Consider the following 52,951-nt stretch of genomic DNA (forward strand, 5'->3'; position numbering starts at 1 on the left):
CCCATCGGCGCCGCCGGCGCCGAGCAGCTTCAAGGTCGCTGTCCGCGGAACGGGCAGCGAAACCAGAACGGAGAACCACCCATGACGATGACCGATCCGGTCGCCGACATGCTGACGCGTCTGCGCAACGCCAACACGGCGATGCACGACGAGGTCACGCTGCCGTCGTCGACCCTCAAGGCGAGCATCGCCGAGATCCTCGAGCGCGAGGGCTTCATCTCGGCCTGGAAGGTCGAGGATGCCCGCGTCGGCAAGACGCTGACCCTCAGCCTCAAGTACGGCGGCAACCGCGAGCGCGCGATCGCCGGCCTCAAGCGGGTCTCGAAGCCCGGACTCCGCGTGTACGCACGCTCGACCGAGATCCCTCAGGTCCACGGCGGCCTCGGCGTCGCCATCCTGTCGACGAGCTCGGGCCTCCTCACGGACCGTGAGGCCGAGCAGAAGGGCGTCGGCGGGGAAGTCCTCGCCTACGTGTGGTGAGCTGACATGTCACGAATCGGACGACTCCCCATCGACATCCCCGCTGGTGTCGAGATCACGGTGCACGACGACGTCGTCACCGTCAAGGGCCCGAAGGGCGAGCTGCAGACCCCGATCGCGAAGCCGATCCAGGTCGAGGTCGCCGACGGCCAGATCCAGGTCACGCGCCCGGACGACGAGCGCCAGTCGCGCTCGCTCCACGGCCTGACCCGCACCCTCATCGCCAACGACATCGTCGGCGTCACCGAGGGCTACTCGAAGTCCCTCGAGGTCGTCGGCACGGGCTACCGCGTCGCCGCCAAGGGCACGGGCATCGAGTTCGCGCTCGGCTTCTCGCACCCCGTCAACGTCGAGCCGCCCGCCGGCATCACGTTCGCGGTCGAGGGCAACAACAAGCTCACCGTCAGCGGCATCTCGAAGCAGGCCGTCGGCGAGGTGGCTGCGAACATCCGCAAGCTGCGCAAGCCCGAGCCCTACAAGGGCAAGGGCGTCCGCTACGCGGGCGAGCAGATCCGCCGCAAGGCTGGAAAGGCTGGTAAGTGATGGGCATCGGTACCCGAGGCAAGAGCAAGTCGGCTGCCCGCGGTCGTCGCCACGCACGTCTCCGCAAGAAGATCGTCGGCACCGGCTCGATGCCGCGCCTCGTCGTCACCCGCTCGGCACGCCACGTGTTCGTGCAGGTCGTCGACGACTCGCAGGGCATCACCGTCGCGTCCGCGTCGACCATGGAGGCTGACCTCCGCGCGTTCGACGGCGACAAGACGGCGAAGGCCAAGCGCGTCGGCGAGCTCGTCGGCGAGCGCGCCAAGGCGGCAGGCGTCGAGTCTGTCGTGTTCGACCGAGGTGGCAACCGCTACGCCGGTCGCGTCGCGGCCATCGCCGATGGCGCACGAGAGGCAGGGCTGGGACTGTGAGCGAAGAGAACAAGGACACGCAGGTGACGGACACCACGCAGGCTGCGACGGCCCCGGCCGCCGATGCCGCGACGTCGTCGGACCACCGCGACGAGCCCCGCGAGCAGCGGCGCGGCAGCCGCGATCGCGGCACGCGCAACGAGCGCGGCCGTCGCGACGACCGCACGGAGAACCAGTTCCTCGAGCGCGTCGTGACGATCAACCGCGTCTCGAAGGTCGTCAAGGGCGGCCGCCGCTTCAGCTTCACGGCGCTCGTCGTCGTGGGTGACGGCGACGGCATGGTCGGCGTCGGCTACGGCAAGGCGCGCGAGGTCCCCACGGCCATCTCGAAGGGCGTCGAGGAGGCGAAGAAGAACTTCTTCCGCGTCCCCCGCATCGCCAACACGATCCCGCACCCGGTGCAGGGCGAGGCCGCTGCCGGCGTCGTGCTGCTGCGTCCCGCTGCCGCCGGTACCGGCGTCATCGCGGGCGGCCCCGTGCGCGCCGTGCTCGAGTGCGCCGGCATCCACGACGTGCTGAGCAAGTCGCTGGGCTCGTCGAACTCCATCAACATCGTCCACGCGACGGTGGCTGCGCTGCGCGCCCTCGAGGAGCCCCGTGCGGTCGCTGCTCGTCGTGGCCTCGACGTGGACCGCGTCGTCCCGGCTCGCCTGCTGCGCGCCGAGGCGGAGCACACCAAGCACGAGGCCGAGATCGCGAAGGCGGCATCCAAGTGAGCAAGCTGAAGATCACGCAGATCAAGTCTGTGATCAGCGAGAAGCAGTACCAGCGCGAGACGCTGCGCTCGCTGGGCCTCAAGCGCATCGGCCAGTCGGTCGAGCGCGAGGACACCCAGCAGAACCGCGGCTACGTGAACACGGTGCGGCACCTCGTCAAGGTCGAGGAGATCGAGAATGACTGACAAGAACGAGTCGGCCGAGCTGCCGGCGCTCAAGGTCCACCACCTCCGGCCCGCGCCGGGCGCGAAGAAGGCGCGCACGCGCGTCGGTCGCGGTGAGGCGTCGAAGGGCAAGACGGCCGGTCGAGGCACCAAGGGCACCAAGGCCCGCTACTCCGTGCGCCCCGGCTTCGAGGGCGGCCAGCTGACGAGCGTCATGCGCGCTCCGAAGCTGCGCGGCTTCAAGAACCCGTTCCGCACCGAGTACCAGGTCGTGAACGTCGGCCAGCTCAACGAGCTGTTCCCCGGCGGCGGCGACGTGACGGTGGCCGACCTGGTCGCCAAGGGCGCCGTCCGCAAGAACGAGCTCGTCAAGGTGCTCGCCGGCGGCGAGCTGTCGGTCGCGCTGACGATCAGCGTCGACAAGGTCTCGGCTGCTGCAGAGCAGAAGATCGTGGCCGCTGGCGGCTCCGTCAAGTAAGTAGGCTGAGGGGCGGTCCGTGCGCGGGCCGCCCCGATTGCCATTCTCGGAAGGCTGCACGTGTTCAGTGCCATCGCACGCATCTTCAAGACGCGCGACCTGCGTCGGAAGATCCTCTTCACGCTCGCCATCGTGGCGGTGTTCCGGCTGGGGTCGTTCATCCCCGCGCCGTTCGTCGACTACAGCAACGTGCAGGCGTGCATCGCCGCGAACCAGACCGCGACCGGCCTGTACCAGCTCGTCAACCTGTTCTCCGGCGGCGCGCTGCTGCAGCTGAGCATCTTCGCGCTGGGCATCATGCCGTACATCACGGCGTCGATCATCGTGCAGCTGCTCCGCGTCGTCATCCCCCACTTCGAGACCCTCTACAAGGAGGGCCAGTCGGGCCAGGCGAAGCTCACGCAGTACACGCGCTACCTCACCATCGCGCTCGGCGTGCTGCAGTCGACCACGCTCATCACGGTCGCCCGCTCCGGTGCGCTCTTCTCGTCCACCGGCGGCCCGTCGCTGCCGCAGTGCCAGAACCTGCTGACGAACGACTCCTGGTGGTCGATCGCGCTCATGATCATCACGATGACCGCCGGCACCGGCCTCATCATGTGGCTCGGCGAGCTCGTCACCGAGCGCGGCATCGGCAACGGCATGTCGCTGCTCATCTTCACGTCGATCGCCGCGACCTTCCCCGGCGCCCTCGGCATCATCTTCGAGACGCAGGGCCCCAACACCTTCATCATGGTGCTGCTCGTCGGCGTCCTCATCATGGGCCTCGTCGTCTTCGTCGAGCAGTCGCAGCGGCGCATCCCGGTGCAGTACGCGAAGCGCATGGTCGGCCGACGGATGTACGGCGGCCAGTCCACCTACATCCCCATCAAGGTCAACATGGCCGGCGTCGTGCCCGTCATCTTCGCCTCGTCGCTGCTCTACCTGCCTGCGCTCGTCGCGCAGTTCAACATGCCCGCCGACGGCACCACGCCGGCCGACTGGGTGCTGTGGGTGCAGGCGAACTTCACGACCGGCGACCACCCGCTCTACATGCTGGTGTTCTTCCTGCTCATCGTCGGCTTCACCTACTTCTACGTCGCGATCACCTTCAACCCGGAGGACGTCGCCGACAACATGAAGAAGTACGGCGGCTTCATCCCGGGCATCCGCGCCGGCCGCCCGACGGCCGAGTACCTCGACTACGTGCTGACGCGCATCACGTTCCCGGGCTCGCTGTACCTGGGCCTCGTCGCGCTCATCCCGCTGATCGCGCTCGCGACGGTGGGGGCCAACCAGAACTTCCCGTTCGGCGGCGCGTCCATCCTCATCATCGTCGGCGTCGGCCTCGAGACGGTCCGCCAGATCGACGCGCAGCTGCAGCAGCGCCACTACGAAGGGCTGATCCGCTAGATGCCGAACCTCCTCATCGTCGGCCCGCCCGGTGCGGGCAAGGGCACGCAGGCAGCACGCATCGCCGAGGCGCTCCGGGTGCCGGCGGTGTCGACCGGTGACATCTTCCGGCAGAACATCAAGGAGCAGACCGAGCTCGGCCAGCGGGTCACGGCCATCCTCGACGCGGGGGAGTACGTGCCCGACGAGCTCACGAACGAGCTCATCGACGACCGCCTCGCGCAGCCGGACGCCGAGCAGGGCTACCTGCTCGACGGCTACCCGCGCACCGCCGGGCAGGTCGAGTTCCTCGACGGGGTCAACCTCCACCGCGGCGAGCAGCTCGACGCCGTCGTGCGCCTGGTCGCCGACACCGACGAGGTCGTGCGCCGGCTGCTGGCCCGTGCCGAGCTCCAGGGCCGCAGCGACGACTCCGAGGAGGTCATCCGCCACCGCCTCGACGTGTACGAGCGCGAGACGGCACCGCTCGTGGCGATCTTCGAGGAGCGCGGGCTCGTCGTCGAGGTCGACGGGATCGGGCCCGTCGACGAGGTGACCGAGCGCGTGCTCGCCGGGCTCGCCGAGCGCGGCATCACGGCGTGATGCGCGGCCGCGGCCCCTACAAGTCGCGCCGCGAGCTCGCCGCCATGCGCGAGCCGGGCCGGATCACGGCGCTCGCCCTCCAGGCGGTCGAGTCGGCCGTCCAGGCGGGCGTCACGACGCTCGAGCTCGACCGGATCGCCGAGCGCGTCATCCGCGAGCACGGCGCGGTGCCGAACTTCCAGCTCGAGCCGGGCTACGAGCACACCCTGTGCGTCAACGTCAACGACGTCGTGGTGCACGGCATCCCCGGGGATCGCGTGCTGGAGCCGGGCGACCTCGTCACCGTCGACTGCGGCGCGACGATCGGCGGCTTCCACGGCGACGCCGCGATCAGCGTCGTGGTGCCCGGCGGCGATCCCGAGCGCACCGCGGCGCGCGAGCGCCTGAGCGACGTCACGCGCGGCGCCCTCTGGGCGGGGATCGCCGCGCTCGCGGGCGCGCGGCAGCTCGGCGAGGTCGGCGCCGCGGTCGAGGACCACATCGACGCGAACAGCGACTTCCGCATCGACGAGGACTACATCGGGCACGGCATCGGCACCCGCATGCACGAGGACCCGCCGGTGTTCAACTACCGCACCCGCGTCGTCGGGCCGGCCGTGAAGCCCGGCCTGTGCGTCGCGATCGAGCCGATCATCCACGCCGGCGGCGCCGAGACGACCGTCGACGGCGACGGCTGGACCGTCCGTAGCGCCGACGGCTCCGACGCGTGCCAGTGGGAGCACTCGGTGGCCGTCCACAGCGGCGGCATCTGGGTGCTCACCGCCCTGGACGGCGGCGCCGCGGCGCTCGCGCCGCTCGGGGTCGTGCCGGTGCCGATCCCCGAGCGCTGACGCACGCGGCGCTGCCGGGCAGCGCCCGGTAGTCGCGCACGACGTCGACCGTGACGCCGAGCTCGTCGGCGAGCTCGTGGTCGTCGCGCGCCCACGCGGATGCGGCGCGCAGCGCGACCGGGTCGATGAGCATGCGGGCGGCGAATCGCTCGGCGGCGCGCTCGTCGGCCGGCGAGCCGCCGGCGTGGCCGTGCAGCGCGTGGCCCAGCTCGTGCGCGAGCACGCAGCGCTGCTCGACCGGGGTGAGGCCGCGGGCGAGCAGGATGCGGCGGCCGGCGTCGTCATAGGCACCCAGCCAGTCCGGCGGCAGGCGCGCGACCCGCATCTCGACCCCGGCCTCGCGGCACAGGGCGACGAGCTCAGTCAGCGTGGGGCTCGTCCCTGCGAGCGCTGCCGCGCCTCGCCGCAAGTCCATGCAGGTGCTCCTCGGTGCCGTCGGCGTCTGCGATCGCGGTCACCGTAGCCTCGCCCGCTGACACGCCCGCTGACACGCCGCCAGCGCGGACGTGCGCCGCGAGGGTCGCGATCGCGGCGTCGGCGGCCAGGTGCCGGCGGTCCGGCGGCACGTTCGACAGCAGCTCGGCCATCACGGCCGTCCACAGCTCGACGTCGGGGTCCTGCGGCCGCGCATCCGTCGCGAGGCCCAGGGCGGCGAAGAGGCGACGCAGCACGTCCTCCTGCGGCGCGCCGGATCCGCGCTCGATGTTGCTCACGGTCGTGCGGTCGACGTCGGCGAGCGCGGCGAGCGCCTTCTGGCTGAGGCCCTGGCGCATCCGGGCGGGGCGGACGAGCTCGCCGTAGCGCTGGCGCTCGCTCGCGCTCGCTCCTCGGAGGTGGATGGACATGCGACCTCATCTCGTCGAGGGTCAGCGTATCCGCCCCGGCCGCGGCACAAGCGGGATGCTTCTCGACCGATGTCGACTCGAGAGGCGCTTTTCCCCACACCGGCTCCGAAAAGCACTTGCGCAACGGTCGAAAACCTGGCATGGTTTGCCGCATGGCGGTCGAATCACGCATCGGAGCGACGCTCATGGCGCTCCGGGTGCGCGCGGGCCTCAGCCAGGCCGAGCTCGCGCTGCTCGCCGGCGCACCGCTCGCGACGGTCATGGGCGTCGAGAGCGGCGCGATGGAGCCGCCGGCGGGACTGGTCGCCCGGCTGACCGCCGCGATCGCGATCGGGCTCCGCGGGAGCGCGGGCTGATGCGCGCCGCGACTCGCCGCGACCGCCACCGACTCGTGCCGACAGGCACGGGCACCCGGCAAGCGGGTGCGACGAAGGAGGAAGCACATGCACATGAAGACGCGCAGGGCCAGGGCCGCGGTGTGGGCCGCGTCGGCGGGCGTCGCGGTGGTCGGGCTGGCGATGGCGGGCCTGTCGCTCGCCTGGCTCGTCGGCAGCTTCGGGCTGTCCGCGGCGGCGGCGACGCAGATCGTGACCGCGGTCGAGATCGGAGGGGCCGCGCTCGCGGTCGTCTCGATCATCCTCGGCGGCGGCATCGCCGGCGCCGTCATCTCGACCATCGTCTGGTACCTCAAGCGCAAGCTGCGCAGGCTGGCGATGGCCTGAGATGCCCGCCGGCACCCTCGCGACGCCCCGGTCTGCGGGGGTGTCGGTCGCCCTCGCAGCGCTCGCGCTCGGCGCGATCGTCGCCGCGACCGCTGCCCCCGCCGGTGCCCTCGCGGCGCGCAACGCCGCGGCGCTGGCCGCCGGCGACCTCGACACCGCGGTGCTCGCGGGCGACCGGGACGTCGGCGCGATCGCGGTGCGGAACCTGGGCGCGATCGCGCTCCTGGCGGCCGGAGCGCCGACGCTCGGCACGCTCACCGTCGTCGCCGGCGTCGTGCTCGGCACCGGGCTGGGCCTGTCGGGCGCCGCGGTGCTCGCGGCGCTCGGCCCGGTGGAGGCGCTCGCGCGCGTCGGCCCGTACATCGCGTTCGAGCTCACCGCGGTCGTGCTGGCCGCCGGCGCGGGCGTGCTGCCCACCGTCCACGCGGTCATCGCGACGGCCGCTCGAGGGGGCGGGGCGCGGTTCTCCGCCGCCTACGGGAGCGCGCTGCCGACGAGCCTCGCGCTGACCCTCCTCGCCGCGGTGCTCGTCGTGATCGGCGCGTGCATCGAAGCCGTCGTCATCGCCGGGCACGCCCGCTGATCGAGAGGAGCACCGTGATCCACCCATCCGGCATGACCGGCGTGCGAACCGGCAGCGAGGCGGGCACCTCGCCCGGGATGTGGGCCGTCGTCATCGCCGCAGCCGCGGCCCTGCTGTGCCTGCGGATGCCGGCGTTCCTCGCCGTCGCCGAGGCCGCGGTCGCCGAGCAGGCCGAGGCGCTCGGCGACCCGCAGCTCGCGGGGGCGGCGACCGCCGTCGGGGCGGGCGCGGCGGTCGCGATCCACCTGCTCCTGCTCGGGCTCGGCGCGCTGCTCGCCGCGCTGCTGGAGCGTGCGCTCGGCCCGCGTGCGCTCCGCACGCGCCGTGGCCGTGCGAGGCTCGGCGTGGGCGGCGCCGCCTTCACCGCGATCGTCCTCGGGCTGCAGGTCGCCGCGCTGGCCGAGGGTGTCGCCGCCGTCGAGCGCTCCTGGCCCGTGTGGCTCTGCGCCGCGGCGGTCGCGGCGCTCGTGCCCGTGGCGTTCCGGGATGCGCGCTCGTCGCTCGCCTCCTATGCCAGGTCGCTCACGGCGACCGGTGCGACGGCGGTGCTGCTGTGCCTCGGATGACGCGCTCGTTCCGACTGCCGCTGCTCGCGGTCCGGGTGCCGCTCGGCGCCGCCGGCGTCCGGACGCTCGCGGCGGTGTCGCTGCTCGGCTCGGCCGCGCTCGTGGCGCTGCTCGCCGCCGCCGAGCTCCCCGCCGGACGCGCGCACCTCGCCTCGCCGCTCGCGCTCGCGCTCTCGGTGGTCGCGATCGTCGCGACCGTGCCGGCGCTGCTCGACGGCCGGCTGCGCTTCCCGCTCGCGGGCATCGCCTCGCTGTGCCTCGGCCTCGTCGCCGCCGTCACGATCGGGCTGGGCGCATCCCCGCTCGCGACTGCGCTGGGGTGGGCCGTGGTCGTCGCGGGGGCGGCGACCGGCGCCTACCACCTGCTGGGCTCCGAGCCGCGGGACCGCGGATGACGAGCGGGGCGCGCGTCCGGCGCGCGCCTCGAGGGCTGCGCGCGGACCTCGCCCCGACGGCCGGCGTGCTGGCGACGGCGATGCTGCCCCTCCGGCTGCCGCCCGAGGCGGTGCGCTCCCTGCGGTGGCCGCTCGCCGGCGCCGGCGTCGGCATCGCGACGGCGATCGCGATGGCGCTCGCGGTCGCGACGGAGCTCGCGCGGGCGGCGTGGGGGAGCGGTCCCGTCGCCGCCGCGATCGTCCTCGCCGCGCTCGTCGCGCCGGTCGGGCGCGTCGTGCTCGGCGCACCGCCGTCGCTCGCGGTGGCGCTCGCGCGCTGCGCGCCGCTGCTGCGCGCGCTCGACCTCGGCGGCGCACCGCTCGCTCGGATGGGCGCGCTCGCGGCGGGCGTCCCTGCGGTCGTGCCGACCTCCGTGCTCGGGGCGGCCGCGGCCACCGTGCTGGCGGTTCGCGGCGCACCGGCCGCAGCGCTCGCCGTCGGCGCCGCGGTCGTCGTCGGCGCGCTCGCCGCGGTGCTGCCGGCGCTGCGCGCCGGTGCGCGGCTCGCGGTCGGCGCTGCCGGCACGACGCTGCGCGCGCTCGCGGCGCGTCGGCTCGCGGCCGTGGGGACGCTCGCGGTCGCGCTGCCGGCCGTGCGGGTCGCGCCGTGGCCGGCCCTGCCATCCGTGCTCCAGGCCGCGCCGCCAGACGTCGCCGTCGGGGCCGCGGCCGTCGCCGCCGCCAGCTGGATCGCGGGCGACGGCCTCGTCGTCGACGCCCGACCATGGCTGCGGCTCCAGGCGACGCTCGTCGACTGCGGCGCAGCGGCAGTCGCGCTCGTCGCCCGAGCCGCCGCGGCGGGGGCATCGGCGGCGGCGGCCGTCGGGCTCGTCGTGGGGAGCGCGGCCGGGGCGCTCGCCGGGACGGACGCGGGACTGCGCGCGGGCCTCGGCGCGGCGGCGATCGCGGGTGCCGTCCTCGTCGTGCTCGTGCTCGAGCCCGACCCGACGGCCGTGCTCGCGCGGAGCGTCGTCTTCGCGCTCGCGGCGGCACCAACGACGTGCGCGCTGCTCTCCGGCGCCGCGACGGCATGGCTCGTCGCGACCCCGATCGCCATCGCGGCGCTCGGCGCCGCCGTGCTCGCGCGCAGGCTCGCATGATCGCGATCGAGGTCCGCGGCGTCGGCGCCGCGCGTCGCGGCCGGCACGCCGTGCCCGTGCCGGACCTCTCGCTCTGGGGGCCGGGCCTCGTGCGGGTGCGCGGCGCCAACGGCGCGGGCAAGAGCACGCTCGTCGAGCTGCTCGCGGGCGGCATCGCCCCGGCCGTCGGCGACGTCCGGATCTGCGGGGTGCGCGCCGACGCGCGCGCGGCGCGCGGCCTGCGGCGCGCGTGCCGCACCGAGATCGCGCTCCTCGGCCACGTGGCGCTCCGGCGGCACGCGGCGCTCTTCGCCCGAGCCGGAGCCGTGCCCGCCCTCGAGGCGCTCGGCGCGCTCGCCGACGAGGGCCTCGCCGACCGGCTCGACGATCGGGTCGATGCGCTCTCGACCGGCGAGGCGCGCCGCGCCTGGGTGCGGCTCACCACGCTGGGCGCCGCGCCGGTGCTGCTGCTCGACGAGCCGCTGCTCGGCGTCGACGAGGCCGCCGAGGAGGCGCTCCGCCGGCGCATCGATGCGTGGGCGCTGGAGCGGCTCGTGCTCGTGGTCGACCACGGGCGGCGCGAGTGGGGCGGGCGCGCGCTCGACCTCTCGCGGCGGGCACGGACCTCGCCGTGAGGGCGGCCATCGAGGTCGCGGGGCTCACGGCGGCGTTCGGCGGGCGGACGGTGCTCGACGGCGTCGCGTTCACCGTGCCGTGGGGCGCGGTGACGGGCTTCATCGGGGTCAACGGCGCGGGCAAGACCACGACGCTGCGCCGCATCGTCGGGCTCGAGGCCGGCGGCGGGGTCGCGAGGGTGGCAGGGATGGCCTACGCCGACCTCGACGCACCGTCGGCGATGCTCGGCTGCTGCCCTGACGTGCTCGGCGCCGCACCGGGCCAGACCGCCGCGCAGCACCTCGACGCGCTCGCCCTCCGCGCCGGCGTCGACCGCGGCGCAGCACGGCGGGCGCTCGCCGAGGTCGGGCTCTCGGGCGTCGACGGACGCATCCGCACGCTGTCGCTCGGTCAGCGCCGCCGGCTCGCGATCGCCGGCGCGCTGCTGGGCGAGCCGCGCGTGCTCGTGCTCGACGAGCCGTTCGACGGGCTCGACCCCGGCGGCCGCCGATGGCTCTCGGCACGGCTGCGGGCGCACGCCGACGCCGGGGGCGCGGTGCTGCTGTCGGCGCACGCGCTCGACGAGGCGGAGCCGCTGCTCGACCGGCTCGTCTGCCTGCACGCCGGAGCCGTGCGCTTCGAGGGCCCGACCGAGGCGTTCCTGCGCGCGCACGGCGCGCCGGTCGTGCTCGTGCGCTCGCTCGACCAGCCTCGGCTCGCGAGGGCGCTGCAGGCGGCGGGCGCCGTCGTGCACCGCCGCAGCGGCGACGCGCTCGCGGTGCGCGAGCTCGATGCGCCCGCGATCGCCCGCGTCGCGGCGCACCTCGGCGTGCTGCTGACCGAGCTCGCACCCCGACGCACGTCGCTGAGCGACGCCTTCGCCGCGGCCGTCGGGGCTGCGCCGTGACGCGGCCGCGCTTCCGGACCCTCGCGGCCGCCGAGCTCGCGGCGATGCGCGGACGGCGACTGGGGTGGGCGGTCGTGCTGGCTGCCGCCGGATCGTGCGTCGGCGGGCTCGCCATGGCCGCGCTCGTGCTGCCCTTCGACGCCGCCGCCGCCATCGAGGCGAGCACGGTCGTCGTCTCGCGCGGCTCGGCGGCGGCTGTCGCGGTCGCCGTGCTCGCCGCCCTCGCCGTCGCTGGCCCCTACCGCGACGGCTCGTGGATGCACGCGGCGCTCGCGGTGCCCCACGTCGGGCGCAGGCTCGCGGCGGGCGCGGTGCCGGCGGTGGGCCTCGGCGTCGGGCTCGGCGCGGTCGCGATCGCGTCCGCCGCGGTCGGTGCCGCGCTCGTCGATGCGTCGGCGCTCCGGGCGCTGCCCGCGGCCGCCGCGGCGCACCTCGGCGCCATCGCCGTCTGGTCGGTGTGGCTGGTGTGCCTCGCGCACGCGACGCGGTCGCCGCTCGCGACCCTCGGCATCGGGGCGGGCCTGCCGCTCGTGGCCGAGCCGGCGCTCGCCGGGCTGCTCGCGATGACCCCGATGGCCGACGCCAGGTGGTGGCTGCTGCCCGGGATCGCGCTGCGATCGCTCGCCGAGGTGCCGGTCGGCGAGGGGGTCGTGCTCGACGGGCCGTCACCGGCGCAGCTCCCGCTGCTGCTCGCGAGCGTGCTCGGATGGACGGCCGCCGCGGCGCTCGCGGCATGGCTGCGAGCCCGTGGCGCGCAGCCGCGCTGACCCGCCCGGGGACGTCGCGCCGGAGCGCCGCACACGCGTCCCCCGGCGCCCGAGCACCGGTGGTAGCGTGACAGCGATCTCGGGCCGCCCAGGCCCGACCGCGAAGGAGCACCATGGCCGAGCGCACCGTCACCGTCGAGTCCGCGCACGGGCTCCACGCCCGCCCCGCATCCCTGTTCGCGCAGGCTGCGGCGAAGGCGTCCAGCCCCGTCACCGTCACGAAGGGCGACAAGCAGGTCAACGCCGCCAGCATCCTGTCGGTCATCTCGCTCGGCGTCTCGAAGGGCGACGAGGTGACGATCGCCTCCGACGACGAGGCGACGCTCGACGAGCTCGAGCAGCTCCTCTCCACCGATCACGACGCCTGACCCAGGCACTGGCACCAGCACGGAGTCGACCATGACCACCACCGCAGCACCGGCTCAGACGGGCGGCGCTCGCGTCGCCGTCCAGAAGTTCGGCACCTTCCTCTCCGGCATGATCATGCCGAACATCCCGGCGCTCATCGCGTGGGGCATCCTCACCGCGCTCTTCATCCCCGTCGGCCCGTTCCCGAACGAGGGGCTCGCCACGATCGTCGGCCCGACGATCCACTACCTGCTGCCCATCCTCATCGCCGGCACCGGCGGCCGGATGGTCTACGAGACGCGCGGCGCCGTCGTCGGCGCGTTCGCCGTCATGGGCGCGATCGCCGGTTCCGACCTGCTCATCGACCGGATCAACGCCGAGGGCGAGGGCGGCCTCGGCTACGTCCACATGTTCATCGGCGCGATGATCCTCGGCCCGCTGTCGGCATGGGTCATGAAGCAGCTCGACAAGCTGTGGGACGGCAGGGTCAAGGCCGGCTTCGAGATGCTCGTCAACATGTTCTCGGCGGGCATCGTCGCCTTCCTCATGGGGCTCGTCGGCTTCTACGTCGTCGCCCCGATCGTCAACTGGATCATGTCGGTCGTCGGCGGCGCCGTCGGCTGGCTCGTCGAGACCGGCCTGCTGCCGCTCGCCTCGATCCTCATCGAGCCGGCGAAGGTCTTCTTCCTCAACAACGCCATCAACCACGGCGTGCTCACCCCGCTCGGCACCACCGAGGTGGCGAACGACGGCAGCTCGATCCTGTTCCTGCTCGAGGCGAACCCCGGCCCGGGCCTCGGCCTGCTGCTCGCGTTCTCCGTCTTCGGCGTCGGCGCCGCGCGCGCCACCGCTCCGGGCGCGGCGATCATCCAGTTCCTCGGCGGCATCCACGAGGTCTACTTCCCGTACGCCCTCATGAAGCCGACGCTCATCCTCGCGCTCGTGCTCGGCGGCGCCTCCGGCGTCGCGACGAACATGCTGCTGAACACCGGCCTCGCCGGTCCCGCGGCCCCTGGCAGCATCTTCGCCGTGGCCGTGCAGGCCGGCCTCGTCGGCGGCGGCAACCTCGTGGGCGTGCTGCTCTCGGTCGTCATCGCGACCGCGGTGACGTTCGCCGTCGCGGCCGTCATCCTGCGCGCGGGTCGCAAGCGCGACCTCGAGCGCGAGGCGGCGGGCGACGACGCGCTCGGTGCCGCGGTTGCGCAGACGACGGCGAACAAGGGCAAGGAGTCGGCGCACCTGTCGAACCTGACCGCCGCATCGGGAGCGCCGGGCGCCACGGCGCCGGCCGGTGCAGCAGGCGGCACCTCCGTCGCCGCAGAGCCGATCCGGAAGATCGTCTTCGCGTGCGACGCCGGCATGGGCTCGAGCGCGATGGGCGCGAGCGTGCTGCGCAACAAGATCAAGAAGGCCGGCATCGAGGGGGTCGAGGTCACGAACATCGCGATCGCCAACCTCGACGCGTCGACGGCCGACCTGATCGTGACGCACCGCGACCTCACCGACCGCGCGCGGCAGCGCACGCCCGACGCCATGCACGTCTCGGTCGAGAACTTCATGAACAGCCCGAAGTACGACGAGGTCGTCCGCCTCGTCGACGAGTCCAACGCGCAGTAGCAGAAGGAGCCCCATGCCCGTCCTCTCGATCGAGCAGATCACGACCACCCCGAAGGCCGCCACGAAGGACGAGGCGATCCAGGAGGCCGCCGACATGCTCGTCGCGGCGGGCGCCGTCACGACCGACTACGCCGACGCCATGCGGGAGCGGGAGGCGAGCGTGTCGACCTACATGGGCAACCTGCTCGCCATCCCGCACGGCACGAACGAGTCGAAGGGCGCGATCCTCGACTCGGCGCTCTCGGTCGCGCGCTACGACGAACCGCTCGACTGGGACGGCAACCCGGTGAAGTTCGTGGTCGGCATCGCCGGCAAGGACGGCGGGCACCTCGAGATCCTGTCGAAGATCGCCATCGTCTTCGCCGACGAGGACGAGGTCGCCAAGCTCGAGGCCGCCCCCGACGCGGCGGCGATCCTCGAGCTGCTCGGCGACGTCAACGAGTGATGCGGGCCGTCCACTTCGGCGCCGGCAACATCGGCCGCGGCTTCGTCGGGCTGATCCTGCACCGCGCCGGGTACGACGTGACCTTCGTCGACGTCAACCCGGAGCTCATCGGCATGCTGCAGCAGGCCGATGCGTACCAGGTGCGCGAGGTGGGGCCGGACGCCCGGATCCACACGGTCACGGGGTTCACGGGCATCGACTCGTCGGCCGACCCGGATGCGGCGGCCCGCGCGGTCGCGGAGGCGGACGTCGTCACGTGCGCCGTCGGCCCGACGGTGCTGCGCTTCATCGCCCCGGTGATCCGCGCGGGGCTCGCGCTCCGCGACGGGGACCCGGTGACGGTGATGGCGTGCGAGAACGCGATCGGCGCCTCCGACACGCTGCGCGAGCTCGTGCTCGACGGCGCCCCCGAGCTGGCCGACCGAGCGGTGTTCGCCAACACGGCCGTCGACCGCATCATCCCGCCGCAGGACCCGCACGGCCTCGACGTCGTGGTCGAGGACTTCTTCGAGTGGTCGATCGATCGAGGGCCGTTCGGGGGGACGGCACCGACGATCCCGGACGCCCACTTCGTCGACGACCTCGCGCCCTTCATCGAGCGCAAGCTGTTCACGGTGAACACGGGCCACGCCACGACCGCGTACGCCGGCTACGCGGCGGGCATCGAGACGATCGCCGAGGCGCTGCAGTCGCCCGAGATCCGCGCGGCGGTCGAGGCCTCGCTCGCCGACACGTCGCGGCTGCTCGTGGCGAAGTTCGGCTTCGACCCCGACGAGCACGCCGCCTACGTCGCTCGCGCGATCGCGCGCTTCGAGAACCCCGCGCTGCCCGACACGTGCGAGCGGATCGGCCGCCAGCCGCTGCGCAAGCTGTCGCGGCACGAGCGCTTCGTGCAGCCGGCCGCGGAGCTCGCCGAGCGCGGCGAGTCGGCGGACGCGCTCGTCGCCGCCTACGCCAGCGCGCTGCGCTTCGACGCCGAGAGCGACGAGCAGGCGGCCGAGCTGCAGCGGCTGCTCGCCGAGCTCGACCCGGCGGCGTTCGTCGCCGAGGTGAGCGGCATCGACGGCGGCCCGCTGCAGGTGCAGCTCGTCGGCGTGGTGCGGGCCGCGAAGGGCTGAGCGTCCGTCCATCCCGATGCGGCAGGATCGGAGCATGGGGGATGCGGTGGGTCGAGCGGGTGGCGGCGCGCGGAGCGCCGTGCTGACGCGGAGCCTGCGGTGCTGACCCGGGGATCGCGGCGCAAGGGCCGCTCGAGCGCCAACCCGCGCCAGCGGCTGCTGCACGGCTGGGACTGGAGCGATCCGCGGATCGAGCTCGAGGAGCTCGCGCCGGCGAGCCGCGTGCTCGTCACCGCCGGCGCGGGCGAGCTCGCCGCGGCGCTCGCCGCCGCCGGTCACCGGGTGTCCGCGCTCGGCGCGAACCGCGAGCAGCTCGACTACGCCCGCCGGCGCGTCGAGGGCGGCCCGTTCGAGCCCGGGGCGGCGGAGCGGCTGTTCGACCTCGGGCGCGGCATGGTGCGCGCCGCGAGCCCGGCGTGGAGCCGTCGGCGGGTGCGGCAGTTCCTGCAGGAGGACGACCCGCTCCGCGCCGCCGCGGAGTGGAAGGCACGGCTCGACAACCGCACGCTGTCGTCGATCCTGCGCACGATGCTCGGTCCCGCCGGCGCGCTCTCGGCGCTCATCCTGCGCGACTTCTCGACGCCCATCCCGCCGCACTTCGACGAGGCCATCCGCGGCCGCATCGCTCGCGCGCTCCGCAAGCACCCGCCGAGCGGCAACCCGTACGCCTGGCGGCTGCTGCTGGGGGAGGACCTGCCCGGGCACCGCCTGCCGGCCGTCGACCCGGCGGCGATCGAGTGGATCGACGAGCCGCTCCTCGACCACCTCGAGCGCTCGCAGCCCGGCCGCTACGACGCGATCTCACTCTCGAACGTGATCGACGGGGCGGATGAGCGCTGGGTGCGCGACCTGCGGAAGGCCGCCGTGCGTGCGGTCGCCCCGGGCGGACCCGTCATCGCGCGCTCGTTCGCGACCACGATGGACGACGAGGCGGCGAAGCGCGCGCGTCGCGACCGGGCGATGCTGTGGGGCTCGATCGTCGTGCACCGGTGAGCGACACGCCCGGCTTGCATTGCGAACCGCACCCCGCGTAGAGTTGACCGTTGGTGTCGCGCGCCCTCTGTGCGCGGCACTCGCATGACCGGCAACCAAACGTTACAGAAGAGGCTATGGCCAAGAAAGACGGCGTCATCGAGATCGAAGGCTCGGTGATCGAAGCGCTCCCGAACGCGATGTTCCGCGTCGAGCTCTCGAACGGGCACGTGGTGCTCGCACACATCTCCGGCAAGATGCGGCAGAACTACATCCGCATCCTGCAGGAAGACCGAGTGATCGTGGAGCTGAGCCCATACGACCTCAGTCGCGGTCGCATCGTCTACCGCTACAAGTAACCACTGGCTGCTGGACAAGGAACGGCTCGCGCACTCGCGCGAGCACGAGGCCAGCGAGGAAAGCACACATGAAGGTCAACCCCAGCGTCAAGCCCATCTGCGACAAGTGCAAGGTCATCCGCCGGCACGGTCGCGTGATGGTCATCTGCGAGAACCCCCGCCACAAGCAGCGGCAGGGCTGATGCCGCAGCGCGCGAAGCGACGCAGTCGCGTCGCGCGCGAAGGCATCGAGGTCGAGGAGCACGCGCCCAAGGCGCGCGCGTCGCGAGACCCGGCTGTCCACGGCAGCGCAGGCACAACTCAATACGAACCCCATCCCAGCGGGATGGGGTTGCACCCAGCAGCGGTAAGAGCTCTCTGACGAGGGCGACACCTTGGGGAGAGGCCCAGGCACCTCCGCTGCTCCACACCTCTCAACCACTCCTGAAGGAGACACACGATGGCACGCATCGCAGGTGTCGACATCCCGCGCGACAAGCGCGTGGAGATCGCACTGACGTACATCTTCGGCGTCGGCCGCACCCGGTCGATCGCAACGCTCGAGGCCACCGGCATCGATCGCAACACGCGCGTCAAGGACCTCACGGACGACCAGCTCGTCGTGCTCCGCGACCACATCGAGGGCACGTTCAAGGTGGAGGGCGACCTCCGTCGCGAGGTCGCCGCGGACATCCGCCGCAAGGTCGAGATCGGCTCGTACCAGGGCATCCGCCACCGTCGCGGCCTCCCCGTGCACGGCCAGCGCACCAAGACCAACGCGCGCACCCGCAAGGGCAAGAAGCAGACGGTCGCCGGCAAGAAGAAGGCCGGCCGCTAGGCCGCGGGGAAGAGGTAGAGAACAATGGCAGCTCCCAAGTCCGCGGTCCGCAAGCCGCGTCGCAAGGACAAGAAGAACATCGCCGTGGGCCAGGCCCACATCAAGTCGACGTTCAACAACACGATCGTGTCGATCACCGACACCACCGGCGCCGTCATCACGCAGGCATCGGGCGGTGCGGTCGGCATGAAGGGCTCGCGCAAGTCGACGCCCTACGCCGCCCAGCTGGCAGCCGAGTCGGCCGCCCGCCAGGCGCAGGACCACGGCATGAAGAAGGTCGACGTCTTCGTCAAGGGCGCAGGCTCCGGCCGTGAGACGGCGATCCGCTCGCTCCAGGCCGCCGGCCTGGAGATCGGTGCGATCCACGACGTGACGCCGCAGGCGCACAACGGCGTCCGCCCGCCGAAGCCTCGCCGCAACTAAGTCGCTCCTGCCGGGCGGGCGGTCCACGCCCGCCCGGCATTCCGCCGTCACTGAACACGCGAGTCATATAGCGGACTCGCGACCGAAAGGAACCGACACGTGCTGATCGCCCAGCGCCCCACTGTCACCGAGGAGATCATCGCCGAGCACCGCTCGCGGTTCACGATCGAGCCGCTCGAGCCAGGCTTCGGCTACACCCTCGGCAACTCCCTCCGCCGCACCCTCCTGTCGTCGATCCCCGGCGCAGCCGTCACGAGCATCCGTCTCGATGGCGTCCTGCACGAGTTCTCGACGATCGCCGGTGTGAAGGAGGACGTCACCGAGATGATCCTCAACATCAAGCAGCTCGTGGTCTCGTCGGAGCACGACGAGCCCGTGGTCGCCTACCTCTCGCGCCAGGGCGCGGGCACGGTGACGGCCGCCGACATCACCGCTCCGGCCGGTGTCGAGATCCACAACCCCGAGCTCGTGCTCGCGACGCTGAACGACTCGGCGAAGCTGCAGCTCGAGCTCACGATCGAGCGCGGCCGCGGCTACGTCTCGGCTGCGCAGAACCGCGACGAGTTCGCCGAGGCCGGGGTCATCCCGATCGACTCGATCTACTCGCCCGTGCTCAAGGTCACCTACCGCGTCGACGCGACGCGTGCCGGTGAGCGCACCGACTTCGACTCGCTCGTCGTCGACGTCGAGGCGAAGCCGGCGATCACGCCGCGCGACGCCATCGCGTCGGCCGGTCGCACGCTCGTCGAGCTGTTCGGCCTGACGCGCGACCTGAACGCCGAGGCGGAGGGCATCGAGATCGGCCAGGCGCCGGCCGAGGCCATCGGCTCCGGCGAGCTCGCCACGCCGATCGAGGAGCTCGACCTGTCGGTCCGCTCGTACAACTGCCTCAAGCGCGAGGGCATCAACACGGTGTCCGAGCTCGTGGCGCTGAGCGAGACGCAGCTCATGAACATCCGCAACTTCGGCCAGAAGTCGGTCGACGAGGTCAAGGACAAGCTCGTCGAGCTCGGCCTGTCCCTCAAGGACGCCGTGCCCGGCTTCGACGGCGCGCACTTCTACAGCGGTTACGACGAGGACGCTCGCTGAACGCGGGCCGACTGAAGAACTAGAGGGAAACGAACCATGCCCAAGCCCACCAAGGGTCCCCGCCTCGGAGGCGGTCCTGCGCACGAGCGCCTGCTGCTCGCGAACCTCGCGGCCGCGCTCTTCACGCACAAGTCGATCAAGACGACCGAGACGAAGGCCAAGCGCCTCCGCCCGATCGCTGAGCGCCTCATCACGTTCGCCAAGCGCGGCGACCTGCACGCGCGTCGTCGCGTGCTCGGCGTGATCGGCGACAAGGGCGTCGTGCACGAGCTCTTCACCGAGATCGCGCCGCTCGTCGCCGAGCGCGAGGGCGGCTACACCCGCATCACGAAGCTCGGCTTCCGCAAGGGCGACAACGCCCCCATGGCGCAGATCGAGCTCGTGCTCGAGCCGGTGCAGAAGAAGGTCTCGAAGTCGAAGGCATCCGCCGCCGCGACGTCGGCAGCCGCCGACCAGCAGGCCGAGGAGGCCAAGGTCGACGAGGCTCCGGTCGAGGATGCCGTGGTCGACCCGACCGAGGCCGCCGAGGCCGACGCCGCTGCGGCTGACGTCGCGACCACCGAGGCGCCCGAGGCGGGCGACGAGGCCGTCGAGGCTGAGCCGGCCAAGGACGAGACCAAGTAGGTCCACCCCACGACGAAGGGCCCCGCGCGAGCGGGGCCCTTCGTCGTGCGCGGCGCGATCAGCCGGCGCGCCGCTCGGCCTTCGCGATCTCCGCCGCCGCGAGCACGAGCCCCAGGTGCGAGAAGGCCTGCGGGAAGTTGCCCCAGTGGTGGCCGGTGGCGGGGTCGATCTCCTCGGCGAGCAGCCCGACGTCGTTGCGGAGCGCGATGAGTCGCTCCATGAGCGCGCGCGCGTCGTCGAGTCGGCCGCACTGCGCGTAGGCGATGACGAGCCAGAAGGCGCACAGCACGAACGGATGCTCGTCCCCGGCGAGGCCGTCGACGCCCGTCGCGCGGTACCGCAGCGGCAGCCCGTCGACGAGCAGCTCCCGCTCGATGCGCGCGATCGTGCCGAGGAAGCGCGGGTCCCGCGCGTCGACGATGCCGATCGTCGGCAGCTGCAGCAGCGACGCGTCGACCTCGCTCGTGTCGTAGTGCTGGCGGAACGAGCCGGTGGCGGTGTCGAAGCCGAGGGTCAGCACCTCGTCGCGCAGCAGGTCCCGCAGCTCGATCCAGCGCGTCGGGTCGCCGTCGCAGCCGCTCTCGACCGCGCGCACCCCGCAGTCGAAGGCAGCCCACATCATGGCGCGCGAGTGCGTGAACCGCTGCGGCTCGCCGCGCATCTCCCACAGGCCGTGGTCGGGCTGCTCCCAGTGCGTCGCGAGCTCGTCGAGCAGCGCCCGCTGCAGGTGCCAGGCGTCGAGGGTGTCGGCGAGCCCGATGTCGCGCAGCCGCTCGAGCGTCAGCATCACCTGCCCGAGCACGTCGTGCTGGCGCTGCTCGGCGGCGCCGTTGCCGATCCGGACGGGCGTCGCGCCGCCGTAGCCGGGGAGGTGGTCGAGCTCGAGCTCCGGCAGCTCCCGCCCGCCGTCGCGGCGGTACATGATGCGCATGTCGGCCGGGTCGCCGGCGATCGCGCGCAGCAGCCAGTCGCGCCACAGCCCCACGCGCTCGTCGAGGCTGACGGCGAGCATCGCGTCGACCGAGAGCGATGCGTCGCGCAGCCAGGTGAAGCGGTAGTCCCAGTTGCGCTCGCCGCCGGGCGACTCGGGCAGCGACGTGGTCGGGGCGGCCAGGATGCCGCCCGTCGCGTCGTCGGTGAGGGCGCGCAGCACGAGCACGCTCGTCTGCACCGCCTCGAGGTAGGGGCCCTCGTAGTCGAGGCTCGCGAGCCAGTCGGACGACTCGGCGATCGTCGTGCGCACGACCTCCGCCTCGCCGACGGGCTCGGCGATCGGCAGCCACGAGTGCTGCCAGCAGAGGTCGAGCTCGAAGCGCTCGCCCGCGCGCACCTCGAAGGTCGAGCGGTGCGCGTGCCGGTGCGCCCTCGGCAGCGGCGCGCCGCGCAGCACGAGCCGGTCGGGCCCCGCGATCGCCACGAGCACCTCCTCGCCGTGCTCGCGCATCCGCCGGAACCACGGCGGCACGCGGCCGTAGCCGAAGCGCACGACGAGGTCCTGCTCGAGCTCGACGACGCCGTCGACGCCGTCGATGATGCGCACGACGTCGGCGCGGTCGTCGCCCGTCGGCATCGCATCCGTGATGCGCACCGTGCCGGTCGCCGTCTCGTGCGTGGTCTCGAGCACGAGGCTGCCGGGCAGGTAGCGCCGCGTGGTCGTCGCGGGGCCGGTCGGGCCGATCCGCCAGCGGCCGTGCTCGCGCTCGCCGAGCATGGCGGCGAAGCACGCGGGGGAGTCGAAGTGGGGCAGGCACAGCCAGTCGATGGAGCCGTCCCGGCCGACGAGCGCGGCGGTGGTGCGGTCGCCGATCACGGCGTAGTCCTCGATGGGCTGCGGGGGCGTCGGCATGTCGCGAGGCTATCGAGCCGACCTCCGCGGCCCGTCCAGGGCGCTGTGCGAGCGGCGCGACCCCGCATGCTCGGTGCATAGGGTTGCTGCATGCCGCGCATCCGCCTCGACCTCGCCTACGACGGCAGCGGGTTCGCCGGCTGGGCGGCGCAGCCCTGGCTGCGCACGTGCCAGGGCGAGCTCGAGCGCGCGCTCACGACGGTCGCCCGTGAGCCGGTGCGGCTGACGGTCGCCGGCCGCACGGACGCGGGCGTGCACGCGAGCGGGCAGGTCGCGCACGCCGACGTGCCGGTCGCGATCGCCGCGGACGCCGCTGAGCGGCCGCAGCGCCTCGCGCACCGGCTCTCGAGGCTCGCGGCGCCCGAGGGCGACCTCGTGGTGCGGGCGGCGTCGGTCGCCCCCGCCGGCTTCGACGCACGCTTCTCGGCCGTGTCGCGCTCGTACCGCTACCGGATCGTCACCGGTCCCGCCGACCCGCTCGAGCGGCGCACCGCCGCGCACGTGCCGCAGGCGCTCGACGTCGACGCCATGCGCCGCACGGCGGCCGAGCTCGTCGGGCTGCGCGACTTCGCGGCGTTCTGCAAGCCGCGCGAGGGCGCCACGACCATCCGCGAGCTGCGTGCCTTCTCGTGGGCGCACGAGGGGCAGCTGCTCACGGCGTCGCTGACCGCCGACGCCTTCTGCCACTCGATGGTGCGCGCGCTCGTCGCGGCGTGCGTGCGCGTGGGGGAGGGCAGGCTCGGTCTCGCGCAGGCGGTCGCCCTGCTCGACGAGCGGCGCCGATCGTCGCTCACGGGCCTCATGCCCGCCCGCGGGCTCACGCTCGTCGAGGTCGGCTACCCGGCCGACGACGAGCTCGCGGCGCAGGCCGAGCGCGCGCGGGCGCGTCGCAGCGCCGCAGACCTCGACGCCTGAGGGACCTCGACGACTGAGGCGCGCGGTCAGCCCGCGAGGGCCTCGCGCAGCTCGTCGACCGTCTCGACGATGCGGTCGGCCCCGGCCTCGGCCAGCTCGGCGCGGCCGCCGTAGCCGTACGCGACGCCGATGCTCCGCACGCCGAGCTCGCGCGCGGAGGCGATGTCGTTGATGCGGTCGCCCACCATGACCACGCGGTCGGCCGGCAGCCCCAGCGACGCCATGGCGCGCTCGATGACCGGCGCCTTCGAGTGGCCGGCCTCGCCGTCGATGCGCCCGTGGACGCCGCGGAAGCGGTGGCGGAGCGCGTAGTGCTCGACGACCGCTTCGGCGTCGCGCTGGATCTTGTGCGTCGCGACCGCGAGCGGGCGGCCCGACTCGTCGAGGTCGGCGACGAGCCGGTCGACGCCCGGGTAGAGCGTCGAGTCGACGAGCCCGCCGTCGGCCATGTGGGCGCGGAAGGCCGTGAGCGCGACGGCGATCTCGTCGGGCGTCCTGCCGGCCTCGGCGAGCACGGTCACGAGCGGCGGGCCGAGCCAGCGGAGCAGCTCCTCATCGCTCGGCTGCGGCCACCCGACCGCGTCGTGCATGTGCCGCAGGCTCGCGAGCAGGCCCTCCTTGGAGTCGGTGAGGGTGCCGTCGAGGTCGAAGATGATGCCGTGGGGAGTCATGTCCCTCCATCCTCCCAGGTATCAGATCGGCCTGCCAGCGGATCCGCTCGCGGCTTAGGATGGCGGCGGCCGACGACGGGTCGGCCGGGAGCCGGGAGTGGTCATGTCGGAGCAGCAGGCAGCGTTCGATCAGGTCTTCCGCGGCTACGACCGCGAGCAGGTCGACGGCGCGCTCGCCGAGCTGCGGTCGGCGCTCGAGGACGCCAGGCGCGAGAGCGACGCCGCAGCGCTCGCGAACGAGGCGACCGTGCAGCACCTCACCGAGGACCTCGACGCGGCCATCGCGCGCGCCGACCAGGCAGAGGCGCGCATGCTGCGGCTCGCCCAGCAGGTGCAGACGCTCGATGGCGACGGCGATGGCGACACTCAGGAGGGCGAGGTCGAGGACGGCCGCCAGACCCGCGTGCGCTTCTCGGAGATCCTGCGCGTCGCCGAGGACCAGGCGTCGACGCTCGTGCAGAACGCCTCCACGTCGGCGCAGCGCGTGCTCGACGACGCGAACGCCGAGCGCGACCGCATCCGCCGGGACGCGCAGGAGGAGGCGCAGCGCGTGCTGCAGGAGGCGCAGCACGAGGCGGAGCTCGTGCGCCGCCGCAGCGAGACCGAGCGGACCGCGCACCGCGCGCGCCTCGAGGGAGAGCTCGGCTCGCTCGGCGAGAAGGTGTCGCAGGCCGACCGCGAGGCGCAGGTGCTGCTCGGCGAGGCCGAGCGGGCCGCCGCGGCGCTGCGCGCCCAGGCGACGCGCGAGACCGACGACCTCAAGCTCGACGCCGACCGCGTCGTGCGCGAGGCCAAGGCCCGCCGGGTCGAGCTCGACGCGGCCCTCAGCCGTCGGCAGGACGACGCGCAGCAGGAGTTCCTGCGGCTGCACAACCAGGCCGTCGCGCACGCCGAGCGCATCACCGCCGACGCGAACGAGAAGGTCGCCTCCGCGCTCGCCCACGCGACGCACGTCGCCGAGCAGTCGGAGGCCTACGAGCGGCTCTCGAAGGCGCAGGCCGCGCAGATCGAGGCGAGCGCGAAGGCGCGCGCGTCGTCGATGCTCGACGAGGCCCGGCAGCGAGCGCAGGCGATCGTCGACGCCGTCGCGGGCCACACGAAGGACGTGCTGCGCGACGCCGAGGACCGCGCGCGCGGGCTGCGCTGGCAGCAGCAGCAGCTGCAGGGCTTCATGGCCGAGGTGCAGTCGCTCATGCGCGTGGCCGACGCCGCGGACCCGCGCACGTGGAGCTCGGCGGGCGCCGAGCCGGCCGCCGACCAGCGGTCGAGCAGCGCCCCGAGCGCCCCGGCGCCGGGTGCGGGCTCGAGCCCCGCTGGCTCGCTGCCGGTCGTCGCGGCCGAGGATCGGGCCGTCGTGCCCGACGGCTTCACCGCGTCCGCGCCCGACGCCGACCCGCTCGCCGACCTGACCCTCGCGGTCGACGAGCCGATCGAGGGGGAGGCGCTCGAGTCGCCCGCGACCCGCGAGGAGGTCGTCGAGGTCGTCTGGCACGACGACGAGGAGCAGTACGACCCGTCGATCGACCGCTGAACCGGTCGCGCCGCGCGCTTGACCCGGGGCTGTCCGCACGGCTAGGCTCGACCCTTGGTGCGTGCAGCCTGCGCGTGCCCGAATGAGCCCTCCACCGGATCGTTCCGCCGCATCGCGGCGCAGAACACCTCGGAGTGGGATTCACGACCATCCATTCGATCAGTGAGGCACCAATGACTCGCACCTACTCGCCCAAGGCGAGCGACGTCCAGCACGACTGGATCGTCATCGACGCCACCGACGTGGTCCTCGGACGCCTGGCCAGCCACGCGGCTGCCATGCTCCGCGGCAAGCACAAGCCGACGTTCGCCCCCCACATGGACATGGGCGACTTCGTCATCATCGTGAACGCCGAGAAGGTGGCGCTCACGGGGCAGAAGCTCGCCAAGAAGGTGGCCTACCGCCACTCGGGCTACCCGGGCGGCCTCAAGGCCGTCGGCTACGCCGAGATGCTCGACCGCTTCCCGGTCCGCACCGTCGAGAAGGCGATCCGCGGCATGCTGCCGAAGAACTCGCTCGGCCGCGCCCAGATCAAGAAGCTCAAGGTCTACGCAGGCCCGACGCACCCGCACGCGGCGCAGCAGCCGACCCCCTACACGTTCGACCAGGTCGCCCAGTAGGGCGCGAGGAGACACCAGACATGGCGAAGATCGCAGACTCCATCGAGGCTCCCGAGAGCTTCTCGACCGAGACGCCGGCAGCCGAGGCCCCTCGTGCCCCGCGCGTCGTCAACATCGGCGGCCAGGCCGTCGGTCGTCGCAAGCAGGCCATCGCCCGCGTGCGCCTCGTCCCCGGCTCCGGCTCGTTCACGGTGAACGGCCGCACGCTCGAGGACTACTTCCCGAACAAGCTGCACCAGCAGCTCATCAACGACCCGTTCACGCTCCTCGAGCTCACGGGCAGCTACGACGTGATCGCCCGCATCTCGGGCGGCGGCCCCTCGGGCCAGGCCGGCGCGCTGCGCCTCGGCATCGCGCGTGCGCTCAACGAGATCGACGTCGAGAACAACCGCGCCGAGCTCAAGAAGGCCGGCTTCCTCTCGCGCGACGCTCGCGTCATCGAGCGCAAGAAGGCCGGTCTCAAGAAGGCTCGCAAGGCGCCGCAGTACTCGAAGCGCTGATCGATGTCGCGCCTCTTCGGCACGGATGGAGTACGGGGCCTCGCAGGCCTCGACATCACGGCTGAATCGGCGCTGGCGCTGGCACAGGGCGCCGCACTCGTGCTCGGGCGAACAGCCCGGCAGGAGGGGCGGCGCCCTGTCGCCGTCGTGGCGCGCGATCCCCGCATCTCCGGCGAGTTCATCGCCGCGGCCGTCGCGGCGGGACTCGCGTCCAGCGGCGTCGACGTGCTGGACGCCGGCGTCATCCCGACGCCCGCCGCCGCCTACCTCGTTGCCGACATCCGCGCCGACTTCGGCGTGATGGTGTCGGCATCGCACAACCCGGCGCCCGACAACGGCATCAAGTTCTTCGCGAGCGGCGGCCGCAAGCTGCCCGACGCGGTCGAGGACGAGATCGAGCGCGCCCTGACCGACACCCCGCTGCGCCCCATCGGCGCGGAGGTCGGCACGGTGCGCCGCTTCTCGGACGCCGAGGACCGCTACCTCGTGCACCTGCTCGGCACGCTCGACGTGAGCCTTCGCGGCCTGCACGTCGCGCTCGACTGCGCCCACGGCGCCGCCGCCGGCGTCAGCCCGCGCGCGTTCGCGGATGCCGGGGCGACGGTCACCGTCATGGGCAACGACCCGGACGGCGTCAACATCAACCGCGAGGTCGGCTCGACGCACCTCGAGCAGCTCCGCGCCCTCGTGCGCTCGTCGGGCGCCGACTTCGGCATCGCCCACGACGGCGACGCCGACCGCTGCCTCGCGATCGACGCCGACGGCGGTGTCGTCGACGGCGACCAGATCATGGCCCTGCTCGCGGTCTCGCAGCAGCGCCGCGGGCTGCTCGTGCAGGACACGCTCGTCGCGACGGTGATGTCGAACCTCGGCCTCAAGGTCGCGATGGACGAGCACGACATCGCCCTCGTGCAGACCGCCGTCGGCGACCGCTACGTGCTCGAGGCGCTCGGCGAGTACGGGCTCTCGCTCGGCGGCGAGCAGTCCGGGCACATCATCTTCTCCGACCACGCGACGACGGGCGACGGCATCCTCACCGGCCTGCAGATCGCGGCCGAGATGGTGCGGACCGGGCGGACGCTCGCAGAGCTCGCCGCGGTGATGACCGTCTACCCGCAGGTGCTCGTCAACGTCTCCGGCGTCGACCGGCTGGGCCTGCGCGGCAACCGCCCCATCGCCGACGCGGTCGCGAGGGCGGAGGCCGAGCTCGGCTCCGACGGACGCGTGCTGCTGCGCCCCTCCGGCACCGAGAAGATGGTGCGCGTGATGGTCGAGGCGCAGGAGCGCCACATCGCGCAGACGATCGCCGAGGAGCTCGCGGCGCTCGTGCGGGCCGAGCTGAGCGTCAGCGCCTAGCCAGCACGGCTCCGGCGGTCCACGACGGACCCCGATCGAGGCGGAGGTCCGAGCGGACCTCCGCCTCGATCGTCACTCGAGCGGGATGGAGCGGGTCGGCTCGCCGGTGCCCAGCCGGTGCTCGCGGCGGCGGGCGGCGCGGGCGATGAGGAACAGGATCGTGCCGACGACGACGTAGGCGCCCGCGATGAGCCACGTCTGCAGGCTCTGCTGCGTCAGCAGGGCGATCGAGGCGATGAGCGCGACCACCGAGACGATGCGCGGCGCGGTGAAGTGCTTGTGCGCGACCTTGTCCTTCTTGAGCACGAGCACCGAGACGTTCGCCGAGATGAAGACGAGCACGAGCAGCAGCACGGTCGTGTCGGCGAGCGTGCCCACGTCGCCGATGAACGACATCGCCATCGTCACGGCACCGACCACGACGATCGCGACCCACGGGGTGCGGCGGCCGGAGAGCACGGCGCCGAACGCCCTCGGCAGCAGCTTCGCCTCGGCGAGGCCGTAGGTGGCGCGCGAGGCCATCACCATGAACAGCAGCGCGCCGTTGCCGATCGCGACGAGCGCGATGATCGCGAAGAGCCACGGCGGGAACGCCAGGCCGGAGGCGTCGATGACCTCGAGCAGCGGGCCCTCGGAGGTCGCGAGCTGGTCGATCGGCACGACGATCGCGGCGCCGACCGCGATGAGCAGGTAGACGACGGCGGCCGTGAGGATCGCGCCGAAGAGCGCGCGCGGGTAGGACCGGCTCGGATCCTTGACCTCCTCGGCCATGTTCGCCGCGGCCTCGAAGCCGAGGAACGAGAAGAAGGCGGTGATCGTGGCGGCGAACGCGCCGGTGAGCGGCGGCACGCCCTCCGCGAAGGTGGTGAGGCGCGACGGGTCGCCGTTGCCGGAGCCGAACACGATCGCGGCGACCGCGATGATGATGATGAGACCGGTCATCTCGATGAGCGTCGCCCCGACGTTGGCCATGAGCGACTCGCGCACGCCCCGGATGTTGACGAGCACGAGCAGCGCGATGAAGACGAGCGTGACGGGGATCGGCGAGATGCCCGGGACGAGCGCCTGCAGGTAGTCGCCCGCGAACGCGTTGGCGAGCGCCGCCGACGTCGTGATGCCCGACGAGAGCATGAGGAAGCCGATGAGGAAGGTCACGTACGGCTTGTCGAAGGCGCGCTCCGCGAAGCGCGCGGCGCCGCCCGCGTGCGGGTACTTCGTGATGAGCTCCGCGTAGGTGCCCGCGGTCAGCAGCGCGAGCACGAGGGCGAGGATGAGCGGTATCCAGATCGCGCCGCCGACGTCACCCGCCATCCTGCCGACGAGCGTGTAGATGCCGGCCCCGAGGGTGTCGCCGACGATGAAGAAGAAGAGGAGCAGCGTCGTGATGCCGCGCTTGAGCTTCGTCCCGGAAGCCGGCCCGTCAGTCGTGGTGGTCGCCATGGTCGACAAGGATGGCACGGCTCCGCTGGACGCCGATACCTGGCAATCGCGCTACGCGTGCCTCGCCCGGAACGCCGCCACGTTGGTGCGCGACTGGCAGGTGGTCGAGCAGAACCGGCGCGAGCGGTTGCGCGACTGGTCGAGGAACATCCGGTCGCAGCGGTCGTCGCCGCAGCGCTTGCAGCGCGCCATGTCGTCGGCGCGGACGAGGTCGACGATCGCCATCGCGGCGTTGACGACGAGCGAGTCGGCGATCGGCGCGCCGGGCGGCAGCCCGTGCAGGTGCCAGTCGTAGTCGTCGTGGCGCACGAGCTGCGGGCGAGCGCCGGTGTCGCGGAAGACGCGGTTCACGAGCGCGGCGACCTCGTCGCGACCGCCGTCCCACAGGCGCTCGACGGTGGGCACGTACGCCCACGTCGCCGCCGCATCCGCGCTGCTCAGCCGGCTGACGCCGGGGACGCCCCACTCGAGGCACACCTCGCGCAGGCTCGCGGCGGTCCGCAGCTGTCCGTCGCGGCGCCGGTTGCAGACCTCGGCGATGAACTCGAGCGACCGCACGAGCTCGCGGGGGTACGGCATCGACACGGGTGTTCCCTCGGTTAGGCTCACGACTGTCAGGGCCGACGGCCGTGACCGGTGCCCGCCCTGGTGAGCACGATCGTAGCCCCGGAACCCCTGCGAGCGGCCCATGCATCCTCGACGTCCACTGGGACTCGCGTTCGCGCTCACGAGCGCCGCCACCTTCGGCGTCTCCGGCATCCTCGCCGCCTCGCTGCTCGAGGCCGGGTGGAGCTCCGGCGCGGTGACGCTCGTGCGCATCGCGGGCGGCGCGCTCGTGCTGCTCGCGCCCACCCTGTGGCTGCTGCGCGGTCGCTGGGGCGCGGTGCTGCGCTCGTGGCGCGAGGTGCTCGTGCTCGGCCTGCTCGCCGTCGCGCTCTGCCAGCTCGCCTTCTTCAGCGCGGTCGCCTACATCTCGCCCGCGCTCGCCCTGCTCATCGAGTTCCTCGGACCGGTGCTGCTCGTCGCCGTGACGTGGCTCGCGACCCGGCGCGCGCCGGCGCTGCTCACCATCGTGGGAGCGCTCGTCGCACTCGTCGGGCTCGCGCTCGTCTCGGGCGTCGGCGGCACGGCCCTGCACCCGGTCGGGGTGCTGCTCGCGCTCGGCGCCGCGGTCGGCAACGCGGCCTACTGGGCGGCCGCGTCGAAGGCCGACTCCGAGCTGCCGCCGATCGCGCTCGCGGGCCTCGGGCTCGCGGTGGGTGCGATCGTGCTCGGCATCGCCTCCGCCACCGGGCTGCTGCCCTTCGTCGCCACGACCGGCCCCGTCGAGCTCGCCGGCAGCACCGTGCCGATGTGGGTCGCGGTGGCGCTGCTGATCCTGGTGGCGACCGCGGCCGCGTACACGCTCGGCATCCTCGGCGCCCGCCGCCTGGGCGCGACGCTCGCGAGCTTCGTCGGCTACGCCGAGCCCATGTTCGGCATCCTCTGGACAGCGCTGCTGCTCGCGCTGCTGCCGAGCGGCATGCAGTGGGTCGGCGCGGCCGCGATCATCGCCGGCGTCGTGCTCGTCAAGCTCGGGCAGATCGACCGGCCGCGCGCCTCGAGGTCCCCGGCGATCGTCGAGGGGATCCCGAGCCCGTAGCGGCAGCCTGAGTGGTCACTCCCCGCATCTGAGTGGTCACTCCTGCTTGTGAGTGGTCACTCCTGCATGTGAGTGGTCACTCCGGTGGGTGAGCGGTCACTCCGGTGGGTGAGTGGTCGCTCCGGTGGGTGAATGGCACGTGCACCCGCCGGTCTCGGATGTGTGGACCGCCGGAACCCATCCGGGAAAGTGGGTGGACCGGTGCGGTGGGTGAGTGATGCTCCCGGTGGGTGTGTCACGGCATCCCGGCCGATCGTCTCGAACTCGGGAGGCGCCACTCACGCGGGGAGTGACCACTCACCTCCCGGAGTGACCACTCGCGCGCGGGAGTGACCACTCACATCCGGGAGTGACCACTCAGGTGCGGTAGTGACCACTCACATTCCAGAGGGCCCAGTCAGGTCTGGGGGTGACCAGTCAGGTGCCGGGGTGACCAGTCAGGTGCCGGAGTGACCAGTCAGGTGCGGGAGTGACCACTCGGGGACGGGAGGCGGCGACTCAGACCTTGCGGAGGAGCACGCTGCGGATCGTGTGGTCGTCGGCCTTCCGCAGCACGAGGTCGGCGCGCGGCCGCGTCGGCAGGATGTGCTCGACGAGGTTCGGGCCGTTGATGGAGTCCCAGACGTCCTGCGAGTAGGCGCGCGCCTTCGCGTCCGACATGTCGGCGAACCGGTGGAAGTACGACTGCGGGTCCTGGAAGGCGCTCGCCTTGAGCGCGAAGAAGCGGTCGACGTACCACTCGCGGATCGCGCTCGTGCGCGCGTCCACGAAGATCGAGAAGTCGAACAGGTCCGAGACCGCGAGGTGCGAGCCGGAGGGCGGCGGCTGCAGCACGTTGAGGCCCTCGACGATGAGGATGTCGGGGCGGCGCACCACGACCTCCTCGCCCGGCACGATGTCGTAGGTGAGGTGCGAGTACACGGGCGCCCGCACCTCGGCCTCGCCCGACTTCACGCGCGAGACGAAGCCGAGCAGCGCCCGCCGGTCGTACGACTCCGGGAAGCCCTTCCGCTGCATGAGGCCGCGCTCCTCGAGCACCCGGTTCGGGTGCAGGAAGCCGTCGGTCGTCAGCAGGTCGACCTTGGGCGAGCCCTCCCAGCGCCGCAGCAGCTCCTTGAGCAGGCGCGCGGTGGTGGACTTGCCGACCGCGACCGAGCCGGCCACGCCGATGACGAAGGGGGTGGGCTGGGCGGTCGCGCCGAGGAACGAGGTCGTCTCCCGGTGGAGCCGCGAGGCCGACTCCTGGTAGAGGCTGACGAGCCGCGAGAGCGGCAGGTAGACCTCGGCGACCTCTCGCAGCTCGAGCCGGTCGCCGGTGCCCCGGAGCCGTCGCACCTCCTCCTCGGTGAGGGGGTTCGGCATGCGGGGCGCGAGGCGTGCCCAATCGGCACGCTCGATCTCGACGAACGGCGACTGGATCGGGTGCGACATCGGTGGCGAGCCTACCGCCGCTAGGATCGGGTCCATGTGCGGAATCGTGGGCTACACCGGTGATCGCGGCACGGTCGAGGTGCTCCTCGAGGGGCTGAGCCGGCTGGAGTACCGCGGCTACGACAGCGCAGGCGTGTCGGTGATCGACGGCGACGGGATCGCGCTGCGCAAGAAGGGCGGCAAGCTCGCCGTGCTGCGCTCGAGCCTCGAGGACGCGCCGCTGCCCGCCTCGACGACCGGCATCGGCCACACGCGCTGGGCGACCCACGGCGGCCCGACCGACGAGAACGCCCACCCCCACCTCGGCGACGAGGGCAGGCTCTCGCTCATCCACAACGGCATCATCGAGAACTTCGCCGCGCTGCGCGCCGAGCTCGAGGCCGCGGGCGAGACGTTCTCGAGCGAGACCGACACCGAGGCCGCGGCGAAGCTGCTCGGCCGCGCCTACCGCGACACCGGCGACCTCACCACGGCGATGCAGCGCACCGTCGGGCGGCTCGAGGGGCAGTTCACGCTGCTCGCGATGCATGCAGAGCAGCCGGGCGTCGTCGTCGGCGCCTCGCACAACTCCCCGCTGCTCGTCGGCTACGGCGAGGGCGAGCACTTCCTCGGCAGTGACGTGAGCGCGTTCGTGAAGTTCACGCCGCACGCCGCGGCGCTCGACAACGACCAGATCGTCACCATCACCGACGACAGCGCGACCGTCATCGACTTCGAGGGCAACCCGTCGGAGGCCAAGCGCTTCGACGTCGACTGGGATGCGTCGGCCGCCGACAAGGGCGGCTGGTCGTCGTTCATGGCCAAGGAGGTCTCGGAGGGCCCCGAGGCGGTCGAGAACACCATGCGCGGCCGCCTCACCGACCACGGCGTCGACCTCGGCGAGCTCGGCGTGCTCGACGCCGAGGTGCTGCGCGGCATCGACCGCATCGTCATCGTCGCGTGCGGCACCGCGGCCTACTCCGGCCTGGTCGGCAAGTACGCGATCGAGACGTGGGCGCGCATCCCGGTCGAGGTCGACCTCGCGCACGAGTTCCGCTACCGCGACCCGTTCCTCGACGAGCGCACGCTCGTCATCTCGATCTCGCAGTCGGGCGAGACCATGGACACGAAGATGGCGGTCCAGCACGCCGCATCGCGCGGCGCCCGCACGCTCTCCATCTGCAACACGCAGGGCGCCACCATCCCGCGGGAGTCGGAGGCGGTGCTCTACACGCACGCCGGCCCAGAGGTCGCGGTCGCGTCGACGAAGGCCTTCCTCGCGCAGGTCATCGGCCAGCTGCTCTTCGGCCTGCACCTCGCGAAAGTGCGCGGCACCATGACCGACGAGGCGATCGCCGAGGTCGTCGCCGAGATGCGCGAGCTGCCCGACGAGCTGCGCCAGGTGCTCGCCGACCAGGGCTCGGTGCACGAGCTCGCGCACTGGATGAGCGACACCCGCTCGGTGCTGTTCCTGGGCCGCCACGTCGGCTACCCGGTGGCGCTCGAGGGTGCGCTCAAGCTCAAGGAGATCAGCTACATCCACGCGGAGGGCTTCGCCGGCGGCGAGCTGAAGCACGGCCCGATCGCGCTCATCGAGCCGGGGCAGGTCGTCTTCGTCGTCGTGCCCAGCCCGCGCAACGAGCCGCTGCTGCACTCGAAGATCGTGTCGAACATCCAGGAGATCCGCGCTCGCGGCGCTCGCGTCATCGCGGTCGCCGAGGCCGGCGACGCGGCCGTGCTGCCGTACGCCGACGTCGTGCTGCGCGTGCCGCTCACCCTCCCGATGCTCGAGCCGGTGCTGCAGGTCGTGCCGCTGCACGTCTTCGCCCTCGAGCTCGCCACCGCGAAGGGGCTCGACGTCGACCAGCCGCGCAACCTCGCCAAGTCGGTCACGGTCGAGTGAGCCGGATCGGCTGAGGATGCACGGGGTCGGCTCGTGATCGTCGGGCTGGGCGTCGACATCGTCGACCTCGCCCGCTTCGAGCGCGCCGTCACCCGCACGCCGCGGCTCAAGGAGCGGCTCTTCGCGCCCGACGAGCTCGTCGTCGACGGCCGGGAGCGCGCCCCGCACTCGCTCGCCGCGCGCTTCGCGGCGAAGGAGGCCGCCCTGAAGGCCCTCGGCGCGAACGCGGGCATGCGCTGGATCGACCTCGTCGTCGTGCAGGGGCCGGGCGGCGAGCCGTCGCTCGAGCTGCGCGGCACCGCGGCCGAGCGCGCCGCGGCGATCGGTGTCGCGCGCCTGCACGTCTCGATGAGCCACGACGCCGGCATCGCGACCGCGACGGTCATCGCGGAGTCCTGATGCTCGTCGAGGTCGATGGCGCCGCGATCGCGGCGAACGTCCGCACGCTCGCGGCGCGCGTCGGCGTGCCCGTCTGCGGCGTCGTGAAGGCGGCGGGCTACGGGCACGGGGCGGTCGTGGCGGCCCGGGCGATGCTCGACGGCGGTGCGGCCATGCTCGGCGTCGTCGACCTCGCCGAGGCGCTCGCGCTCCGCGACGCAGGCATCGACGCGCCGGTGCTCGCGTGGCTGCACGGCCCGGGCGTCGACTTCCGGATCGCCGCGCGGCACGGCATCGAGGTGGCCGTCAGCTCGATCGCGCAGCTCGAGGCCGCCGCGGCCGGGGGCGCGACGATCCACCTGAAGCTCGACACGGGCCTCGGCCGCAATGGCATCGCGCGCGGCGACCGCGCCGACGCCATCCGCCGGGCGATCGTCCTCGCCGACGGCGGCGCGCGCATCCGCGGCGCGATGTCGCACCTCGCCGGCACGAGCGCCGAGGCCGACCTCGCCCAGCTGCGCGACTTCGAGGCGGCGCTCGACGCCGCTGCCCCGCTCGGCCTCGAGCTGCGGCACCTCGCGAACTCCGCGGGCGCCCTCGGCATCCCCCAGGCGCGCTTCGACATGGTGCGCATCGGCATGGCCGCCTACGGCATCGACCCGCTCGGGCCCGCGGCGGGCGACGGCGCCGGGGCCGCGGTGCTCGGGCTCGTGCCCGCGATGCGCGTCCGCGCCGCATTCGTCGGCGGCTCTGCCCCCGTCGGGCTCGACGACGGGCTGCTGCCCGCGCTCGGCGCCCCGGTCGTGGTCGAGGGGCAGGCGGCGCGCGTCGTCGCGGTCGGCGCGGGCGAGCTGCGCGTCGAGCCGGCGCTCGACGGCGACGGCGTGCTCTGGGGCGACCCGGCGCGCGGGGAGCCGAGTGCCGACGCCTGGGCCGCCGCGGCCGGCACGATCGGCTACGAGGTCGTGACCCGGATGGGCGGTGCGGCCCGGGGTGCGGGCGTCGTCGCGGCGGGGCCGGCGCTCGCCCCGCGCCGAGTGCTCGAGCTCGACCTCGAGGGCGAGCCGCGGCGGCTGCTCGCGGAGGTCATCGGCGTCAAGCGCGTCGAGCCCGGGCTCGGCGTCTCGTACGGCGGCGAGCACGTCACGGCGGCCGAGACGACGCTCGCGCTCGTCGGCGCCGGCTACGCCGATGGCGTCGCGCGCGCCGCTGCCGGCAGGCCGGTCGAGCTCGGCGGCGTCGCGCACCCCATCCGCGGCCGCGTCGCGATGGACCAGGTCGTGCTCGACATCGGCGACCAGCTCGCGGAGGTCGGCGATCCCGTCGCGCTCGAGCTGGCGGCCGCGCCAGAGCTGACCGGCATGATCGGCCCGCGCGTCGCCGTCGAGGTCGCGGGCGTCGTGCCCGACGCCGACGCGATGGAGGCGCTGGGGGAGCGGATCGGCAGCGCGCTGCGGGCCGGCGACGCGGTGCTGCTCATCGGACCGCTCGGCGCGGGCAAGACGACGCTCACGCGCGGCATCGGCCGCGCGCTCGGCGCCCACGGCACGGTGCAGAGCCCCACGTTCGTCATCGCGCGCACCCACCGCACCGACGCGGGCCCCGACCTGCAGCACGTCGACGCCTATCGCCTGCAGGAGGGCGGCGCCGGCGACGAGGCGCAGCTCGACGACCTCGACCTCGACCTCGACGGCGCCATCACCGTGGCCGAGTGGGGCGCGCCGCTCGAGCACGCGCTCGACTCGTGGCTGCGCGTTGAGCTCGCCCGCGGCGCCGCCGACGACGACGCGGACGGCGACGACGCTGACGACCACGAGCCCCGATTCGTGCGCCTGCGCGGGCACGGGCAGGATTGGGATGCCGCCCGCATCCGCTCGCTCGCGCGCGGCGCAGCATCCGCTTCGGCCGCCCCGGCCGCAGCCACCTCGACCAGAGCCACCTCGACGGCAGACGGGAGCGCAGCGTGATCCTCGCGATCGACACCTCCCTCGGCACGTCGGTGGCCGTCGTCGACGGCGACGACGTGGTGTTCCGCGAGCAGGCCGACGACACGCGCCGGCACGCCGAGCACCTGGGCGGCATGCTCGAGCGCGCGCTCGACGGCCGCCGCGACCGCATCGCGCTCGTCGTCGCAGGCATGGGCCCGGGCGCCTTCACGGGGCTCCGCGTCGGCATCGCCGCGGCGCGCGCCGCCGCGCTCGGCCTGGGCGTGCCATGCCGCGGCATCGCGAGCCACGCCGGCATCACCGAGGGCACGGCGCAGGTGACGACGGATGTGCGGCGCCGCGAGCGCGCGTGGAGCGTGGTCGTCGACGGGCTCGTGGCCGACGGCCCGCACCTGGCGCCGGCCGACGCCGTGCCGGCGCCAGCCGGCGAGCACGCGCTCGTACCGAGGATCGATGCCGACGCCGTCGACGCCGCCATGCTCGCCCGGGCGGCGGCGCGCGGCGCCCTCGAGGTGCCCGAGGCGCTCTACCTCCGCGACGCCGATGCGGTGCCGTCGGCCGGCCCGAAGCGGGTGAGCCAGTGAGCGGCGCGCAGCCCGTCGCCGGCGTCCGGATCCGCACCGCCGGCGAGGCCGACCTCGACGCGATCATGGCGCTCGAGCGCGCCGCCTTCCCGGCGAGCGCCTGGGAGCCTGCGACGATGCAGGCCGAGATCGCGAGCGAGTGGGGCCGCTACATCCTCGCCGTCGACGACGAGGGACGCGCGCTCGGCTACGCGGGCCTGCGCGCCGTGGGCGTCGAGGGCGACGTGCAGACGATCGCGGTCGCCGACGACGCGCGCGGCCGCGGCATCGGCCGGGCGCTGCTCACCGAGCTGCTCGTCGAGGCCGAGCGGCGCGGCGTGCGCGAGCTGTTCCTCGAGGTGCGCGCCGACAACGACGTGGCCCGCGGCCTCTACGCCTCCGCCGGCTTCGTCGAGATCGGGGTGCGACCGCGCTACTACCAGCCGGAGGACGTGGATGCCGTGGTGATGAAGCGGACGCGATCGTGAGCGGGCCGGTCGTGCTCGGCATCGAGACGAGCTGCGACGAGACCGGTGTCGGCATCGTGCGCGGCACCGAGCTGCTCGCGAACCGCATCGCGTCGTCGATGGACCTGCACGCGCGCTTCGGCGGCGTCGTGCCCGAGATCGCCGCCCGCGCGCACCTCGAGGCGATGGAGCCGACCATCCGCGCGGCGCTCGCGGACGCGTCGATGACGCTCGACGACATCGACGCCGTCGCGGTGACCGCGGGCCCCGGGCTCGCGGGTGCGCTCATGGTCGGGATCGGCGCCGCGAAGGGCCTCGCGACGGCGCGCGAGCTGCCGCTGTACGGCGTCAACCACCTCGTCGGGCACGTCGCCGCAGACGTGCTCTCGGGCGAGCCGCTCGAGCTGCCGACGATCGCCCTGCTCGTCTCCGGCGGCCACACGTCACTGCTGCTCGTGCGCGACCTCGCCGGCGACGTCGAGCTGCTGGGGGAGACGATCGACGACGCCGCGGGCGAGGCGTTCGACAAGACCGCGCGGCTGCTGGGCCTCGCCTACCCGGGCGGCCCCTCGATCGACGCGGCCGCCGTCGACGGGGACGCCGAGGCGATCCGCTTCCCACGCGGGCTCACCGCGCCGAAGGACCGCGACCGGCACCGGTGGGACTTCTCGTTCTCGGGGCTCAAGACCGCCGTCGCCCGGCACGTCGAGCGCGCCGAGGCAGCGGGCGAGCCGCTCCCGGTCGCCGACGTCGCGGCGAGCTTCCGCGAGGCCGTCGTCGACGTGCTGGTCTCGAAGGCGCTCGACGCGTGCGCCGAGCACGGCATCCCGCGCCTGCTCCTGGGCGGTGGCGTCGTCGCGAACCGCCGGCTGCGCGAGGTCGCCGCGGAGCGGGCCGCCCACGCCGGCGTCGCGCTGCGCATCCCGCCGCTCGACCTCTGCACCGACAACGGCGCCATGATCGCCGCGGTGGGCGCGATGCTCGTCGCGCGCGGGGACGCCCCGAGCTCGGCGGGCTTCGCGGCCGAGTCGACGCTCGAGGCGAGCACGGTGCAGGTGCGCTGACGCCCCGCGGCGAGCCCCGCGCGTCGCTGGGTGCGGCGGATGCACAGGCCGGCCTGGCAGGATCGGGAGCCGGGATCCGTCGAGGGGGCACAGCATGAGCGCGACCGCATGGCAGCAGCAGGGCTGGGGCGCGCCGCCGCAGCAGCCCGCGGCCTGGCCCCCGGTCCCGCAGCAGGCGTGGTCGGCGCCGACGCATCCCGGACCCAGGACCAACCTGCTCGCGGTCCTCGCCATCATCGCCGCTGCGGCCGGGACGACGATCTTCCTCGGCCTCGGCAGCATCGCCGCGATCGTGCTCGGCGCCATCGCGCTCGCGCAGATCCGGCGCACGGGCGACGACGGCCGGCTGCTCGCGATCTGGTCGATCGTGCTCGGCGCCGTCACGCTCGTGGGGCTCATCGCCGCGACGGTCGCGGGCATCGCGATGATCGTCACGATCGTGGAGCAGCTGCCCGCCTCGGGCCTCTGACGCGGCGCCGAGCGCCGGGTCGGTCCTGATCGCGCCTCGAGGGGCGCGGATCGCCGGGCGGAATCTAGGATTCCTCGCGCCTGACCAGGGTACGGTGGTGCTCGCGCAGTCGCGCATCGCAAGGAGGATCCCGTGAGCGACCAGTTCCCACCGGCCGACGGCCGATTCCGTCGACCCGACCAGGAGGGTGCCGCCGGCGACTCCGCCGACAGCGCCCAGCCCGCCGCCGACTTCGGCCAGCAGGCCCAGCCGTCGCCGTCGTTCGGCCAGGCACCCGACGCCGGCCAGTCGGCCCCGTCCTACGGTCAGGCCCCGAGCTACGGCCAGGCGCCGTCGTACGGCCAGGCGCCGTCGCAGGACGCGCAGGGCTTCGGCTCGAGCGCTCCCGCCTACGGCCAGCAGCAGGGTCAGCAGCCGTCCTACGGCCAGGCCTCGACGCCCGACCAGGGCTACGGCCAGCAGCCGTCCTACGGCCAGCAGCCGGCCGAGCAGGGCTACGGCCAGCAGCCCGCCTACGGGCAGTCCTACGCCCAGCCGTCGGCGCCCGCCGAGCAGGGCTACAGCCAGCAGCCGTACGGCCAGCAGCCCGCCTACGGGCAGCAGACCGGCTACAGCGACCCCGCCGCCGGCTACGGCCAGCAGGGCTTCGCGCAGCCGGGCCAGAAGAAGCTCAAGGGCATCACGATCGCCGCGCTCATCGTGTCGGGCCTCAGCCTCATCGGTGCCTTCATGAGCGGCATCGGCCTGCTCGGCGGCATCGTCGGCGCGATCCTCGGCTTCGTCGCCATGAAGAAGAACCCCGAGGCGAAGCCGTGGCCGCTCATCGCGGCGCTCGCCGGCGTCGTCGCGACCGTGATCTCGATCGTCGTGATCGTGATCCTGCTGGTGAGCTGGATCCCGTACCTCATCGCGATCGGGCAGATGTAGCAGCCCACGCACGACGGAGCCCGCGGCCGAACGGTCGCGGGCTCTGTCGCGCTCAGGGGGTGACGGGTGTCATGGGCGTCATGGGCGATCGGCCAGGATCGCCCGGTGCCGCCCGCCCACGCGCGTCGCGATGAGCGTCGCGCGGCCGTCGCCCTTGAGCTTGAGCCGCTTGCGCAGCGCGGCCGGGTCGACGTCGGCGCCCCGCTTCTTGATCTCGAGCTCGCCGATGCCGAGCTCGCGCAGCCGCTGCGCGATGCGCCGCTCGTCGAGGGAGAGCGTCTCGCGCACGCGGAACGCCTGCGCGAGCGGCGTCTCGACGTGGCGGTCGGCCGAGAGGTAGGCGATGCCGTCGCTCACCCCGGTGGCGCCGAGGCGGTCGGCGAGCGCGCCGATCAGCTCCGCGCGGATCACCGCGCCGGCGGGCTCGTAGAGCCACTCGCCGAGCTCGCCCGGCTCCGGATGGCTCGCCTCGCCGGTCAGCTCCTCCGCGCCGTCGTCGCTCAGCACGAGCGCGCTGCGGGCGACGCCGGGGCGCGCGAGCGCCCCGGTCCACACGACCGCCTCGACCGTCTCCAGGCCGTCCGTGACCCACTGGTGCTCGGCATCCGCCGGCAGCAGGGCGCGATCGATGCCGGGCGCGAGCTTGACGCCGGTCGGCTGCGCTCCGGCGCGGGCGAAGACGGCGTCGAGGGCCGGCGACCAGTCCGCGGGGTCGTTGAGCCGGCGTGCGCCGTCGCGACGGGCGGGGTCGAACCACAGCGCCTCGGCGTCGACCGGCGTCTCGAGCGCGTCGCCGTGGAGCACGGTCGCGTGCCACGCGGCGAGGTTGAACGCGGCGATCGCGGCGGTCGCCTCGTCGCGCTCGACGGCGGTGACCTCCAGGCCGAGCGTCGCGAACGCGAGCGCGTCCGCCCCGATCCCGCAGCCGAGGTCGGCGACCGAGACGATGCCCGCCCGGCGCATCCTGCCGGCGTGGTGCGCGGCGACGCGGAGGCGGGTCGCCTGCTCGAGCCCGGCCTCCGTGAAGAGCATCCCGGCGGCGAACTCGCCGAACTTCGCCCGCGCCCGGCGACGCAGCCGCGCCTGCGACAGCACCGCGGCGACGAGCGCCGGCGCGTGGCCGTCGGCGCGCAGCCGCGACACCTCGCGGACGACGTCCGAGCGGTCGTCGAGCTGCGCCTCCGCGCGCTCGAGCAGCGCGAGCCCGTCCTTCGACAGCAGCAGTCGCAGCTCCTCGGCGTCCATCGCTCCATCCAAGCACCGGCGCGGCGCCGCGCCGCCCGCGAGGGCGTCCGGCGGCGGGATCGCTGGCACTCATGTTGACCGAGTGCCAGCCGACCGCCTAGGCTTGCTCTGGCGTCCGGCCCGTCCGGACGCGCCCCAGAGTCTGACAAGAAAGAGGCAACCGTGTCGGTTTCCATCAAGCCGCTCGAGGACCGCATCGTCATCAAGCAGGTCGAGGCAGAGACGACGACCGCGAGCGGTCTCGTCATCCCTGACACCGCCAAGGAGAAGCCCCAGGAGGGCGAGGTCGTGGCAGTGGGCCCCGGTCGCATCGACGACAACGGCAACCGCGTTCCGATCGACGTCGCCGTCGGCGACAAGGTGCTGTACTCCAAGTACGGCGGCACCGAGGTGAAGTTCGGCGCCGACGAGTACCTCGTGCTCTCGGCTCGCGACGTGCTCGCCATCGTCGAGCGCTGACCCAGCGACGATCCCGTCGGCGGCGCCCCCTCGTGGGGGCGCCGCCTTCGCCGTTCCAGGAGGAGCGATGAGCGAGCCGCGCACGACCACCGGGCTCTGGTACGCGATCTTCGCGTACACGTTCTGGGGCGTCGTCCCGATCTACCTGCAGCTGACCCGCGGCATCGACGGCTTCGAGCTCATCGGCTGGCGCGTGATCGCGTCGGTCGTGGTGGCCTTCGCGCTCGTCGCGGCGACGCGCGGCTGGGGCCGCCTCGCCGCCGTGCTGCGCAGCCGCCGCGACACCGGGTCGCTCGTGCTCGCCGGCTTCGCGGTGCTCGTCAACTGGACCGCCTTCTTCCTCGGCGTGCTCTCCGACCGCGTGCTCGAGACGAGCCTCGGCTACTTCCTCAACCCGCTCGTGAGCGTCGTGCTGGCCGTGCTCTTCCTCGGGGAGCGGCTGCGACCGGTGCAGTGGGTCGCCGTCGGCCTCGGGGCGCTCGGCGTGCTCGTGATGGTGATCGGCTACGGCGAGGTGCCGTGGATCGGGCTCACCGTCGCGGTGTCGTTCGGCATCTACGGCCTCATCAAGAAGCGCGTCGGCGGCTCGGTGGATGCGCTCTCGGGCTTCACGATCGAGACGGTCGCGGCGCTCCCCGCGTCGCTCGTCATGATGGGCGTCGCCATTGCCGCGCACGGGCTGACGGTCGGCGCCAACGGTGCCGCCGGCATCTGGGGCACCGCCCTGCTCGGCCTCGTCACGGCCATCCCGCTGCTCGCCTTCGCGTCGGCCGCCCGTCGCATCTCCCTGACGGCCCTGGCGTTCACGCAGTACCTCGCGCCGATCATCTCGTTCCTGTTCGGCGCGTTCGTGATGCTCGAGCCGATGCCGCTCGAGCGCTGGATCGGCTTCGCGCTCGTCTGGGCGTCGCTCGTGCTGGTGTCGGCGGACCTGCTCGGCCGGCACATCCGGGGGCACCGCGCGAGGCCGCGCGCAGCCTGACGCGAGAGGGCGCCGCTCGGGCTAGGCGACCTCCGGCCGCTTCTGGCGGAACATGCGCGCCGGCCGATCGTCGCCGTCCCAGACCTGCACGATGCCCCACGCGACGGCCGCGATCGGCACCGACAGCACGGCGCCGACGATGCCGCCGAGCACGGTGCCGATCGTGAGCGCGATGAGGATCACGAGCGCGTGCAGCCGCAGCGACCTGCCCATGACGACGGGCTGCAGGAAGTTGCCCTCGAGCTGGTTGACGACGACGACCGCGCCGAGCACGACGAGCGCGACGACCGGGCCGTTGGCGACGAGCGCGACGAGCGTGGCGAGCGCGCCCGCGATGGTCGCGCCCACGAGCGGCACGAAGGCGAGCAGGAAGACGAGCACCGCGAGCGGCAGCGCGAGCGGCACCTGCGCGATGGCGAGCACGACGCCGATCCCGATGGCGTCCACGGCCGCGACGACCGCGGTGCCGCGCACGTAGCCGCCGAGCGTCTCGACCGTCTTGGCGCCGATGCGCTTGCCGCGCGCGTACCGCTCGCCCTCGAAGGGGCGCAGCAGGAACTCCCAGATGCGCGGACCGTCCTTGAGGAAGAAGAAGAGCACGACCACCATGAGCGCGAAGCCGGTGAGGAAGTTCGCGGCGGCGGCGGCGCCGGCGGCGGCGCCGGAGCCGAACTGGGCGCTCGTGAGGAAGCCCACGACGGCCTCGCGCGCCTGCTGGATCTGCTCGGGGGTGGGCGCGAACGGCAGGGTCGAGACCCACTCCAGCACCCGGTCGATGCCGCCGGACGCGCGCTCCACGAGCTCGGCAGACTGCGAGCGCACGGCGTTCACGATCAGCCAGCCGACGCCGCTCAGCACGGCGACGATCGCGACGAGCGAGATCGTGGTCGCGAGCCAGCTCGGCACGCCGCGGCGACGCATCCAGCGCATCACCGGCGCGAAGGCCGATGCCAGGATGAGCGCGATGGTCACGGGGATCGTCACGAGCGTCAGCTGCGTCATCGCGAAGACGATGCCCGCGATGGCAACCACCAGGATGATGCCCTGCAGCGCGCGGGTCGCGAAGCGGCCGAAGCTGTCGCCCCACACCGTCGGCGCCGCGACCGGCACCGGCACGACCACGCGGGCGTCGCCGCTGGATTCCTTGTCGCCGAACAGTCCCATGGCTCCCTCTCGCAGTGGCGGCAACGGTAGCGCGGACCGCCTGGGCATCCGCGCGAACGCGCCTACTCCCGACGCTTGTGAGCAGGGCTCAGGAATGCCGCAGGACTCCGGAAGGTCACGTCGTTCGCGCCAAGACCGTTACCAGGACGTAACGCGGAACGGCCGTTTTCGGTCGGGGGCTCGCCTACTGTTGTGCCAACACGCGTACCAGCGCGCGTCCTCCAGTAGGAATTTAGGAGCACAATGCAGTCCTTCCTCCGCACCAAGGGGCAGCACCCCCGTCGTGCCGCGGCCCTCGGCGCCGCAACCGCCGGCGTCCTGCTGCTCGCAGCCTGTGCCGGTGGTGGCTCGCCCACCCCGTCCGGCTCGGCAGGCGGCTCGACCGGCCCCACCGAGGGCGGCGAGGTCGACACCTCGTTCGTCGTCGGCACGATCCTGCCCCAGACGGGCAACCTCGCATACCTGGGCCCGCCCGAGTTCGCGGGCGTCGACCTGGCGGCCGCCGACCTCGAGGCCGCGGGCTTCGAGTTCGACGTCGACGTGCAGCACCGCGACTCCGGCGACACCACGACCGACATCGCCACCGCCTCGGCGGGCGAGCTCGTCTCGGCCGGTGCGGACGTCGTCATCGGCGCCGCCTCGTCGGGTGTGTCGTTCACGTTCGTCGACCAGCTGATCGATGCGCAGGTCGTGCAGATCTCGCCGGCCAACACGTCGCCCGACTTCTCCGACTACGAGGACGACGGCTTCTACTGGCGCACCGCCCCGTCGGACGTGCTGCAGGGCCGCGTGCTCGGCAACCTCATGACGTCGGACGGCGCCGCGAACGTGGCCTTCATCACGATCAACGACCCGTATGGCACGGGCCTCGAGGAGAACGCTCGACTCGCGGTCGAGGCCGCCGGCGGCACGGTCACCGGCAGCGTCCTGTACAACCCGGGCGACACGAACTTCACGTCGCAGGTCGCCGAGATCATGGCGGGCCAGCCCGACGCGATCGGCATCCTCGCGTTCGCGGAGACGGCGCAGATCGTCCCCGAGCTGGTGACGCAGGGCTTCCCGGCCTCGGGCATGTACTTCGTCGACGGCAACCTGTCGAACAGCTACAACTTCCCCGAGGGCACGCTCGACGGTGCGAAGGGCACGCTCCCCGGCAACCCGGCCGACGACACGTTCCGCGACCGCCTGCTCGAGCAGGACCCGGAGCTGCAGGACTTCTCCTACGGTCCCGAGTCGTACGACGCCGTCATCCTGGCGGCGCTCGCCGCGGCGACGGGTGGCAGCGCCGACCCCATCACCATCCGCGACAACCTGCAGGCCGTCTCGACCGAGGGCACGGCGTGCACCGAGGTGGCCGAGTGCCTGCAGCTCATCGCTGACGGCGAGGACATCGACTACGACGGCCCCTCCGGCCCGATCGAGTTCGACGAGAACGGCGACCCGACCGAGGCGTACATCGGCATCTACCAGTACGGTGCCAACAACCAGTACACCTTCGTGTCGTCGGAGTTCGGCTCGCTCAACGAGTGATCCGGCAGCGCTGACACAGCACAGCACGAGAGGGCCCCGCTCCGGCGGGGCCCTCTTCGCGTGCGTGGAGCAGCGCACGGCCGCCCGTGCAGGCCCGGGGCCACGCTCGCACGGGCCGCAGGTGGCGTCGGGGTGCAGGGCGCGGGGGAGCGGCACGCCCCTGACCGCGCGCTGCCTCCGGAGGCATGAGAGAGGGGCCCCGCCGCAGCGGAGCCCCTCTCGACGCGGTCGCGTCAGACGGCGGGATCGACCGTCGGGTGCGCCTCGGTGCGCGCCTTCTCCTCGACGTCGGTCGCGAGCGTGCCGAGGTAGAGCTGGATGACCTTGGGGTCGTTCAGCATCTCGCGGCCGGTGCCCGTGTAGGCGTCCTTGCCGTGGTCGAGCACATAGGCGCGGTGGGCGATCTGCAGGCAGCGCCGCGCGTTCTGCTCGACCATCACGATGGTGACGCCGTGGCTGTTGATCTCCGCCACGCGCAGGAACGTCTCGTCCTGTCGCACCGGGCTGAGGCCGGCGCTCGGCTCGTCGAGCAGCAGCACCGCGGGGTCCATCATGAGCGCGCGGCCCATGGCGACCATCTGGCGCTCACCGCCGGACAGGCTGCCGGCGCGCTGGCGGCGCCGCTTCACGAGCTCCGGGAAGAGCCCGCCGACGAACTCGAAGCGCTCCTTGAAGAGCTTCGGCTGCTGGAACAGGCCCATCTCGAGGTTCTCCTCGATCGTGAGCGAGGGGAACACGTTGTTGTTCTGCGGCACCATCCCGACGCCCTTGCCGACGAGCTTGTCGGCCTTGAGCCCGGTGATGTCGTCGCCGTTGAGCAGCACGCTGCCCTCGCGGACGTTCACCTGGCCGAAGACCGCCTTCAGCAGCGTCGACTTGCCGGCGCCGTTCGGGCCGATGATGCCGATCAGGTCGCCCTGGTTCGCGACGATCGAGCAGCCGTTGAGGATGTTGACGCCCGGCAGGTAGCCCGCGACGAGCTCCTTCGTCTCGAGCACCGGGGTGGTCGCCGAGGTGGCTCCGGTCGTGGTCATCGCTGGCCCTCCTGGTCCGCGTCCGTCGTGGCGTCGCGCGGCGCATCCGCCGACGTCGAGGGCGCGTCGGGGTCGACGGGCACCTCCTCCTCGGCGGCCTCGTGGATCTGCGCCACCTGCTGGTTCGTCAGGGTGCCGAGGTCGGTGTCGTGGTGGGCGCCGAGGTACGCGTCGACGACCGCCTGGTTCTGCATGATGGTCTCGGGCGGGCCCTCGGCGACGACCTTGCCCTCGGCCATCACGATCACCCAGTCGGAGATGTGGCGCACCATGTGCATGTCGTGCTCGACGAACAGCACGGTCATGCCGTCGTCCTTGAGGCCGCGCACGTGGTCGAGCAGCGACTGCGTGAGGGCCGGGTTGACGCCGGCCATCGGCTCGTCGAGCATGACGAGCGTCGGCTCGCTCATGAGCGCGCGCGCCATCTCGAGCAGCTTGCGCTGGCCGCCCGAGAGCGACGCCGCGTAGTCCTCGCGCTTCTCGTCGAGCTTGAAGCGCGCGAGCAGGTTGTCGGCCCGCTCGGTGTTGGCCTGCTCCTGCGCCTTCCACAGCGGCTTCACGAGCGCCGCGAACAGCCCCTCGCCGCGCTGGTCGCGCGCGCCGAGCAGCATGTTCTGCAGCACGGTGAGGCGGCCGAGCGACTTCGTCAGCTGGAACGTGCGCACCATGCCGCGCCGCGCCACCTTGTGGCTGGGCACGTGCGCGAGCGACTGGCCCTCGAACGACCAGCTGCCCTTGTTGGGGCGGTCGAAGCCGGTGAGCAGGTTGAAGAAGGTCGTCTTGCCGGCGCCGTTCGGGCCGATGAGGGCGGTGATCCTGCCGCGCGGGATCTCGACGTGCGCGACGTCGACGGCCGTGAGCCCGCCGAACTGCCGGATCACGCCATCCGCGATGACGATCGGGTCGACCTTCTTGCAGCCCGGGCCGACGGGGCCGTCGACGAGCGGGTGCGTGACCGGGGGCGTGGTCGTGTCAGACATTGAACGACAGCTCCTTCTTGTTGCCGAGGATGCCCTGTGGTCGGAAGATCACGAGGAGCATCAGTGCGACGCCGATGAGCACGAAGCGGATCTGGCCGGCCTGCGAGCCGCTCATGTCGCCGAAGAGGCCCATGCCGTGGAGCACGTTGATGACGCCGCCGGTGAACGACAGCAGCACCCAGAAGAGGATCGAGCCGAGCAGCGGACCGAAGACGGTCGCGGCGCCGCCGAGCAGCAGCGCGGTCCAGATGTAGAAGGTCATCGTGGTCGCGAAGTTGTCGGGCTGCACGGCTCGGGGGAGCACGAACATGACGCCCGCGATCGCGCCGAGCGTGCCGCCGAGCACGAGCGCCTGCATCTTGTAGCTGTAGACGTTCTTGCCGAGCGAGCGCACGGCGTCCTCGTCCTCGCGGATGCCCTTGATGACGCGGCCCCACGGGCTGCGCATGAGCAGCCAGACGAGCACGAGCGCGACGATGACGAGCGACCAGGCGATGATGCGCACCCAGGTGTCGTAGGCCGTGGCCGTCCACGGGCCGAAGCCGTAGGTGGTGCCGGTCAGCGGGTTCATGGCGTCGAAGTCGCCCTTGTAGTCCTGGCCGCGGAGGCCCTGTGAGCCGCCCGTGATGCTCGTCAGGTCCTGCGTGCGGACGGTGAAGCGCACGATCTCGGCGGCTGCGATCGTGACGATCGCGAGGTAGTCGCCGCGGAGCCGCAGCGTCGGGATGCCGAGGATGAGCGCGAAGATCACCGCCGCGACGATGGCGACGAGCATGGCCGCGAGGAACGACAGCCACGCGGGCCAGCCGAGCGTCGCGGTCGGGTCGGCCATCATCGTGAAGATCGCGAACGCGTACGCGCCGATCGCCATGAAGCCCGCCTGGCCGAAGTTCAGCAGGCCGGAGTAGCCGAAGTGCACGTTGAGGCCGATGGTCGCGAGCGCGAACGCGGCGGTGGTGGGGGAGAGGATCTCGCCCGCGGCGGTGTTGAGGACGCTGAGGAAGTCCATGTCAGCCGATCCTTTCCCTGCGACCCAGGATGCCCTGCGGTCGGAACAGCAGCACGAGGATGAGCACGAGCAGCGCGATCGCATACCGGAGGTCGGGTGCGAGGAAGAGCGTCGAGATCTCGGTGACCAGGCCGATCACCACCGCCCCGACGAGGGCGCCGAAGGCGCTGCCGAGGCCGCCGAGCGTGACGCCGGCGAACAGCAGCAGCAGGATCGTGAAGCCCACGTCCCACTTGATGTTGGCGCCGATGAAGTAGGTGTAGAGGATGCCCGCGCCACCGGTGAGGAGGCCGGCGAGGACCCAGACGATGCGGATCACGCGGTCGACGTCGATGCCGGACGCCGCAGCGAGGCTCGCGTTGTCGCTCACCGCGCGGGTCGCCTTGCCGATGCGGGTGCGCGTCAGGAACAGGCCCACGGCGATGAGCACCACGATCGCGATCACCGTGCTGACGACGTTCGACGTGCGCATGAGCACGGGACCGACCTCGAGCACGGGGCCGGGGTCGACCGAGAGGCCCTCGGTGCCGCCGCCGATGAGGAACTGGAACATGTAGCGGAGCGCGATCGAGAGGCCGATCGTCACGATGAGCACCTGCACGAGGCCGACGCGGCGCCGGCGCAGGGGCTTGAAGATGCCCCAGTCGTGCACCCAGCCGAGCGCGGCCGAGGCGACGAGCGTCACGATGATCGCGATCCAGACGGGCCAGTTCACGAGGGTCGTCGTGGCGTAGAAGACGACGCCGCCGAAGGTGAGGAGCTCGCCGTGCGCGAAGTTGTTGACGCCGGTGGTGCCGAAGATCAGCGTGATGCCGATCGCGGCGAGCGCGAGCAGGAGGCCGAAGTTCAGGCCGGAGATGATGCGCGACAGCAGCTGCGAGCCGAAGTCGTTCGACGCGGCGCCGGTGGACGCCTCGCCGCCGGGGGCCGCGCCCTCGCCGGTCGTCGGCGCACCGCTCGCACCGCCGTCACCGGGGCTGCCGCCGCCGCTCGGGGAGGGCGCCGGAGCGCCGTCGGCGCTCGCGAACGGGAAGAGCACGCCGACCGACGTCGATCCGCCGACCTCGAACTCCCGGCTCTCGAACGACGCGTCCCGCAGCGTCACGCCGTCGGGCAGCGTCGCGGTGTCGATCGAGACCGTGTACGTGCCCGCCGCCGGGACCCCGACGATCCAGCGGCCGTCGGCCCCGGTCGCCACGGTCTCATCGACGCCGTCACCGGTCACGGTGATCTCGACGCCCTCGAGGGGCGTCTGCCCGTCGCGGACGATGCCGTTGAAGTTGAACGGAGCTGGCTGCTCGGTCGTGGCCAGGGGCGCGGCGGCGACCGCGGTCGCACCACCCGCCACCATGCCCATGACGGCGAGGGCGACGGCGATTGCTCGCCGCAGCCCGCTCCGTCGCGGTCTGCTGGACGTCTTCACGTGTCCTCCATGCCGTGGGGCCGCGCGGGCGCAAGGGAATGGGCTGCGCGTGATGCCCGTTACATCGGTGGTGAAACAGTAGCGGCCGCTTCGAGGGCCGCCGTCCACTTTCGGTTCTCTTGTGCGCTTCTTCATGCGGATGCCGCACGACCGTTACCGAATAGATACGATGGAAGCGATGGAGATGCGCAATCCGTTCGGCCCGATCGGCCTGACCTACGACGACGTCATGCTGCTCCCGGGCCGCACCGATGTGATTCCCAGCGAGGCCGACACCGGCACGAGGCTCTCGCGCAACATCCGGCTCGCGATCCCGCTCGTGTCGAGCGCGATGGACACCGTGACCGAGGACCGGATGGCGATCGCGATGGCCCGCCAGGGCGGCATCGGCATCGTGCACCGCAACCTCTCGGTCGCGGACCAGGCCGGGATGGTCGACCGCGTCAAGCGCTCCGAGTCCGGGATGATCACCGACCCGGTCACGACGCACGCCGATGCGACGATCGAGGAGGTCGACCGCATCTGCGGCGAGTTCAAGGTCTCCGGGCTGCCGGTCGTCGACCCCGACGGCGTGCTCGTCGGCATCGTCACGAACCGCGACATGCGCTTCGTGCCGCGCGAGGAGTTCGCCACCACGCTCGTGCGCGACGTCATGACGCCCGCGCCGCTCAAGACGGCGAAGGTCGGCATCTCCCGCGAGGACGCGTTCGCGATCTTCCACGAGACGAAGCTCGAGAAGCTGCCGCTCATCGACGAGCAGGGGCGCCTCGGCGGCCTCATCACCGTCAAGGACTTCGACAAGGTCGAGCAGTACCCGAACGCGACGAAGGACGCGCACGGCCGCCTCCGCGTGGGCGCCGCGATCGGCTTCTTCGGGGACGCCTTCGACCGGGCCGTGGCGCTCGCGGAGGCCGGCGTCGACGTGATCGTCGTCGACACCGCCAACGGCGAGAGCCAGGGCGTGCTCGACATGGTCGCGAAGCTCAAGGGCGACGAGCGCTTCAGCGGCATCGACATCATCGGCGGCAACGTCGCGACCTACGAGGGCGCCGCGGCGCTCATCGAGGCGGGCGTCGATGCGGTGAAGGTCGGCGTCGGACCCGGCTCGATCTGCACCACCCGCGTCGTCTCGGGTGTCGGGGTGCCGCAGGTCTCGGCGATCTACGATGCCGCGCGCGCCGCGCACGACGCGGGCACCGACATCCCGATCATCGCCGACGGCGGCCTGCAGTACTCGGGCGACATCGCGAAGGCGCTCGTGGCCGGCGGCTCGTCGGTCATGCTCGGCTCGCTGCTCGCGGGCACGAACGAGAGCCCGGGCGACCTGGTGCTCGTGAACGGCAAGCAGTTCAAGACGTACCGCGGCATGGGCTCGCTCGGTGCGATGCAGACGCGCGGCAAGAAGACCTCGTACTCGCGCGACCGCTACTTCCAGGCGGACGTGCCGAGCGACGAGCAGCTCATCGCCGAGGGCATCGAGGGCCAGGTGCCCTACCGCGGCCCGCTCGGCTCGGTGGCGTACCAGCTCGTCGGCGGCCTGCGGCAGTCGATGTTCTACACCGGCGCGCGCACGATCGAGGAGCTGCAGCAGAAGGGCCGCTTCGTGCAGATCACCGCCGCCGGCCTCAAGGAGTCGCACCCGCACGACATCCAGATGGTCGTCGAGGCGCCGAACTACCGCCGCTGACCTCCGCTCGCACATCGAGAGGTAGCGGCCCGCGCGAGCGGTAGCGGCACGCGGCTACCTGTCGGGCGGGGCGCTACCGCTCGGTGCTCACCAGCACGGGAGCAGCGAGGTGCGCACCGGTATGTGGTGCTGCGCGAGCATCGATTGCAGGATTGTGGGGCGCTGCACCGCATCCCACATCCAGTGCAGGGTGTCGGCCACCTCGCGCATCGCGTCGTCCCGCCGCTTCTCGGCGATGACCGCGTCGACCGGCTGCACGCCGTTCGCGTCGGCGAGCACGCCGTACTTCTGGGCGCCGTCGAACTCGCCGGCGAGGGGTCGGCGACCGGGTCGCTCCCACAGGAAGTCGGGGTAGCGGTCACCGAGCCGCGTCCGCACGCGCACCTGGAGCTGCGGCACCGGCGCGCCGAGCCGGTGGATCGCGACACGGCTCCACGACTCGCCGACGGACTCGGAGAGCGGATCGGCGAACCCGACGACCCACGCCGCGCGCCGCTGGCCTCGCGGCCCCTGCCTGGTCAGGGCATCGGTCACCTCCGCTCGCGTCACGACGCCTGTCCGCAGTGCCCAGTCGAGGGCGCTGACCGCGTCGGTCTGCCTGCCGAGGCGGGCGACGTGGCCGAGCGCATAGGCGGGCGTCGATCGTGCGATGCCGTCCTCCTCGAGCACGTCCTGGTCCGCCACACGGACGTGCGAGTTGCGGATGCCCGCCAGTGAGCCGGGCATGGATGGATCGCCGATCGTGAACACGTCCTGGGGGATGCCGTGCGGCAGCCCGGCGAGCACGAGCGCCGACTCGCGCGCGAAGACGGCGCTCGGCCGCGCGGCGGCCGCGGCTCGCACCTCGAGCAGGTAGCGCGCGTGCCGCGGCAGAGCCTCGAGCGCTGCGCGCTCGGCGTACCAGCCGCGCCGGACGCGGGCGAGGCCGGGGTCCGCGCGAGCACGCAACGGCGCATCATCGCTGGCGGGGATCAGATCGAGAGGCATGCCCGCACCCTGCCCGAGCAGGGACGCTGCTCGCTCACTCTCCAGCCCTGCCTGTGGAGCGCGCCGACCGGCAGCGCTCCGCGCGAGCGGTAGCGCGCGCCGATAGGTAGCGCTGCGCGCGAGCGGTAGCGGCGCGCCACTACCGCTCGGGCGCAGGGCTACCTCTCGATGTTCGACGAGGGCTTGCGGGGCGCACAGACGCGATATATCGTGTCTCGCAGCAGACGCGATATATCGCGTTTCTGAGCCTGAGGGGGCAGCCATGGACCAGCACGACACGCAGCACGAGGCCGGCGACACGAAGCCGCGCAGCGCATCCGGCGCATCCGCGTCGGGCGCCGACGCCATCACCGAGCGATGGACGATCGCCGAGGGCGAGAGCCGCGTCATCGACCTCGACGCGGTGACGGCGCTCCGCGTCGGCATCGTCGGCGGCAGCGTCGACATCGTCGGCCACGACGAGCCGACCGCCCGCGTCGAGGTGCACCGCGTCGAGGGGCGCGACCTCAGCGTCACGCTCGAGCAGGGCCGCCTGTCGATCTCGCACCCGCGCGTGAGCTGGGACGACGTGTGGGAGTCGGTCAAGGCGCTCGTGGGCGTGCGGGCCAAGGTCGAGCTGAGCATCCTCGTGCCCCGGCACGTCGCGCTCTCGCTCGGGCAGGTCAGCGCATCCGCCCTGGTCTCGGGCCTCGGTGCCCGGGCGACCTTGAGCACCGTGTCGGGTCCGCTGCAGGTGGAGTCGCACCGCGGCGACCTCGACCTCAACACCGTCTCCGGCGACATCGAGGTCTCGGGCGGTGCCGGGCGACTCGCGGTCAACGGCGTCTCCGCGAGCGTGACCGCCACCGGTGCGCTGCAGGAGGTCGGCGTCGACACCGTCAGCGGCGAGGTGCTGCTCGACGTGCACGGCGCCCCGC

At 72.8% G+C, this 52,951-nt stretch carries 62 protein-coding genes (1 of these 62 running past the window's edge); 48 read left to right on the forward strand and 14 right to left on the reverse strand.

What is annotated here, in order from left to right:
• Nucleotides 1-81: 81 nt before the first annotated feature.
• From rpsH to map, 9 genes are read left to right on the forward strand one after another with little or no spacing between them, the layout of a single operon-like run.
• Nucleotides 82-480: a 30S ribosomal protein S8 gene (rpsH, locus tag ACVWW9_RS07395; protein WP_123697057.1), complete on the forward strand. Its 399-nt coding sequence runs from the start codon at nt 82-84 to the stop codon at nt 478-480.
• Nucleotides 481-486: 6 nt separating this feature from the next.
• Complete coding sequence (gene rplF, locus ACVWW9_RS07400) at nt 487-1,023, forward strand: 50S ribosomal protein L6 (RefSeq protein ID WP_123697058.1); 537 nt, start codon at nt 487-489, stop codon at nt 1,021-1,023.
• Entirely contained in the window at nt 1,023-1,394 is a 372-nt protein-coding gene (gene rplR / locus ACVWW9_RS07405; RefSeq protein WP_123697059.1) for a 50S ribosomal protein L18, read from the forward strand. The genes rplF and rplR overlap by 1 nt, the downstream gene beginning before the upstream one ends.
• A complete protein-coding gene (gene rpsE / locus ACVWW9_RS07410; protein ID WP_123697060.1) occupies nt 1,391-2,110 on the forward strand; it encodes a 30S ribosomal protein S5 in 720 nt (239 codons plus the stop codon). Before rplR ends, rpsE begins: the two co-directional genes overlap by 4 nt.
• Nucleotides 2,107-2,295 (forward strand): 50S ribosomal protein L30, encoded by a 189-nt coding sequence (rpmD, locus tag ACVWW9_RS07415; RefSeq protein ID WP_123697061.1) that lies wholly within the window; start codon nt 2,107-2,109, stop codon nt 2,293-2,295. Before rpsE ends, rpmD begins: the two co-directional genes overlap by 4 nt.
• A complete protein-coding gene (gene rplO, locus ACVWW9_RS07420) occupies nt 2,288-2,752 on the forward strand; it encodes a 50S ribosomal protein L15 (RefSeq protein WP_354256478.1) in 465 nt (154 codons plus the stop codon). Before rpmD ends, rplO begins: the two co-directional genes overlap by 8 nt.
• A gap of 60 nt (nt 2,753-2,812) precedes the next feature.
• Complete coding sequence (gene secY, locus ACVWW9_RS07425; protein WP_123697063.1) at nt 2,813-4,144, forward strand: preprotein translocase subunit SecY; 1,332 nt, start codon at nt 2,813-2,815, stop codon at nt 4,142-4,144.
• The gene (locus ACVWW9_RS07430) at nt 4,145-4,726 is read left to right on the forward strand and encodes an adenylate kinase (RefSeq protein WP_123697064.1); all 582 of its coding nucleotides are present in this window, start codon (nt 4,145-4,147) and stop codon (nt 4,724-4,726) included.
• Nucleotides 4,726-5,556, forward strand: coding sequence for a type I methionyl aminopeptidase (gene map / locus ACVWW9_RS07435; RefSeq protein WP_456514977.1), 831 nt, complete (start codon nt 4,726-4,728; stop codon nt 5,554-5,556). Before ACVWW9_RS07430 ends, map begins: the two co-directional genes overlap by 1 nt.
• On the opposite strand, the gene ACVWW9_RS07440 is transcribed toward map, so the two are convergent.
• Together ACVWW9_RS07440 and ACVWW9_RS07445 are read right to left on the reverse strand one after the other, a co-directional pair.
• Entirely contained in the window at nt 5,483-5,971 is a 489-nt protein-coding gene (locus tag ACVWW9_RS07440; protein WP_456514978.1) for an ImmA/IrrE family metallo-endopeptidase, read from the reverse strand. The two genes, map and ACVWW9_RS07440, sit on opposite strands and share 74 nt — an antisense overlap.
• Complete coding sequence (locus ACVWW9_RS07445) at nt 5,916-6,401, reverse strand: helix-turn-helix domain-containing protein (RefSeq protein ID WP_456514979.1); 486 nt, start codon at nt 6,399-6,401, stop codon at nt 5,916-5,918. The genes ACVWW9_RS07440 and ACVWW9_RS07445 overlap by 56 nt, the downstream gene beginning before the upstream one ends.
• A 152-nt stretch (nt 6,402-6,553) precedes the next feature.
• Here ACVWW9_RS07445 and ACVWW9_RS07450 point away from each other — a divergent pair, with 152 nt between their 5' ends.
• The 20 genes from ACVWW9_RS07450 to rplQ all read left to right on the forward strand — a co-directional run bounded on the left by ACVWW9_RS07450 (nt 6,554) and on the right by rplQ (nt 19,886).
• A complete protein-coding gene (locus ACVWW9_RS07450; RefSeq protein ID WP_456514980.1) occupies nt 6,554-6,757 on the forward strand; it encodes a helix-turn-helix domain-containing protein in 204 nt (67 codons plus the stop codon).
• An 87-nt stretch (nt 6,758-6,844) separates the two neighbouring features.
• Nucleotides 6,845-7,123 carry an uberolysin/carnocyclin family circular bacteriocin gene (locus tag ACVWW9_RS07455; protein WP_354256464.1) on the forward strand — a complete coding sequence of 93 codons (279 nt, stop codon included), beginning with the start codon at nt 6,845-6,847 and terminating at the stop codon, nt 7,121-7,123.
• 1 nt (nt 7,124) lies between these two features.
• Nucleotides 7,125-7,706 (forward strand): stage II sporulation protein M, encoded by a 582-nt coding sequence (locus ACVWW9_RS07460; RefSeq protein WP_456514981.1) that lies wholly within the window; start codon nt 7,125-7,127, stop codon nt 7,704-7,706.
• 32 nt (nt 7,707-7,738) lie between these two features.
• Entirely contained in the window at nt 7,739-8,272 is a 534-nt protein-coding gene (locus tag ACVWW9_RS07465; protein ID WP_456514982.1) for a hypothetical protein, read from the forward strand.
• Nucleotides 8,269-8,667 carry a hypothetical protein gene (locus tag ACVWW9_RS07470; RefSeq protein ID WP_456514983.1) on the forward strand — a complete coding sequence of 133 codons (399 nt, stop codon included), beginning with the start codon at nt 8,269-8,271 and terminating at the stop codon, nt 8,665-8,667. The genes ACVWW9_RS07465 and ACVWW9_RS07470 overlap by 4 nt, the downstream gene beginning before the upstream one ends.
• A complete protein-coding gene (locus ACVWW9_RS07475) occupies nt 8,664-9,806 on the forward strand; it encodes a hypothetical protein (RefSeq protein ID WP_456514984.1) in 1,143 nt (380 codons plus the stop codon). The genes ACVWW9_RS07470 and ACVWW9_RS07475 overlap by 4 nt, the downstream gene beginning before the upstream one ends.
• Nucleotides 9,803-10,420: an ABC transporter ATP-binding protein gene (locus ACVWW9_RS07480; RefSeq protein ID WP_456514985.1), complete on the forward strand. Its 618-nt coding sequence runs from the start codon at nt 9,803-9,805 to the stop codon at nt 10,418-10,420. The genes ACVWW9_RS07475 and ACVWW9_RS07480 overlap by 4 nt, the downstream gene beginning before the upstream one ends.
• Nucleotides 10,417-11,307, forward strand: a complete 891-nt coding sequence (locus tag ACVWW9_RS07485; protein WP_456514986.1) for an ABC transporter ATP-binding protein — start codon at nt 10,417-10,419, stop codon at nt 11,305-11,307. The genes ACVWW9_RS07480 and ACVWW9_RS07485 overlap by 4 nt, the downstream gene beginning before the upstream one ends.
• A complete protein-coding gene (locus ACVWW9_RS07490) occupies nt 11,304-12,074 on the forward strand; it encodes a hypothetical protein (RefSeq protein ID WP_456514987.1) in 771 nt (256 codons plus the stop codon). The genes ACVWW9_RS07485 and ACVWW9_RS07490 overlap by 4 nt, the downstream gene beginning before the upstream one ends.
• A gap of 113 nt (nt 12,075-12,187) precedes the next feature.
• Complete coding sequence (locus ACVWW9_RS07495; protein ID WP_123697073.1) at nt 12,188-12,442, forward strand: HPr family phosphocarrier protein; 255 nt, start codon at nt 12,188-12,190, stop codon at nt 12,440-12,442.
• Between the two features lie 31 nt (nt 12,443-12,473).
• A complete protein-coding gene (locus tag ACVWW9_RS07500; protein WP_456514988.1) occupies nt 12,474-14,039 on the forward strand; it encodes a PTS mannitol transporter subunit IICB in 1,566 nt (521 codons plus the stop codon).
• A gap of 13 nt (nt 14,040-14,052) precedes the next feature.
• The gene (locus ACVWW9_RS07505; RefSeq protein ID WP_123697075.1) at nt 14,053-14,484 is read left to right on the forward strand and encodes a PTS sugar transporter subunit IIA; all 432 of its coding nucleotides are present in this window, start codon (nt 14,053-14,055) and stop codon (nt 14,482-14,484) included.
• Entirely contained in the window at nt 14,484-15,602 is a 1,119-nt protein-coding gene (locus ACVWW9_RS07510; RefSeq protein WP_456514989.1) for a mannitol-1-phosphate 5-dehydrogenase, read from the forward strand. Before ACVWW9_RS07505 ends, ACVWW9_RS07510 begins: the two co-directional genes overlap by 1 nt.
• Before the next feature lie 99 nt (nt 15,603-15,701).
• The gene (locus ACVWW9_RS07515) at nt 15,702-16,595 is read left to right on the forward strand and encodes a hypothetical protein (RefSeq protein WP_456514990.1); all 894 of its coding nucleotides are present in this window, start codon (nt 15,702-15,704) and stop codon (nt 16,593-16,595) included.
• Between the two features lie 116 nt (nt 16,596-16,711).
• A complete protein-coding gene (gene infA / locus ACVWW9_RS07520; RefSeq protein WP_123697078.1) occupies nt 16,712-16,933 on the forward strand; it encodes a translation initiation factor IF-1 in 222 nt (73 codons plus the stop codon).
• A gap of 68 nt (nt 16,934-17,001) precedes the next feature.
• Complete coding sequence (gene rpmJ / locus ACVWW9_RS07525; protein ID WP_004008316.1) at nt 17,002-17,115, forward strand: 50S ribosomal protein L36; 114 nt, start codon at nt 17,002-17,004, stop codon at nt 17,113-17,115.
• A 257-nt stretch (nt 17,116-17,372) separates the two neighbouring features.
• A complete protein-coding gene (rpsM, locus tag ACVWW9_RS07530; RefSeq protein ID WP_123697079.1) occupies nt 17,373-17,750 on the forward strand; it encodes a 30S ribosomal protein S13 in 378 nt (125 codons plus the stop codon).
• A gap of 24 nt (nt 17,751-17,774) precedes the next feature.
• Nucleotides 17,775-18,173 carry a 30S ribosomal protein S11 gene (rpsK, locus tag ACVWW9_RS07535; protein ID WP_123697080.1) on the forward strand — a complete coding sequence of 133 codons (399 nt, stop codon included), beginning with the start codon at nt 17,775-17,777 and terminating at the stop codon, nt 18,171-18,173.
• 99 nt (nt 18,174-18,272) lie between these two features.
• Nucleotides 18,273-19,262: a DNA-directed RNA polymerase subunit alpha gene (locus ACVWW9_RS07540; RefSeq protein ID WP_123697081.1), complete on the forward strand. Its 990-nt coding sequence runs from the start codon at nt 18,273-18,275 to the stop codon at nt 19,260-19,262.
• A gap of 36 nt (nt 19,263-19,298) precedes the next feature.
• On the forward strand, nt 19,299-19,886 hold the full coding sequence (rplQ, locus tag ACVWW9_RS07545; RefSeq protein WP_456514991.1) for a 50S ribosomal protein L17: 588 nt from the start codon (nt 19,299-19,301) through the stop codon (nt 19,884-19,886).
• 58 nt (nt 19,887-19,944) lie between these two features.
• On the opposite strand, the gene ACVWW9_RS07550 is transcribed toward rplQ, so the two are convergent.
• Complete coding sequence (locus tag ACVWW9_RS07550) at nt 19,945-21,732, reverse strand: glycoside hydrolase family 15 protein (protein ID WP_456514992.1); 1,788 nt, start codon at nt 21,730-21,732, stop codon at nt 19,945-19,947.
• A 90-nt stretch (nt 21,733-21,822) separates the two neighbouring features.
• Between ACVWW9_RS07550 and truA the strand changes: the two genes are divergently transcribed.
• Nucleotides 21,823-22,647, forward strand: a complete 825-nt coding sequence (truA, locus tag ACVWW9_RS07555; protein WP_456514993.1) for a tRNA pseudouridine(38-40) synthase TruA — start codon at nt 21,823-21,825, stop codon at nt 22,645-22,647.
• Nucleotides 22,648-22,673: 26 nt separating this feature from the next.
• Here truA and ACVWW9_RS07560 read toward each other — a convergent pair whose 3' ends face one another.
• The gene (locus ACVWW9_RS07560) at nt 22,674-23,318 is read right to left on the reverse strand and encodes an HAD hydrolase-like protein (RefSeq protein WP_354256420.1); all 645 of its coding nucleotides are present in this window, start codon (nt 23,316-23,318) and stop codon (nt 22,674-22,676) included.
• Nucleotides 23,319-23,421: 103 nt separating this feature from the next.
• Between ACVWW9_RS07560 and ACVWW9_RS07565 the strand changes: the two genes are divergently transcribed.
• The 4 genes from ACVWW9_RS07565 (at nt 23,422) to glmM (ending at nt 27,325) form a co-directional block, all read left to right on the forward strand.
• Nucleotides 23,422-24,849 (forward strand): DivIVA domain-containing protein, encoded by a 1,428-nt coding sequence (locus ACVWW9_RS07565; RefSeq protein ID WP_456514994.1) that lies wholly within the window; start codon nt 23,422-23,424, stop codon nt 24,847-24,849.
• A gap of 173 nt (nt 24,850-25,022) precedes the next feature.
• Nucleotides 25,023-25,469, forward strand: a complete 447-nt coding sequence (rplM, locus tag ACVWW9_RS07570; protein ID WP_354256414.1) for a 50S ribosomal protein L13 — start codon at nt 25,023-25,025, stop codon at nt 25,467-25,469.
• A 20-nt stretch (nt 25,470-25,489) separates the two neighbouring features.
• Entirely contained in the window at nt 25,490-25,969 is a 480-nt protein-coding gene (gene rpsI / locus ACVWW9_RS07575; RefSeq protein ID WP_354256411.1) for a 30S ribosomal protein S9, read from the forward strand.
• Between the two features lie 3 nt (nt 25,970-25,972).
• Nucleotides 25,973-27,325: a phosphoglucosamine mutase gene (gene glmM / locus ACVWW9_RS07580; RefSeq protein WP_456514995.1), complete on the forward strand. Its 1,353-nt coding sequence runs from the start codon at nt 25,973-25,975 to the stop codon at nt 27,323-27,325.
• A gap of 72 nt (nt 27,326-27,397) precedes the next feature.
• Here the strand turns inward: glmM and ACVWW9_RS07585 are convergent, their stop codons facing one another.
• A complete protein-coding gene (locus tag ACVWW9_RS07585; RefSeq protein WP_456514996.1) occupies nt 27,398-28,765 on the reverse strand; it encodes an APC family permease in 1,368 nt (455 codons plus the stop codon).
• Between the two features lie 51 nt (nt 28,766-28,816).
• The gene (locus ACVWW9_RS07590; protein WP_354261507.1) at nt 28,817-29,344 is read right to left on the reverse strand and encodes a CGNR zinc finger domain-containing protein; all 528 of its coding nucleotides are present in this window, start codon (nt 29,342-29,344) and stop codon (nt 28,817-28,819) included.
• Between the two features lie 109 nt (nt 29,345-29,453).
• On the opposite strand from ACVWW9_RS07590, the gene ACVWW9_RS07595 reads away from it, so the two are divergent.
• The gene (locus ACVWW9_RS07595) at nt 29,454-30,407 is read left to right on the forward strand and encodes an EamA family transporter (protein WP_123697090.1); all 954 of its coding nucleotides are present in this window, start codon (nt 29,454-29,456) and stop codon (nt 30,405-30,407) included.
• 498 nt (nt 30,408-30,905) lie between these two features.
• Here the strand turns inward: ACVWW9_RS07595 and coaA are convergent, their stop codons facing one another.
• Nucleotides 30,906-31,838, reverse strand: a complete 933-nt coding sequence (gene coaA / locus ACVWW9_RS07600; protein WP_245989795.1) for a type I pantothenate kinase — start codon at nt 31,836-31,838, stop codon at nt 30,906-30,908.
• A 34-nt stretch (nt 31,839-31,872) separates the two neighbouring features.
• Here coaA and glmS point away from each other — a divergent pair, with 34 nt between their 5' ends.
• From glmS to ACVWW9_RS07640, 8 genes are all read left to right on the forward strand, one after another.
• On the forward strand, nt 31,873-33,720 hold the full coding sequence (glmS, locus tag ACVWW9_RS07605; RefSeq protein ID WP_456514997.1) for a glutamine--fructose-6-phosphate transaminase (isomerizing): 1,848 nt from the start codon (nt 31,873-31,875) through the stop codon (nt 33,718-33,720).
• Nucleotides 33,721-33,753: 33 nt separating this feature from the next.
• A complete protein-coding gene (locus ACVWW9_RS07610) occupies nt 33,754-34,119 on the forward strand; it encodes a holo-ACP synthase (RefSeq protein ID WP_354256399.1) in 366 nt (121 codons plus the stop codon).
• Entirely contained in the window at nt 34,119-36,065 is a 1,947-nt protein-coding gene (gene tsaE, locus ACVWW9_RS07615) for a tRNA (adenosine(37)-N6)-threonylcarbamoyltransferase complex ATPase subunit type 1 TsaE (RefSeq protein WP_456514998.1), read from the forward strand. Before ACVWW9_RS07610 ends, tsaE begins: the two co-directional genes overlap by 1 nt.
• On the forward strand, nt 36,062-36,628 hold the full coding sequence (gene tsaB, locus ACVWW9_RS07620) for a tRNA (adenosine(37)-N6)-threonylcarbamoyltransferase complex dimerization subunit type 1 TsaB (protein WP_456514999.1): 567 nt from the start codon (nt 36,062-36,064) through the stop codon (nt 36,626-36,628). The genes tsaE and tsaB overlap by 4 nt, the downstream gene beginning before the upstream one ends.
• The gene (rimI, locus tag ACVWW9_RS07625; protein WP_354256390.1) at nt 36,625-37,095 is read left to right on the forward strand and encodes a ribosomal protein S18-alanine N-acetyltransferase; all 471 of its coding nucleotides are present in this window, start codon (nt 36,625-36,627) and stop codon (nt 37,093-37,095) included. Before tsaB ends, rimI begins: the two co-directional genes overlap by 4 nt.
• A complete protein-coding gene (tsaD, locus tag ACVWW9_RS07630; RefSeq protein ID WP_456515000.1) occupies nt 37,092-38,138 on the forward strand; it encodes a tRNA (adenosine(37)-N6)-threonylcarbamoyltransferase complex transferase subunit TsaD in 1,047 nt (348 codons plus the stop codon). The genes rimI and tsaD overlap by 4 nt, the downstream gene beginning before the upstream one ends.
• 94 nt (nt 38,139-38,232) lie before the next feature.
• Nucleotides 38,233-38,607 (forward strand): DUF4190 domain-containing protein, encoded by a 375-nt coding sequence (locus tag ACVWW9_RS07635; RefSeq protein ID WP_456515001.1) that lies wholly within the window; start codon nt 38,233-38,235, stop codon nt 38,605-38,607.
• 132 nt (nt 38,608-38,739) lie between these two features.
• Complete coding sequence (locus tag ACVWW9_RS07640) at nt 38,740-39,534, forward strand: hypothetical protein (protein ID WP_456515002.1); 795 nt, start codon at nt 38,740-38,742, stop codon at nt 39,532-39,534.
• A 78-nt stretch (nt 39,535-39,612) separates the two neighbouring features.
• Here the strand turns inward: ACVWW9_RS07640 and ACVWW9_RS07645 are convergent, their stop codons facing one another.
• Complete coding sequence (locus ACVWW9_RS07645) at nt 39,613-40,779, reverse strand: THUMP-like domain-containing protein (protein WP_456515003.1); 1,167 nt, start codon at nt 40,777-40,779, stop codon at nt 39,613-39,615.
• A 162-nt stretch (nt 40,780-40,941) separates the two neighbouring features.
• Here ACVWW9_RS07645 and groES point away from each other — a divergent pair, with 162 nt between their 5' ends.
• Complete coding sequence (gene groES / locus ACVWW9_RS07650) at nt 40,942-41,238, forward strand: co-chaperone GroES (RefSeq protein ID WP_123697098.1); 297 nt, start codon at nt 40,942-40,944, stop codon at nt 41,236-41,238.
• A gap of 67 nt (nt 41,239-41,305) precedes the next feature.
• Nucleotides 41,306-42,220 carry an EamA family transporter RarD gene (gene rarD / locus ACVWW9_RS07655; RefSeq protein WP_456515004.1) on the forward strand — a complete coding sequence of 305 codons (915 nt, stop codon included), beginning with the start codon at nt 41,306-41,308 and terminating at the stop codon, nt 42,218-42,220.
• A 21-nt stretch (nt 42,221-42,241) separates the two neighbouring features.
• Here the strand turns inward: rarD and ACVWW9_RS07660 are convergent, their stop codons facing one another.
• Nucleotides 42,242-43,384: an AI-2E family transporter gene (locus ACVWW9_RS07660; RefSeq protein ID WP_456515005.1), complete on the reverse strand. Its 1,143-nt coding sequence runs from the start codon at nt 43,382-43,384 to the stop codon at nt 42,242-42,244.
• Nucleotides 43,385-43,627: 243 nt separating this feature from the next.
• On the opposite strand from ACVWW9_RS07660, the gene ACVWW9_RS07665 reads away from it, so the two are divergent.
• A complete protein-coding gene (locus ACVWW9_RS07665) occupies nt 43,628-44,914 on the forward strand; it encodes an ABC transporter substrate-binding protein (RefSeq protein ID WP_354256373.1) in 1,287 nt (428 codons plus the stop codon).
• A gap of 233 nt (nt 44,915-45,147) precedes the next feature.
• On the opposite strand, the gene ACVWW9_RS07670 is transcribed toward ACVWW9_RS07665, so the two are convergent.
• The 4 genes from ACVWW9_RS07670 to ACVWW9_RS07685 are packed head-to-tail and all read right to left on the reverse strand — an operon-like array spanning nt 45,148 to nt 49,360.
• Nucleotides 45,148-45,948 (reverse strand): ABC transporter ATP-binding protein, encoded by an 801-nt coding sequence (locus tag ACVWW9_RS07670; RefSeq protein WP_456515006.1) that lies wholly within the window; start codon nt 45,946-45,948, stop codon nt 45,148-45,150.
• On the reverse strand, nt 45,945-46,928 hold the full coding sequence (locus tag ACVWW9_RS07675) for an ABC transporter ATP-binding protein (protein ID WP_456515007.1): 984 nt from the start codon (nt 46,926-46,928) through the stop codon (nt 45,945-45,947). Before ACVWW9_RS07675 ends, ACVWW9_RS07670 begins: the two co-directional genes overlap by 4 nt.
• On the reverse strand, nt 46,921-47,937 hold the full coding sequence (locus tag ACVWW9_RS07680; RefSeq protein ID WP_354256364.1) for a branched-chain amino acid ABC transporter permease: 1,017 nt from the start codon (nt 47,935-47,937) through the stop codon (nt 46,921-46,923). The genes ACVWW9_RS07675 and ACVWW9_RS07680 overlap by 8 nt, the downstream gene beginning before the upstream one ends.
• Before the next feature lies 1 nt (nt 47,938).
• On the reverse strand, nt 47,939-49,360 hold the full coding sequence (locus ACVWW9_RS07685; protein WP_354256361.1) for an ABC transporter permease subunit: 1,422 nt from the start codon (nt 49,358-49,360) through the stop codon (nt 47,939-47,941).
• A 178-nt stretch (nt 49,361-49,538) separates the two neighbouring features.
• Between ACVWW9_RS07685 and guaB the strand changes: the two genes are divergently transcribed.
• Entirely contained in the window at nt 49,539-51,047 is a 1,509-nt protein-coding gene (gene guaB, locus ACVWW9_RS07690; RefSeq protein WP_354256358.1) for an IMP dehydrogenase, read from the forward strand.
• A gap of 87 nt (nt 51,048-51,134) precedes the next feature.
• Here guaB and ACVWW9_RS07695 read toward each other — a convergent pair whose 3' ends face one another.
• On the reverse strand, nt 51,135-52,034 hold the full coding sequence (locus ACVWW9_RS07695; protein ID WP_456515008.1) for a hypothetical protein: 900 nt from the start codon (nt 52,032-52,034) through the stop codon (nt 51,135-51,137).
• A gap of 262 nt (nt 52,035-52,296) precedes the next feature.
• Here ACVWW9_RS07695 and ACVWW9_RS07700 point away from each other — a divergent pair, with 262 nt between their 5' ends.
• Nucleotides 52,297-52,951, forward strand: partial view of a DUF4097 family beta strand repeat-containing protein gene (locus ACVWW9_RS07700; protein WP_456515009.1) — the 5' portion only. The gene runs 221 nt beyond the window's last position; 655 of the gene's 876 nt are visible here — the first part of the coding sequence; its start codon is at nt 52,297-52,299; the stop codon falls past the right edge of the window.

The sequence above is a fragment of the Agrococcus sp. UYP33 genome, assembly GCF_054060915.1.

What these genes read in the sequence shown, in the direction of transcription:
- ACVWW9_RS07645 (WP_456515003.1), bottom strand. Translation starts at nt 40,779, where the DNA reads ATGGACGCCGAGGAGCTGCGACTGCTGCTGTCGAAGGACGGGCTCGCG.
- rpsK (WP_123697080.1), top strand. Translation starts at nt 17,775, where the DNA reads ATGGCAGCTCCCAAGTCCGCGGTCCGCAAGCCGCGTCGCAAGGACAAG.
- rpsI (WP_354256411.1), top strand. Translation starts at nt 25,490, where the DNA reads ATGGCGAAGATCGCAGACTCCATCGAGGCTCCCGAGAGCTTCTCGACC.
- ACVWW9_RS07695 (WP_456515008.1), bottom strand. Translation starts at nt 52,034, where the DNA reads ATGCCTCTCGATCTGATCCCCGCCAGCGATGATGCGCCGTTGCGTGCT.
- ACVWW9_RS07585 (WP_456514996.1), bottom strand. Translation starts at nt 28,765, where the DNA reads ATGGCGACCACCACGACTGACGGGCCGGCTTCCGGGACGAAGCTCAAG.
- rplM (WP_354256414.1), top strand. Translation starts at nt 25,023, where the DNA reads ATGACTCGCACCTACTCGCCCAAGGCGAGCGACGTCCAGCACGACTGG.
- ACVWW9_RS07665 (WP_354256373.1), top strand. Translation starts at nt 43,628, where the DNA reads ATGCAGTCCTTCCTCCGCACCAAGGGGCAGCACCCCCGTCGTGCCGCG.
- ACVWW9_RS07470 (WP_456514983.1), top strand. Translation starts at nt 8,269, where the DNA reads ATGACGCGCTCGTTCCGACTGCCGCTGCTCGCGGTCCGGGTGCCGCTC.
- rplQ (WP_456514991.1), top strand. Translation starts at nt 19,299, where the DNA reads ATGCCCAAGCCCACCAAGGGTCCCCGCCTCGGAGGCGGTCCTGCGCAC.
- ACVWW9_RS07465 (WP_456514982.1), top strand. Translation starts at nt 7,739, where the DNA reads ATGACCGGCGTGCGAACCGGCAGCGAGGCGGGCACCTCGCCCGGGATG.
- truA (WP_456514993.1), top strand. Translation starts at nt 21,823, where the DNA reads ATGCCGCGCATCCGCCTCGACCTCGCCTACGACGGCAGCGGGTTCGCC.
- infA (WP_123697078.1), top strand. Translation starts at nt 16,712, where the DNA reads ATGGCCAAGAAAGACGGCGTCATCGAGATCGAAGGCTCGGTGATCGAA.
- ACVWW9_RS07680 (WP_354256364.1), bottom strand. Translation starts at nt 47,937, where the DNA reads ATGGACTTCCTCAGCGTCCTCAACACCGCCGCGGGCGAGATCCTCTCC.
- ACVWW9_RS07495 (WP_123697073.1), top strand. Translation starts at nt 12,188, where the DNA reads ATGGCCGAGCGCACCGTCACCGTCGAGTCCGCGCACGGGCTCCACGCC.
- ACVWW9_RS07445 (WP_456514979.1), bottom strand. Translation starts at nt 6,401, where the DNA reads ATGTCCATCCACCTCCGAGGAGCGAGCGCGAGCGAGCGCCAGCGCTAC.
- rpsH (WP_123697057.1), top strand. Translation starts at nt 82, where the DNA reads ATGACGATGACCGATCCGGTCGCCGACATGCTGACGCGTCTGCGCAAC.
- ACVWW9_RS07550 (WP_456514992.1), bottom strand. Translation starts at nt 21,732, where the DNA reads ATGCCGACGCCCCCGCAGCCCATCGAGGACTACGCCGTGATCGGCGAC.
- ACVWW9_RS07505 (WP_123697075.1), top strand. Translation starts at nt 14,053, where the DNA reads ATGCCCGTCCTCTCGATCGAGCAGATCACGACCACCCCGAAGGCCGCC.
- ACVWW9_RS07455 (WP_354256464.1), top strand. Translation starts at nt 6,845, where the DNA reads ATGCACATGAAGACGCGCAGGGCCAGGGCCGCGGTGTGGGCCGCGTCG.
- ACVWW9_RS07440 (WP_456514978.1), bottom strand. Translation starts at nt 5,971, where the DNA reads ATGGACTTGCGGCGAGGCGCGGCAGCGCTCGCAGGGACGAGCCCCACG.
- ACVWW9_RS07510 (WP_456514989.1), top strand. Translation starts at nt 14,484, where the DNA reads ATGCGGGCCGTCCACTTCGGCGCCGGCAACATCGGCCGCGGCTTCGTC.
- ACVWW9_RS07595 (WP_123697090.1), top strand. Translation starts at nt 29,454, where the DNA reads ATGCATCCTCGACGTCCACTGGGACTCGCGTTCGCGCTCACGAGCGCC.
- ACVWW9_RS07590 (WP_354261507.1), bottom strand. Translation starts at nt 29,344, where the DNA reads ATGCCGTACCCCCGCGAGCTCGTGCGGTCGCTCGAGTTCATCGCCGAG.
- ACVWW9_RS07670 (WP_456515006.1), bottom strand. Translation starts at nt 45,948, where the DNA reads ATGACCACGACCGGAGCCACCTCGGCGACCACCCCGGTGCTCGAGACG.
- ACVWW9_RS07635 (WP_456515001.1), top strand. Translation starts at nt 38,233, where the DNA reads ATGAGCGCGACCGCATGGCAGCAGCAGGGCTGGGGCGCGCCGCCGCAG.
- ACVWW9_RS07565 (WP_456514994.1), top strand. Translation starts at nt 23,422, where the DNA reads ATGTCGGAGCAGCAGGCAGCGTTCGATCAGGTCTTCCGCGGCTACGAC.
- rpsM (WP_123697079.1), top strand. Translation starts at nt 17,373, where the DNA reads ATGGCACGCATCGCAGGTGTCGACATCCCGCGCGACAAGCGCGTGGAG.
- ACVWW9_RS07475 (WP_456514984.1), top strand. Translation starts at nt 8,664, where the DNA reads ATGACGAGCGGGGCGCGCGTCCGGCGCGCGCCTCGAGGGCTGCGCGCG.
- ACVWW9_RS07560 (WP_354256420.1), bottom strand. Translation starts at nt 23,318, where the DNA reads ATGACTCCCCACGGCATCATCTTCGACCTCGACGGCACCCTCACCGAC.
- ACVWW9_RS07450 (WP_456514980.1), top strand. Translation starts at nt 6,554, where the DNA reads ATGGCGGTCGAATCACGCATCGGAGCGACGCTCATGGCGCTCCGGGTG.
- ACVWW9_RS07430 (WP_123697064.1), top strand. Translation starts at nt 4,145, where the DNA reads ATGCCGAACCTCCTCATCGTCGGCCCGCCCGGTGCGGGCAAGGGCACG.
- rpmJ (WP_004008316.1), top strand. Translation starts at nt 17,002, where the DNA reads ATGAAGGTCAACCCCAGCGTCAAGCCCATCTGCGACAAGTGCAAGGTC.
- ACVWW9_RS07500 (WP_456514988.1), top strand. Translation starts at nt 12,474, where the DNA reads ATGACCACCACCGCAGCACCGGCTCAGACGGGCGGCGCTCGCGTCGCC.
- ACVWW9_RS07480 (WP_456514985.1), top strand. Translation starts at nt 9,803, where the DNA reads ATGATCGCGATCGAGGTCCGCGGCGTCGGCGCCGCGCGTCGCGGCCGG.
- map (WP_456514977.1), top strand. Translation starts at nt 4,726, where the DNA reads ATGCGCGGCCGCGGCCCCTACAAGTCGCGCCGCGAGCTCGCCGCCATG.
- guaB (WP_354256358.1), top strand. Translation starts at nt 49,539, where the DNA reads ATGGAGATGCGCAATCCGTTCGGCCCGATCGGCCTGACCTACGACGAC.
- ACVWW9_RS07460 (WP_456514981.1), top strand. Translation starts at nt 7,125, where the DNA reads ATGCCCGCCGGCACCCTCGCGACGCCCCGGTCTGCGGGGGTGTCGGTC.
- glmS (WP_456514997.1), top strand. Translation starts at nt 31,873, where the DNA reads ATGTGCGGAATCGTGGGCTACACCGGTGATCGCGGCACGGTCGAGGTG.
- ACVWW9_RS07675 (WP_456515007.1), bottom strand. Translation starts at nt 46,928, where the DNA reads ATGTCTGACACGACCACGCCCCCGGTCACGCACCCGCTCGTCGACGGC.
- rarD (WP_456515004.1), top strand. Translation starts at nt 41,306, where the DNA reads ATGAGCGAGCCGCGCACGACCACCGGGCTCTGGTACGCGATCTTCGCG.
- tsaE (WP_456514998.1), top strand. Translation starts at nt 34,119, where the DNA reads ATGCTCGTCGAGGTCGATGGCGCCGCGATCGCGGCGAACGTCCGCACG.
- ACVWW9_RS07660 (WP_456515005.1), bottom strand. Translation starts at nt 43,384, where the DNA reads ATGGGACTGTTCGGCGACAAGGAATCCAGCGGCGACGCCCGCGTGGTC.
- rplR (WP_123697059.1), top strand. Translation starts at nt 1,023, where the DNA reads ATGGGCATCGGTACCCGAGGCAAGAGCAAGTCGGCTGCCCGCGGTCGT.
- coaA (WP_245989795.1), bottom strand. Translation starts at nt 31,838, where the DNA reads ATGTCGCACCCGATCCAGTCGCCGTTCGTCGAGATCGAGCGTGCCGAT.
- rplF (WP_123697058.1), top strand. Translation starts at nt 487, where the DNA reads ATGTCACGAATCGGACGACTCCCCATCGACATCCCCGCTGGTGTCGAG.
- rplO (WP_354256478.1), top strand. Translation starts at nt 2,288, where the DNA reads ATGACTGACAAGAACGAGTCGGCCGAGCTGCCGGCGCTCAAGGTCCAC.
- glmM (WP_456514995.1), top strand. Translation starts at nt 25,973, where the DNA reads ATGTCGCGCCTCTTCGGCACGGATGGAGTACGGGGCCTCGCAGGCCTC.